The sequence below is a fragment of the Wolbachia endosymbiont (group A) of Aleiodes leptofemur genome, assembly GCF_964028465.1.
GTDB lineage: Bacteria > Pseudomonadota > Alphaproteobacteria > Rickettsiales > Anaplasmataceae > Wolbachia > Wolbachia pipientis.
Map to the genome: position 1 here is coordinate 171,892 of NZ_OZ034782.1, position 57,671 is coordinate 229,562.

At 35.6% G+C, this 57,671-nt stretch carries 50 protein-coding genes, 3 tRNA genes and 8 pseudogenes (1 of these 61 running past the window's edge); 27 read left to right on the forward strand and 34 right to left on the reverse strand.

Going from position 1 to position 57,671, the window contains the following annotated elements; all coding sequences use genetic code 11:
- Window positions 1-375: 375 nt before the first annotated feature.
- Entirely contained in the window at window positions 376-2,373 is a 1,998-nt protein-coding gene (locus ABWU67_RS01015) for a hypothetical protein (RefSeq protein ID WP_353282056.1), read from the forward strand.
- 409 nt (window positions 2,374-2,782) lie between these two features.
- On the opposite strand, the gene ABWU67_RS01020 is transcribed toward ABWU67_RS01015, so the two are convergent.
- Window positions 2,783-2,950: a hypothetical protein gene (locus ABWU67_RS01020; RefSeq protein ID WP_353282057.1), complete on the reverse strand. Its 168-nt coding sequence runs from the start codon at window positions 2,948-2,950 to the stop codon at window positions 2,783-2,785.
- A gap of 23 nt (window positions 2,951-2,973) precedes the next feature.
- Between ABWU67_RS01020 and ABWU67_RS01025 the strand changes: the two genes are divergently transcribed.
- Window positions 2,974-3,429, forward strand: coding sequence for an Hsp20/alpha crystallin family protein (locus ABWU67_RS01025; RefSeq protein WP_353282058.1), 456 nt, complete (start codon window positions 2,974-2,976; stop codon window positions 3,427-3,429).
- Window positions 3,430-3,679: 250 nt separating this feature from the next.
- Here the strand turns inward: ABWU67_RS01025 and ABWU67_RS01030 are convergent.
- Window positions 3,680-4,538, reverse strand: a pseudogene (locus tag ABWU67_RS01030) (IS630 family transposase).
- A gap of 130 nt (window positions 4,539-4,668) precedes the next feature.
- Between ABWU67_RS01030 and ABWU67_RS07215 the strand changes: the two are divergent.
- A pseudogene (locus ABWU67_RS07215) lies at window positions 4,669-4,755 on the forward strand (transposase); the annotation flags it as partial.
- 34 nt (window positions 4,756-4,789) lie between these two features.
- On the opposite strand, the gene ABWU67_RS01035 reads toward ABWU67_RS07215, so the two are convergent.
- The 3 genes from ABWU67_RS01035 to tldD all read right to left on the reverse strand — a co-directional run bounded on the left by ABWU67_RS01035 (window position 4,790) and on the right by tldD (window position 7,742).
- Entirely contained in the window at window positions 4,790-6,037 is a 1,248-nt protein-coding gene (locus ABWU67_RS01035) for an IscS subfamily cysteine desulfurase (protein WP_353282059.1), read from the reverse strand.
- Window positions 6,038-6,127: 90 nt separating this feature from the next.
- Window positions 6,128-6,268: a hypothetical protein gene (locus tag ABWU67_RS01040; protein ID WP_153296798.1), complete on the reverse strand. Its 141-nt coding sequence runs from the start codon at window positions 6,266-6,268 to the stop codon at window positions 6,128-6,130.
- A gap of 55 nt (window positions 6,269-6,323) precedes the next feature.
- Window positions 6,324-7,742, reverse strand: a complete 1,419-nt coding sequence (tldD, locus tag ABWU67_RS01045; RefSeq protein WP_341821962.1) for a metalloprotease TldD — start codon at window positions 7,740-7,742, stop codon at window positions 6,324-6,326.
- Window positions 7,743-7,804: 62 nt separating this feature from the next.
- Here tldD and ABWU67_RS01050 point away from each other — a divergent pair.
- From ABWU67_RS01050 to ABWU67_RS01065, 4 genes are all read left to right on the forward strand, one after another.
- Window positions 7,805-7,889: transfer RNA gene (locus ABWU67_RS01050), tRNA-Leu, on the forward strand.
- A 70-nt stretch (window positions 7,890-7,959) separates the two neighbouring features.
- Window positions 7,960-8,457, forward strand: a complete 498-nt coding sequence (locus tag ABWU67_RS01055) for a hypothetical protein (protein WP_010962975.1) — start codon at window positions 7,960-7,962, stop codon at window positions 8,455-8,457.
- 253 nt (window positions 8,458-8,710) lie between these two features.
- Window positions 8,711-9,418, forward strand: coding sequence for a uroporphyrinogen-III synthase (locus ABWU67_RS01060; RefSeq protein WP_182321018.1), 708 nt, complete (start codon window positions 8,711-8,713; stop codon window positions 9,416-9,418).
- Window positions 9,418-10,197 carry an exodeoxyribonuclease III gene (locus ABWU67_RS01065; protein ID WP_264329463.1) on the forward strand — a complete coding sequence of 260 codons (780 nt, stop codon included), beginning with the start codon at window positions 9,418-9,420 and terminating at the stop codon, window positions 10,195-10,197. The genes ABWU67_RS01060 and ABWU67_RS01065 overlap by 1 nt, the downstream gene beginning before the upstream one ends.
- Window positions 10,198-10,223: 26 nt before the next feature.
- On the opposite strand, the gene ABWU67_RS01070 is transcribed toward ABWU67_RS01065, so the two are convergent.
- Window positions 10,224-11,378 carry a hypothetical protein gene (locus tag ABWU67_RS01070; RefSeq protein ID WP_353282060.1) on the reverse strand — a complete coding sequence of 385 codons (1,155 nt, stop codon included), beginning with the start codon at window positions 11,376-11,378 and terminating at the stop codon, window positions 10,224-10,226.
- A gap of 49 nt (window positions 11,379-11,427) precedes the next feature.
- Window positions 11,428-14,004 (reverse strand): DNA polymerase I, encoded by a 2,577-nt coding sequence (polA, locus tag ABWU67_RS01075; RefSeq protein ID WP_341821964.1) that lies wholly within the window; start codon window positions 14,002-14,004, stop codon window positions 11,428-11,430.
- Window positions 14,005-14,284: 280 nt separating this feature from the next.
- On the opposite strand from polA, the pseudogene ABWU67_RS01080 reads away from it, so the two are divergent.
- A pseudogene (locus tag ABWU67_RS01080) lies at window positions 14,285-15,143 on the forward strand (IS630 family transposase).
- Here the strand turns inward: ABWU67_RS01080 and ABWU67_RS01085 are convergent.
- Entirely contained in the window at window positions 15,138-15,335 is a 198-nt protein-coding gene (locus ABWU67_RS01085; protein WP_353282061.1) for an IS3 family transposase, read from the reverse strand. The pseudogene ABWU67_RS01080 and the gene ABWU67_RS01085 sit on opposite strands and share 6 nt — an antisense overlap.
- A 282-nt stretch (window positions 15,336-15,617) precedes the next feature.
- On the opposite strand from ABWU67_RS01085, the pseudogene ABWU67_RS01090 reads away from it, so the two are divergent.
- Window positions 15,618-16,960 (forward strand): annotated as a pseudogene (locus ABWU67_RS01090) (IS110 family transposase).
- On the opposite strand, the gene ABWU67_RS07220 reads toward ABWU67_RS01090, so the two are convergent.
- The 5 genes from ABWU67_RS07220 to ABWU67_RS01110 form a co-directional block, all read right to left on the reverse strand.
- A complete protein-coding gene (locus ABWU67_RS07220) occupies window positions 16,893-17,102 on the reverse strand; it encodes a hypothetical protein (protein WP_405197159.1) in 210 nt (69 codons plus the stop codon). The pseudogene ABWU67_RS01090 and the gene ABWU67_RS07220 sit on opposite strands and share 68 nt — an antisense overlap.
- 3 nt (window positions 17,103-17,105) lie before the next feature.
- Window positions 17,106-17,528, reverse strand: coding sequence for an IS3 family transposase (locus tag ABWU67_RS01095; protein ID WP_353282218.1), 423 nt, complete (start codon window positions 17,526-17,528; stop codon window positions 17,106-17,108).
- The gene (locus tag ABWU67_RS01100) at window positions 17,482-17,835 is read right to left on the reverse strand and encodes a transposase (RefSeq protein ID WP_353282062.1); all 354 of its coding nucleotides are present in this window, start codon (window positions 17,833-17,835) and stop codon (window positions 17,482-17,484) included. Before ABWU67_RS01100 ends, ABWU67_RS01095 begins: the two co-directional genes overlap by 47 nt.
- Window positions 17,836-18,067: 232 nt before the next feature.
- Window positions 18,068-18,874, reverse strand: coding sequence for an SDR family oxidoreductase (locus tag ABWU67_RS01105; protein ID WP_209472450.1), 807 nt, complete (start codon window positions 18,872-18,874; stop codon window positions 18,068-18,070).
- Between the two features lie 5 nt (window positions 18,875-18,879).
- Complete coding sequence (locus tag ABWU67_RS01110) at window positions 18,880-19,524, reverse strand: alpha/beta hydrolase (RefSeq protein WP_015589325.1); 645 nt, start codon at window positions 19,522-19,524, stop codon at window positions 18,880-18,882.
- 92 nt (window positions 19,525-19,616) lie between these two features.
- On the opposite strand from ABWU67_RS01110, the gene ABWU67_RS01115 reads away from it, so the two are divergent.
- Entirely contained in the window at window positions 19,617-19,802 is a 186-nt protein-coding gene (locus ABWU67_RS01115) for a hypothetical protein (RefSeq protein WP_264711441.1), read from the forward strand.
- Window positions 19,803-19,861: 59 nt separating this feature from the next.
- Here ABWU67_RS01115 and ABWU67_RS01120 read toward each other — a convergent pair whose 3' ends face one another.
- The 4 genes from ABWU67_RS01120 to ABWU67_RS01135 all read right to left on the reverse strand — a co-directional run bounded on the left by ABWU67_RS01120 (window position 19,862) and on the right by ABWU67_RS01135 (window position 24,210).
- On the reverse strand, window positions 19,862-20,227 hold the full coding sequence (locus ABWU67_RS01120; protein WP_264373731.1) for a hypothetical protein: 366 nt from the start codon (window positions 20,225-20,227) through the stop codon (window positions 19,862-19,864).
- 121 nt (window positions 20,228-20,348) lie between these two features.
- On the reverse strand, window positions 20,349-22,016 hold the full coding sequence (locus tag ABWU67_RS01125) for an aminopeptidase P family protein (RefSeq protein ID WP_341821910.1): 1,668 nt from the start codon (window positions 22,014-22,016) through the stop codon (window positions 20,349-20,351).
- 8 nt (window positions 22,017-22,024) lie between these two features.
- Complete coding sequence (gene mnmG / locus ABWU67_RS01130) at window positions 22,025-23,947, reverse strand: tRNA uridine-5-carboxymethylaminomethyl(34) synthesis enzyme MnmG (protein ID WP_264339611.1); 1,923 nt, start codon at window positions 23,945-23,947, stop codon at window positions 22,025-22,027.
- A gap of 187 nt (window positions 23,948-24,134) precedes the next feature.
- Window positions 24,135-24,210, reverse strand: a tRNA-His gene (locus ABWU67_RS01135).
- A 150-nt stretch (window positions 24,211-24,360) separates the two neighbouring features.
- Between ABWU67_RS01135 and murJ the strand changes: the two genes are divergently transcribed.
- Together murJ and ABWU67_RS01145 are read left to right on the forward strand one after the other, a co-directional pair.
- Window positions 24,361-25,848: a murein biosynthesis integral membrane protein MurJ gene (gene murJ / locus ABWU67_RS01140; RefSeq protein ID WP_353282063.1), complete on the forward strand. Its 1,488-nt coding sequence runs from the start codon at window positions 24,361-24,363 to the stop codon at window positions 25,846-25,848.
- Window positions 25,849-25,851: 3 nt separating this feature from the next.
- Window positions 25,852-28,395, forward strand: a complete 2,544-nt coding sequence (locus ABWU67_RS01145; protein WP_353282064.1) for an AsmA-like C-terminal region-containing protein — start codon at window positions 25,852-25,854, stop codon at window positions 28,393-28,395.
- A gap of 54 nt (window positions 28,396-28,449) precedes the next feature.
- Here ABWU67_RS01145 and ABWU67_RS01150 read toward each other — a convergent pair whose 3' ends face one another.
- On the reverse strand, window positions 28,450-29,643 hold the full coding sequence (locus ABWU67_RS01150; RefSeq protein WP_341821914.1) for a phage portal protein: 1,194 nt from the start codon (window positions 29,641-29,643) through the stop codon (window positions 28,450-28,452).
- Window positions 29,644-29,801: 158 nt separating this feature from the next.
- Between ABWU67_RS01150 and lipB the strand changes: the two genes are divergently transcribed.
- Together lipB and ABWU67_RS01160 are read left to right on the forward strand one after the other, a co-directional pair.
- Window positions 29,802-30,419 (forward strand): lipoyl(octanoyl) transferase LipB, encoded by a 618-nt coding sequence (lipB, locus tag ABWU67_RS01155; RefSeq protein WP_341821915.1) that lies wholly within the window; start codon window positions 29,802-29,804, stop codon window positions 30,417-30,419.
- Window positions 30,419-31,396 carry an LD-carboxypeptidase gene (locus ABWU67_RS01160; RefSeq protein ID WP_341821916.1) on the forward strand — a complete coding sequence of 326 codons (978 nt, stop codon included), beginning with the start codon at window positions 30,419-30,421 and terminating at the stop codon, window positions 31,394-31,396. The genes lipB and ABWU67_RS01160 overlap by 1 nt, the downstream gene beginning before the upstream one ends.
- A gap of 454 nt (window positions 31,397-31,850) precedes the next feature.
- Here ABWU67_RS01160 and ABWU67_RS01165 read toward each other — a convergent pair.
- The 4 genes from ABWU67_RS01165 to ABWU67_RS01180 all read right to left on the reverse strand — a co-directional run bounded on the left by ABWU67_RS01165 (window position 31,851) and on the right by ABWU67_RS01180 (window position 35,348).
- A protein-coding gene (locus ABWU67_RS01165) for an IS630 family transposase (protein WP_156518142.1) occupies window positions 31,851-32,710 on the reverse strand; the annotation gives its coding sequence in 2 pieces (ribosomal slippage) (window positions 31,851-32,386 and window positions 32,386-32,710; 861 coding nt in all).
- 72 nt (window positions 32,711-32,782) lie between these two features.
- Complete coding sequence (locus ABWU67_RS01170; protein ID WP_353282065.1) at window positions 32,783-33,127, reverse strand: transposase; 345 nt, start codon at window positions 33,125-33,127, stop codon at window positions 32,783-32,785.
- A gap of 170 nt (window positions 33,128-33,297) precedes the next feature.
- Window positions 33,298-34,470 (reverse strand): porin, encoded by a 1,173-nt coding sequence (locus tag ABWU67_RS01175; RefSeq protein ID WP_353282066.1) that lies wholly within the window; start codon window positions 34,468-34,470, stop codon window positions 33,298-33,300.
- A gap of 62 nt (window positions 34,471-34,532) precedes the next feature.
- Window positions 34,533-35,348: a hypothetical protein gene (locus tag ABWU67_RS01180; RefSeq protein ID WP_353282067.1), complete on the reverse strand. Its 816-nt coding sequence runs from the start codon at window positions 35,346-35,348 to the stop codon at window positions 34,533-34,535.
- A 233-nt stretch (window positions 35,349-35,581) separates the two neighbouring features.
- Here ABWU67_RS01180 and ABWU67_RS01185 point away from each other — a divergent pair, with 233 nt between their 5' ends.
- A complete protein-coding gene (locus ABWU67_RS01185; RefSeq protein WP_353282068.1) occupies window positions 35,582-36,367 on the forward strand; it encodes an enoyl-ACP reductase in 786 nt (261 codons plus the stop codon).
- A 16-nt stretch (window positions 36,368-36,383) separates the two neighbouring features.
- On the opposite strand, the gene secD is transcribed toward ABWU67_RS01185, so the two are convergent.
- From secD to rsmA, 7 genes are all read right to left on the reverse strand, one after another.
- On the reverse strand, window positions 36,384-37,889 hold the full coding sequence (gene secD, locus ABWU67_RS01190; protein WP_353282069.1) for a protein translocase subunit SecD: 1,506 nt from the start codon (window positions 37,887-37,889) through the stop codon (window positions 36,384-36,386).
- A 351-nt stretch (window positions 37,890-38,240) separates the two neighbouring features.
- Window positions 38,241-38,411: a DDE-type integrase/transposase/recombinase gene (locus ABWU67_RS01195; RefSeq protein WP_080717647.1), complete on the reverse strand. Its 171-nt coding sequence runs from the start codon at window positions 38,409-38,411 to the stop codon at window positions 38,241-38,243.
- 379 nt (window positions 38,412-38,790) lie between these two features.
- Complete coding sequence (locus ABWU67_RS01200) at window positions 38,791-38,916, reverse strand: hypothetical protein (RefSeq protein ID WP_341810781.1); 126 nt, start codon at window positions 38,914-38,916, stop codon at window positions 38,791-38,793.
- Between the two features lie 59 nt (window positions 38,917-38,975).
- Window positions 38,976-39,110 (reverse strand): hypothetical protein, encoded by a 135-nt coding sequence (locus ABWU67_RS01205; RefSeq protein WP_007548353.1) that lies wholly within the window; start codon window positions 39,108-39,110, stop codon window positions 38,976-38,978.
- Window positions 39,107-39,241: an IS3 family transposase gene (locus ABWU67_RS01210; RefSeq protein ID WP_007548354.1), complete on the reverse strand. Its 135-nt coding sequence runs from the start codon at window positions 39,239-39,241 to the stop codon at window positions 39,107-39,109. Before ABWU67_RS01210 ends, ABWU67_RS01205 begins: the two co-directional genes overlap by 4 nt.
- Before the next feature lie 63 nt (window positions 39,242-39,304).
- Complete coding sequence (gene guaB / locus ABWU67_RS01215; protein ID WP_065095043.1) at window positions 39,305-40,798, reverse strand: IMP dehydrogenase; 1,494 nt, start codon at window positions 40,796-40,798, stop codon at window positions 39,305-39,307.
- 116 nt (window positions 40,799-40,914) lie between these two features.
- The gene (gene rsmA, locus ABWU67_RS01220) at window positions 40,915-41,727 is read right to left on the reverse strand and encodes a 16S rRNA (adenine(1518)-N(6)/adenine(1519)-N(6))-dimethyltransferase RsmA (RefSeq protein ID WP_353282070.1); all 813 of its coding nucleotides are present in this window, start codon (window positions 41,725-41,727) and stop codon (window positions 40,915-40,917) included.
- Between the two features lie 78 nt (window positions 41,728-41,805).
- Here rsmA and ABWU67_RS01225 point away from each other — a divergent pair.
- Both ABWU67_RS01225 and ABWU67_RS01230 read left to right on the forward strand, forming a co-directional pair.
- Window positions 41,806-41,878 (forward strand) — tRNA-Thr (locus ABWU67_RS01225).
- Between the two features lie 24 nt (window positions 41,879-41,902).
- The gene (locus tag ABWU67_RS01230) at window positions 41,903-42,631 is read left to right on the forward strand and encodes a triosephosphate isomerase (RefSeq protein ID WP_341811154.1); all 729 of its coding nucleotides are present in this window, start codon (window positions 41,903-41,905) and stop codon (window positions 42,629-42,631) included.
- 221 nt (window positions 42,632-42,852) lie between these two features.
- Here ABWU67_RS01230 and dprA read toward each other — a convergent pair whose 3' ends face one another.
- Window positions 42,853-43,941 carry a DNA-processing protein DprA gene (gene dprA, locus ABWU67_RS01235; RefSeq protein WP_341822047.1) on the reverse strand — a complete coding sequence of 363 codons (1,089 nt, stop codon included), beginning with the start codon at window positions 43,939-43,941 and terminating at the stop codon, window positions 42,853-42,855.
- 61 nt (window positions 43,942-44,002) lie between these two features.
- On the opposite strand from dprA, the gene ABWU67_RS01240 reads away from it, so the two are divergent.
- The 10 genes and pseudogenes from ABWU67_RS01240 (at window position 44,003) to ABWU67_RS01285 (ending at window position 52,246) form a co-directional block, all read left to right on the forward strand.
- On the forward strand, window positions 44,003-44,377 hold the full coding sequence (locus ABWU67_RS01240; RefSeq protein ID WP_063630600.1) for a ferredoxin family protein: 375 nt from the start codon (window positions 44,003-44,005) through the stop codon (window positions 44,375-44,377).
- 193 nt (window positions 44,378-44,570) lie between these two features.
- Complete coding sequence (locus ABWU67_RS01245) at window positions 44,571-45,356, forward strand: hypothetical protein (RefSeq protein ID WP_063630601.1); 786 nt, start codon at window positions 44,571-44,573, stop codon at window positions 45,354-45,356.
- An 88-nt stretch (window positions 45,357-45,444) separates the two neighbouring features.
- Window positions 45,445-46,467, forward strand: coding sequence for a D-alanine--D-alanine ligase (locus tag ABWU67_RS01250; RefSeq protein ID WP_353282071.1), 1,023 nt, complete (start codon window positions 45,445-45,447; stop codon window positions 46,465-46,467).
- A complete protein-coding gene (locus ABWU67_RS01255) occupies window positions 46,448-47,206 on the forward strand; it encodes a cell division protein FtsQ/DivIB (RefSeq protein ID WP_341822044.1) in 759 nt (252 codons plus the stop codon). Before ABWU67_RS01250 ends, ABWU67_RS01255 begins: the two co-directional genes overlap by 20 nt.
- Window positions 47,207-48,000: 794 nt before the next feature.
- On the forward strand, window positions 48,001-49,107 hold the full coding sequence (locus ABWU67_RS01260) for a D-alanyl-D-alanine carboxypeptidase family protein (RefSeq protein WP_353282072.1): 1,107 nt from the start codon (window positions 48,001-48,003) through the stop codon (window positions 49,105-49,107).
- Between the two features lie 99 nt (window positions 49,108-49,206).
- Entirely contained in the window at window positions 49,207-49,521 is a 315-nt protein-coding gene (locus ABWU67_RS01265; RefSeq protein ID WP_010082606.1) for a DMT family transporter, read from the forward strand.
- Window positions 49,522-49,537: 16 nt separating this feature from the next.
- On the forward strand, window positions 49,538-49,861 hold the full coding sequence (locus ABWU67_RS01270; RefSeq protein ID WP_197907124.1) for a DMT family transporter: 324 nt from the start codon (window positions 49,538-49,540) through the stop codon (window positions 49,859-49,861).
- 287 nt (window positions 49,862-50,148) lie between these two features.
- Window positions 50,149-50,295, forward strand: coding sequence for a hypothetical protein (locus ABWU67_RS01275; RefSeq protein WP_353282073.1), 147 nt, complete (start codon window positions 50,149-50,151; stop codon window positions 50,293-50,295).
- Window positions 50,250-51,304, forward strand: a pseudogene (locus ABWU67_RS01280) (transposase); the annotation flags it as partial. The gene ABWU67_RS01275 and the pseudogene ABWU67_RS01280, both read left to right, overlap by 46 nt.
- Window positions 51,305-51,387: 83 nt before the next feature.
- A pseudogene (locus ABWU67_RS01285) lies at window positions 51,388-52,246 on the forward strand (IS630 family transposase).
- 55 nt (window positions 52,247-52,301) lie between these two features.
- On the opposite strand, the pseudogene ABWU67_RS01290 reads toward ABWU67_RS01285, so the two are convergent.
- The 4 genes and pseudogenes from ABWU67_RS01290 to acnA all read right to left on the reverse strand — a co-directional run.
- Window positions 52,302-52,469 (reverse strand): annotated as a pseudogene (locus ABWU67_RS01290) (transposase); the annotation flags it as partial.
- Window positions 52,470-52,561: 92 nt separating this feature from the next.
- Window positions 52,562-53,238 (reverse strand): annotated as a pseudogene (locus ABWU67_RS01295) (IS5 family transposase); the annotation flags it as partial.
- Between the two features lie 274 nt (window positions 53,239-53,512).
- Window positions 53,513-56,653: a bifunctional proline dehydrogenase/L-glutamate gamma-semialdehyde dehydrogenase PutA gene (gene putA / locus ABWU67_RS01300; protein WP_353282074.1), complete on the reverse strand. Its 3,141-nt coding sequence runs from the start codon at window positions 56,651-56,653 to the stop codon at window positions 53,513-53,515.
- 134 nt (window positions 56,654-56,787) lie between these two features.
- Window positions 56,788-57,671: the 3' portion of an aconitate hydratase AcnA gene (gene acnA, locus ABWU67_RS01305; RefSeq protein WP_341822080.1), read on the reverse strand. The gene runs 1,702 nt beyond the window's last position; 884 of the gene's 2,586 nt are visible here — the last part of the coding sequence; its start codon lies beyond the right edge, outside the window; its stop codon occupies window positions 56,788-56,790.

Here is a 57,671-nt window from a genome sequence, read left to right on the forward strand (position 1 = left end):
TCGCTAAATTTACATACGAATTTACTTGCCTAACTTTGTTGCAGGAATTTTAAGTTTTTATTTTCACAATGCCGCTTTTGTTTCAATTATTCTCGCAAAGATGGGATCTTTTTTACAATTTTGACAAGGTAAACAATTTTATCTTTTCTAACGCTGCAGGTCTGAGTATTTTCCACTAATTTTGATTTAAAGTATTAACGGAGTTAATCATTGTTATAATTCTAACAATTATGTTGTCTTCTAGAAGAATATTGCTACAATTGGCCAAAGCTTTGGTTTTGTCTTTAATTAGATTGATTTTGTTTGTTGGTTACTAGCTTTTGTGTTAAGTTTTTTCCGAAAGGTTAGTTCGTATAGTGTTGAGGTAAAGTTGTTATGTCATTAGAAAATAGCAGTAATGAAATATTTAGAGGAAGTATCTACACTGTTTTAGGATTTAAAAATAGAAAATGTTTTGAAGATACAGTAAGCAAGCCTTTGAGGAAGGAAGTCTGGAACAAATTCGTTAATTGTTTTAAAAACGAAATGGCTAATTCGCCAAACCTGTCGATTGTAACAAACATTGTTTCTTCGATTGCGCAGAAAGACCCCAATAGTAATTTTTATAAAGTTAGCGATATAATATCTTATAAACCACAAGATGCTAGCAAGAGAGAAAAAGCAATTCGCGAATCTACTGATATCTTGCAAAGTATGAACCTAGAAATAGTCTTTAACGAACTTGCAGAGATAAAAAAAGAAGCTGAAAGTATTTTAAATAGCCCTCTCAATTTACCGGGTGGAGGTGGTTTGCCTAATAAAGGGCTTTTCGAGCAAACCCGTCAATATATAGATGGACTAGAGAAATTGTTTAAAGCACGGAAAGAAGAGGTAGTTAGAAGTATTGTGTCAGGTCGTGCTGATTTACTCGGTAAAAAATATTGTGAATCACCAGCCAAAAGAGAAGATGCTATGTTGATACTATTGGATGATGAATTGAGGAAATTTTATGATATAACAGTAAAAGAAAAAGGTCTAGACTCAATGGTATCTTACAAAGAATGTAAACGATTATATGAAGAAACGAAACATGAAAGAAGTCAATCTAACGTTACAATTGCAGCACTCGAACCAGTAGAAATAAGCGTGAACAAAGTAGTAGTACAACCCCTTGCGAATGAAAGTAGCAAAGAGTGTGAGAAGAATAGAACTCGAAGAACAGAAACTGGTGCTGGTCATAGACAAGAGCAAGGTTCTCATATACAGGAAATCTTAGGTGAAAAAATAGCAAAACCTGAAGGCAGAAAAACTGTTGCGAAAGAAGAAAAAAGTGGTATGTTAGATAGAACTGTGAGTTTAGTACAGAACTTTATAAGCCATGATTTAAGGGATGGTAAAATGGATACAGATGTAAAACAGCAAACCGGAAGCTTGCATGAAAAAACTCATCAGTCGCCTCAAAGCACGGAAGGTCGGTTAGACGTTGTACAAGCTCAATTAGAGCAAGAGAAACCAGAACTGCAAGGTAAACTCAACGAGCGCAAAGAAGAGCTGGATAAGATGGTTGTAGGGGTAGAGGAGCTTAACAAAACAAACACCGGACTAGAAGAAAAGATTAATAATCTCACTGATCAGGTAGATAACTTGAATAGAGAAAAAAGTTCACTTGACAGTCAACTTGAAGAGAAAAAGAAAGAGCTGGATAACGTAAATGAAAAGTTAGCACAAGAACAATTGAAGGCCTCTCAATTGGGTGATCAAGTAACTAAGCTTACTAGAGAAGTTGATGAAACAAAATCTCGACTCAAAAACGATGAGATAGAATTAAAACAAGCAAAACAGGATGCTAGTATGCTAGAAGATAAAGTATCTCAATCGGATAGACAAAATAGTCAATTGCAAGGAAAGCTGGATAATACACAGCAAAGCTTGGACGAAAAAATTGGTGAGTTATCTCGAATTAACGAAGAAAACATCAAACTACAGAGTGAGCTCAAGCTTAAAAAACATGAAAATAATGACTTAAAGACAAAGCTGCAAGAATCCACAACCAAAAGTAAAGGACAAGAGGGGCGAGTTGAAGATCTACAGAAACAACTTCAAAGTAAAAATGAAGAACTGAACGGTAAAAACAAAGAGCTCTCATCAATAAGCGCTCAGAGCAGAAAGCACATAGCCTATGCTTCTGTCTCTTTTGTATTGTCTGGAGCATTTGCTGTTAGTGCAAGTTTAACAATGTCTTATTTAGAAATATGTATTTCACTCGCTGTAGCTGCATTGGTTTCTCTTGTAGCAGGGTGTTACTGTTCTTGTAAGGCGAGTACGGCACTGAGTAATGTTGAAGAAATCGAAAATTGTATTAGTCATACAGCTTCACGAACTCAGGTAACCTAGGTTGGGAAGGGTTAAGTCTTGTGTTAGTAGAGAGGTTCTTCTAGAGAATTGATATCTGTGTTTTTTAGGAATGCTCTCTTACGTTCGACCGGAAAGGCTGTTCTACCCTTTCTAGCTTCGTGCTCGATTCTAGGGTACTATACAACGCAAAACTTGTGTATGCCAATCCAATAATCATTATAACTGCTCCCATAGTATGCATTTTCATAATATGTGATACAACACCACTTAGCAGTAGCACCATCCCAATGACACTAGTCAAAATCTCTCTCTGTTGCATTGTTTCTATTCCCTTTTTAATCTAGAATTAGCGTTACAATTAATCTAGTTTATAGCATTACCTATGGTAATCCAAGTAAGATTTTTTCTCATAATCAAGTCATAGTAAATTGGAACAACTTTTTACATCTCACAAAAGCTCTGACTTTATAGCCTTTCTTATAATAGTCCGAATGCGATAAGATATGTGTTTATGGCTATAGCAGGCCAGTAGCATATTATGGTCTGTTCGGATTATTGTAAAAAGAGCTATAGATTTAGGATTGAAATTAGTAAGTAGAATGATTACGTAATGCATGTATTAGTGAAAGGAGGTACAACATGAACAATATAGTTCATTCAAATAAAAACAATAACCGTGATAACTTTAGTGTAAGAGGGTTACAAAGAGCCGTTGATGACATATTTGATAGCTTCTTTACAGGATGGAATCTAGAGCTTTCCAGAAGAAGCAACAGTCTATTACCAGCTTGTGACTTTTATGAAACAAAGGAAAGCTATTGCCTCTCATTAGAGTTGCCAGGTATTTCCAAAGAAAGCATAGATATTAGTATATCTGGCGATAGCTTAATAGTGAAGGGTGAAAAGACATGTGATAACGAGTCAAAAGATAAGCAGTTTTATCATCGAGGAAGGTACTATGGCTCTTTCTATAGGTCTATTCAGCTTCCAGTAAATGTAGAGCGAGATAAGGTATCTGCTAATTTTTCAGATGGAGTATTACATGTAACCATACCTAAGTCAGAGAAACACATCAAGAAGATTGATGTAAAGTAACCAGTAAGTGGTAGCAGGCTTCTAGTTTGAGGCTTGCTATTTTGAATCATTATAGATAGAATATAATAAAGTTCTATTGTCTTTGCACATTTGTTGTACAGATGGTGTAAGGCCTTTGTTGCGTTTAGATGTTGTTAATAATCTATTAATAGTTCTTATGTTATAATCAAGTTTAGGGGCTTTAATAAGTACGGACTATGACAGAAGCAAATCCAATAGTTATAGCATTTCTCATAATAGTCCGAATAGGTCATAGGAAGGCAGAATCAACAGCACGACGAAAGGATTCGAATAGAGGAATGTTTTTCCTGGCTCTGTTTTTTATAGCAAACCAATGATGCTCAATTTTGTTAAAATCTGGAGAATAAGGCGGCAGATACAAAATTTCTGCACCGACTCCTTTAGCGAGCTTGATAAGCTTATCAGACTTATGAAAAGTAGCATTATCAAGAATGACAGTTTGTCCAGGTTCTAAGATCGGTGCCAAAAATTGCTCAAACCATCCATTAAAAATATCCATATTACAGTGGCCTTCAAATGTTAATGGAGCAACTATCTTTCTTCTACTTAAGGCTGCAACCATGCTGATTCGTTGAGTTTTTTTTCCAGATTTTAGGGCATAAAATCGCTGTCCTTTCTGGCAATACCCATATGGATAGTCCTCCGTGTTATCAATCCCAGACTCATCTATATACACTAAGTTTTCTGGTTCTTTTGTTGCTATAATTTTTAAGAATTCAGCACGTTTTTCTTCGTTCCTTTCCTTGTATCCATATGTCTTTTTTTGCGCGTAAATCCAATTTTTCTGAGAGCTCGGTGGATCGTTTCGATACTAACGTTGCCCCAAAGTTTAGCCATTTCCGACAGAGTTTTTCTACCGTGTTTTTTAGCAAATTCGATAAACTTATTCCAGTCGATAATTTTCTGATTGTAACCTCCATTACCGAGTTTTTTGACTGAAAGTCGCCTGTTTCTTTTTTTCTTTGCTTCCACTCCCACAAAGTAGTTCGTCCAATTTTAAATCTTGCTGCCACTGCTTCTCTGCTTTCCCCTTCGTCTAGTGCTTCCATTGCTTTTTTTCTTAAATCATAACTATATGCTGCCGGCATCCAACCTCCTTATCGCCATCTATCCTTAATCTTATCATATCCGGACTTCTGTGGAAAGAGCTATATCAGTGGACACAGTCTCCAGAATTATTTATACTAAATCCACACCATCACACTCTGGGACCATACATCTAATGTTGATGTCAACACTATTGTCAAGTTTACTGGCCTTTCTATTAGTGAGATTGAAGAATTAAGTGTGAACGGTACAGAGTAATTTCAAAGTGCATTTGCAGTTGGAACGGATACATTTAATGAGAGTCCCATTTCACGGTGTTCAAATCTACTCCTTCTTGTACCATCTCCCAAAGTGGGCTCATTTCTCTCAGTCGGCCAACATTTTTAGCAACAAGATCTGCTGCATACAAAACTTCTTCTTTAGTTGTAAATCGGCCTAGGCCAAATCTAATTGATGAATGCTCAAGGTCATGGCCATTATTTAGCGACCGTACGACATAGGAAGGCTCAAGAGACGCAGACGTGCACGCAGAACCAGAACTTACTGCTAAATCCTTGATTGCCATGATGAGAGACTCACCCTCAACATAAGGAAAGCTCAAGTTTAGGTTGCCAGGAATTCTATTTTCATAATCACCATTTAAAACGATATCAGGAAACGCTTCTTTTATCTTGTTATACAAAATATCCCTTAATTCTTCCACTCTAGTTGTTTCTTTTCTCATTTCTTCTCTAGCAATACGTGCCGCTTCACCAAAACCAACTGCAAGAGGTGTTGGAACTGTTCCAGAACGCATGCCTCTTTCCTGTCCACCACCACTAATTAGTGGTATCAGCCTAACACGAGGATTCTTTCTACGTACATATAATGCGCCTATTCCCATAGGTCCATAAATTTTGTGGCTAGAGAGACTCATAAGATCAATGCACATCTCATTAACATCAATTGGAACTTTTCCAAAGCTTTGAGCTGCATCTGTGTGGAAAAATATATTATGCTTTCTACATATTACACCAATTTCTTTGACAGGCTGAATTACTCCGATTTCATTATTTACCATCATCACTGAAACCAGGATTGTTTGATCAGTAATTGCTTCCTCAAGCTTTGATAAATCTATAATTCCGTTTTGCTTAACAGGCAAATATGTAACTTTAAAGCCTTCATTTTCCAGATGCCGACAAGAATCCAGAACACACTTATGCTCCGTGCAGACAGTGATTATATGATTTCCTTTATTTTTATAAAAGTGAGCAACGCCCTTGATTGCTGTATTATTTGACTCAGTTGCACCTGAGGTAAAGATAATTTCTTTGCTATCTGCGTTCACCAGATCAGCGATGTGTTTCCTTGCTTTTTCCACTGCTTCTTCAGCAGTCCAACCAAATGAATGGCTGCGAGAGTGTGCATTGCTGAACTCACCAAAGTAAGGTATCATCACCTCTAAAACACGGGGATCTACTTTAGTAGTAGATTGATAATCAAGAAATATTGGTAATTTTATTTTAGCATCGTGTATTTTTTTACTTTCAACATTCATAAAGCTACCACGGAGACAAAATTTACAATTATTTTATAGCATTAAAACTTAATTTTTTCAAGATATAATCTTGCATCAAGTACAAAAGTGTCATCCAAGTAGCTGACACATAACTGTACGAACATTTATTTGCGAAAGCAGTGTGTTAAATGTTATAGCCAGTTTTGCCTCAAACACAAAGGCAGTGCCCAGACACTGGGATGACACCCTATTGGTGGCAATTGCTTCCAAATCATAATGTTTGTACAGCTGTGCGCCGTGCGCTGGAATCCGTTTTAGCCCTTATCTATATCTCAGTTCCACCAACAGTTATTGCGTCGACTTTGAGTGTCGGCTGACCAACTCCAACGGGCACATTTTGTCCATCTTTCGAGCATGTGCCAACACCAGGATCTAACTTTAAGTCATTACCAACCATAGATACTTTTTTCAACACTGTTGGACCGTCACCAATTAGTGTTGCTCCTTTTACTGGCTGTGTAATTTTGCCATTTTCTATTAGGTAAGCTTCCGAAGATGAAAAAACAAATTTTCCTGACGTTATATCAACCTGCCCACCGCCGAAATTTACTGCATATAGACCTTTCTTTACGCTAGATATTATTTCCTTCGGTGTATACTTTCCGGGCAACATATAGGTGTTTGTCATGCGCGGCATAATAACTTCTTTATAACTTTCTCTTCTACCATTACCAGTTGGGCTTACACCCATGAGTTTAGCGTTCATATGATCCTGCATGTATCCTTTTAGGATCCCATCCTCTATCAATATATTATAACTGGGTGGAGTGCCTTCATCGTCTACGCTGATAGAGCCGCGCAAATTGGGCAGAGTTCCGTCATCAACTACTGTGATGTCACTAGCTGCTACTTGTTTACCCACAGAATTTGAAAATGCTGAGACTTTTTTGCGATTGAAGTCGCCCTCAAGTCCATGACCCACGGCTTCGTGTAACAATATTCCTGGCCAGCCTGGACCTAAAACGACTGTCATTTCTCCGGCTGGAGTTGGAATTGCTTCAAGATTTACCAGTGCTTGTTCTAACGCTTGGTTTGCAACTTCTTTCCACTTTTTCTCAGAAATAAACTTACTATAAGAGTCCCTTCCACCATGCCCTGCAGAACCTCTTTCGGTACGGCCATCTTTTTCTACAATGACTAGCACATTAAAACGTACCAGAGGCCTGATATCGCTTAATCTGTGATCACCCTTTATTATTTGTACAACTTGCCATTCTCCACTTAGAGTTATTTTTACTTGCTTCATGCAGTTATTTTTGGACCTTACATACTCATTAACCTCATTGAGTAGCTTAATCTTTGAATTCAGATCCATTTCATTTATAGGGTTAATCCTCGAATATAGGCTTTTTGTCTCTTCGTTTAAATTTATTGAATTTGTCTTGTTTAAAGACACTGAGCTTTTTACCATAGAAGCAGCATTACTAATTTCTTTTTCGCTGATCTCAGAAGAACAAACGAAAGATGTACTATCTTCACAAAAAGACCTTAAACCAAATCCCCTCCTAGTATTCAAGTCCATGTGTTTTAATATGTTATCCTCAAAAACCAGGGACTCCGACTGGCAAAATTCTAGAAACAGCTCACCACCATCGCTATTGCTCAAAGCGTTATTGACTATTTTATATACGTTATTAATATTAACATTGTTTTGAGCAAAAAATATTTGATCTAGATTTGGCATTACCTTTGAACTAAAAATTGTTTAAGTATATTATTTAACTTTAACATAGTAAACTATAAAAAGCCCGGGTGGCGGAATTGGTAGACGCGCTAGCTTCAGGTGCTAGTAACTTTTTAAGTTGTGGAAGTTCAAGTCTTCTCTCGGGCACTCTTAGCTTCCATATTGCTTATTGAATTAATTAATGTTATAATATAACATATTAGGTAATATTTATGCTATGTATGGTGAAAAAGATAAGTTAGCCTACAGAAAGAAGGTACGAACTTACTCGAAACGCTTAGTTACTACACTATCTACTATCTCTTTCATTGGATACATAGCGGCATTGGTCTTGAATATTCCTGTCTTAAGTCTGTATTTTAGTATTGCCGGCACTATATTCAGTGCACTTTCGTTTGCTTTAAATATATGGTCACTAAATGATCATTCCCGACAACAGAATCTTAATAAGAAATCTGGCATAAAAAACACTCCAGGACAAAAAAAGTTAACAAAGATCTATCTTGATATAGCATCCAGTGCTTCATTTCTAATAGGAGGTATTGCATCTATGTCGCTTTTTGAGTCTTCTGTTATTTATTTTGTTTCTACGCCTTTTTTTATTCTAGGCTGTGTTATTATGGCAGCTAATATCGTTCAAACTATGATTAGTGAACCACAGACAAAAAACGTCCTTGAGAATCTCTCTTCAAATACTGCAAGAGTACAAGCTTAAGTATTAACTTATTTAACTTATACAGGAATATTAGCTATATAATTCCACTGAAGGAAGCCATTCAAAAGAGTTCGATGTAATTAGCGTCAAAAAAGTGTAAGCAGAAATTGTGGGCTTATTGGGGTAGGAGCGCTTAGTACTCCTACTTCCACATCAATTACTTGAATAATTGCTCAAGCTATCAAAATAAAAGTTTTTATTCAGTAATTTGTGTATAAAGGGTACTATTTTACTAGTAGTGAAATAAATCAGAATGAAGTCTATTTTATTAACGAGGCCTTTATTGGACTCGTTCAATACAAGAAATATATTGAGAAAGTATGGATACAAAGTTTTTATAGAACCAGTATTCACAATAAAGTACTTAAATCCTGATATATCTGCGTACGAATTTGACGTTGTGATATCTACAAGTAAAAACAGTGTAAAGGCTCTTAGTCAAATATGCAAAGAGGATGACTTTCCGATTATTACAGTTGGTAATTCAACCATGCAGGCTGCAAAAAATTTGGGATTTTCTGATATAATCTCAGCAGACAGCAACGTTGATGGTCTGATATCATTCATAAAAGCTCATTATTCAAACGCAATAAAGTTCTTGTATATAAGGGGACAAGAAGTATCATGTGACCTAAAAAAGAGATTATCTGAAGAAGATTTTAACGTAAGAGAAGTTGTACTCTATAAAACAATTATAAAAAGGAATCTAACTAATAGGTGTAAAAATTTACTATTGGATGGTAAAATTGATAGTGTTGCTTTTTTTTCCTCACAGACAGCAAGGATATTTTGTTCATTAGTTCTAAAAAGTGGGTTATCTCATGTGATGAATAATGCAGTTGCATATACCATGAGTAAAAACATTGCTGATAGTTTAAAGTTAATCAAATGGAAAAAAATTATAACATCGAGGTTGCCTACTGGGGAGAGTTTAATTGATATAATTAATAAGGATTGTTGATGCTAAAGATTGCAACTTGGAATGTAAACTCCATACGTAAAAGAGTTAACCAACTTTGTAGTTTTATAGTTGATAGTCAGATAGATATAATTTTGCTGCAAGAGATAAAATGTATGGAAGAGCAATTTCCTTATGCAGAGATAGAGAAGCTGGGATATGAATGTGCTGTCTATGGACAAGTTGCAAGAAATGGCGTTTGTGTTTTATCTAAATATCCGATACTGGAGAAGTTTAAGATTGATATCGTAGAAGGTTATCAAGAAGCGCGTTATATAGAGTGCATAATAAAGCACAATAATCAGAAGGTAAGGGTGGGAAGTGTATACGTTCCAAACGGTCAAAGCCCGGACTCTCAAGCATTTGAATATAAACTCAAGTTTTTTGATAATCTATATGAAAGGATGAGCACTTTGTTAAAGAATGAAGAGTTAACTATTATAGCTGGCGATTATAATGTTGCACCGGATGAAATTGATGTCTTTGATTCAAACTTATTGAATGGCCAAGTGTGCTTTCATATAAAAGAACGTGAGAAGTTAAGAGCGATCTTGAATCTTGGGTTTAAAGATGCGTTTAGAATATCTCACCCAAATTTGCAACAATTCACTTGGTGGCATTATCAAGGCAATTCACTCAGAAATAATCAAGGAATGCGAATAGATTATATGCTGTTATCACCACAAGCTGTAGATAAATTGGAAACATGCTACATAGATGATAGATTGCGTAAGCTAGAAAATCCGTCTGACCATACTCCTGTTGTATGTGCTATAGAATAATAGCAGATCTCTTACACAATTCACTTTTAGCAAACCTGAGTAGTCTTACCTTTGCTGCTCTGTGGTTTTTCCCTTCGTTTGTTTTCCTTTCCTGTCCAAGATTGATCGTGCTGCTCACTTTTTTCGTTTCCTACCTGGGAAATTTGCTCAGGAACAGGCTGTTGTTCACTCTTTTCTTTTCCTTGGGAAATTTGTTCAGAAACAGAGGTGCCTTTCTCAACTTCTGTAACTGGGGTTTTTAAAATATCATCAATGCCCTCGAGAATTTTTCCATTCAGTTTTGCTCTCTTTTCTGTATCATCTTTATCTTGTGAGCTAGGGTCATACAAAGTACCTTTTTTGTTATTTGAAAAAAGAACCTCCACTCCTCCTTTTATGGCAAATATTGTGCCGATAGCAGTAAGAACTACTCCGAGTGTAGTAGGACCAAAAATTAACATTTGAATAGTGGAAAGAAGGACAGGAAAAAAGATCTTGCTTAAGAACGTTGTTACCATCTCTTCATCACTAAGTGGTGGTTCATCTTCCTCTTTTTTGTCTTTACCTAAGAATGGTATTTTTTCTTTCACCCCATCCATAAAGGAGCCAGAAATATTTTTCGGGTCTATTTTGATCCCTCCAATTAGCAGCAGCGGCATTTCCAATACGAACTTTATGGATGAATCTTTAGCTTCTGTACCGCGTATATCAGCTACACAGTCATCTACTACTTCTTTTATTTTACCATTCTTGAGATTCTCCTCATTAGCTAATTTTTTCTCTCTAATTTTCTCAAATACGGAAAGTAAAAACTGAGAAAAATTCTCTTCACTGAGTGATTTTATATCTTCTGGATTGACATTGTTGAATATCTTTCCACTATTCTCAAATACAAAAGTAAAAATTTTCTTTTCATTTTCATCCTGTAATCGAGGTAACCGTTCCTTTAATGACTTCAGATCACTCTGTAATTTTTGTTTTTCTTTCAATTTCTGTTTCTTCTTTTCTATTTCCTGTTCCTTCTTTTCTATTTCCTGTTTCGTTTGCTCTTCTAGTTTTTCTGGATTTTTAAAAATATCTAGGAAAGTACGATAGATTAACTGATGTTTCTCTTTTTCAAATTTAAAAACTTTCTCATCTTTGTTAGTTACCTGAGTAGGTAACTTTGGAGGTTTTGAACTTTTTACTTGTGGGCCTATCATGGCTGACCTATTTGCATTTGCTATGTTCTATTCTAACATATTTTTCGTATTAGTTCAAATGATTTATACTCCTAGAATTCACGATGTTTAAGTCATAATTAAGGGAATTTAGACCCCAGTTGTCGCCAATTTTTATTTCTACTTCAAGTGGTATAGAAATTTCTATTGCATTTTCCATTATATCTTTTATAAGTTTTGCTGTTTCTTGCACCTTTTCGTCTTCTACTTCAACCAGTAGTTCATCGTGAACCTGGAGGATTATTTTACCTACTTTCAATTGGTCAAAAAGCTGAATTGTCGCACGTTTTATTATATCAGCAGCGGTTCCTTGCAGTGGTGCGTTTATTGCTGCCCTTTCTGCAAATTGTCTTATATAAGGAATTGTATTGTTTATGTCTCTTACAAAGCATCTCCTGCCAAACAAAGTTTCTACATAACAATGCAATCTTGCGATAGACACTGCTTTTTCCATATAGGCCTTTATTTCTGGGTAACAGGAAAAATAGTAATTAATGTATTCAGCAGCTTCCGCAATGGTAATTCCAAGCCGCTTTGCAAGACCAAATGGGCTAATGCCATATATAATTCCAAAATTGATGGATTTTGCTTTGCGTCTTAATTGCTCATCTATTTCTTGCACTCCAAAAACTTGCCTTGCGGTGATCTCATGAATATCTTGTCCGTTTGCAAAAGCTTCTTTAAATGCTGCAACGTTTGCAACGTGTGCCAGGAGTCTTAATTCTATTTGTGAATAGTCAGCAGAAATTATCTTATGCCCTTTTGGCGCAATAAATGCTTGTCTGATGAGATTTCCCTCTTCGCTTCTGATAGGAATATTCTGTAAATTAGGATTGCTAGAGCTCAGCCTTCCAGTTGCAGTTGCAGTCGTTGAAAAGCTTGTGTGTATTCTACCATCAAGTGGATCAACTTGCTTTATTAATGCATCAGTGTAGGTGCCTTTTAATTTACTTAAATGTCGCCAATTTAAGATTTTACTTGCGATTTCTACCCCTTCTTCTTCGAGTGCCTCTAGAACTTCATAATTGGTGCTATACGATCCAGATTTTTTTGACTTTTTCTTTTTATTAAGCCCCATTTTGTTGAATAAAACATCACTTAATTGTTTTGGCGAAGCAATATTAAATCTTTCTCCTGCCAAATTATATATCTCATCTTCAAGCACGGCAATTACCTGCTGAAATTTATCGGACAGCTCCTGTAATTTTTGTATGTTCAGTAATATCCCATTTTTCTCCATATCAAATATTACTTTCATAAGTGGCTTATCGAAGCGCTCGTAAATTGTGAGCAATTTTTCCTGAAATAACCTTTGCTTTAGCTTTTCATGAATTGCTATTAAAGTTTTTGCCGAGAAAATTTCTGCATTTTCACTCAAATTATGCGCAACTATGTTTGGAATACTGTGATCATGCTTTCCTGTATCCAAGCTATACGACATTATCATCAAATCATCAACTGAATCTAGCATCTTCTCTACTGTAGGGAAGATTTTCCTGATCTCTTTAATGTTATGTATTATTTTAAGCACTCCATTTGAGAGCAAAGTTAAGTTAATTATAATGAGTGCATCTTGTATGCTGTCTTGCTCTATATAAAAAATATTACTTTCGCTATAAGATAGACTTAATACATTGTTTTCAAGGTGGTAATGAATTGCAATTTTGCCTTCATATCTACAATGCTCCAAAAATTTCTCTAACTCTTCACTACTATATTCTATTTTCTCTTTTGTGCTAGACCCATTATAGGAAAAAAGCTTTTCCACTTTCCCTATTAAGGAATTGAATTCATACTTCTTTAAAAAGGATAATAGTTTTTCCATATTTGGAGAATGGACTTCATATTTTGCAATATCATGTTGAAGGTCTACTTTTTCGCATAGTGATAAAAGTTCTCTTGAAATTAGAGCTTTTTCCTTATGTTCGGTGAAAATATTACGAATCCTCGTTTGCTCGATATTATCAATGTTCTCTATAATATTATTCAATGAATCAAATTCATCCAGTAATTTAGCTGCAGTCTTCGGACCTATTCCCGGAACGCCTGGAATGTTGTCAGATGCATCACCAGTTAGAGAAAATAAATCAAGAAGCTTGTGTGAGTTTACGCCAAATTTTTCTATTACTTGTTTTTCATCTATATATATATTTTTAATGGGGTCGAATATTAAAATATTGTGGTTCAAGAGTTGAAATAAATCTTTATCTGATGAAACGACTACCACTTTAAAGTCTTGGTGGTTGGCGTATTTTGCAGCTAGTGTTGCAATTATATCATCTGCTTCATAACCTTCAATCTCTTCATAGCTGAGGTTAAAAGCTTCTACCGCTTCCCTCAGTATGGTGAACTGTGGAGTTAGATCCTCAGGAGGCGTTACTCTGTTCGCTTTGTACTCAGGATATAAATTGTGCCTAAAATTCTTTTTCCCTGCATCAAGTGCTATAGTTAAGTAGTCCGAATGGGCAATGTACTTAAGAACCATATTCAGAAAGCCATATACACCACCTATTGGCATTCCTGTTGTGGTAATTAAGTGAGGTAGTACATAGTAAGCTCTGAAAAGAAAACCATAGCCATCGATGATTGTGAAAGTTTTTTCTTTCATTGTAGATATTTATGCGTGCTTTTGATGGTCCACTATTTAGCTGAGAAAATCAAGTTTTTGTTTTTCTGCTTTTGAGCGTTGTAAGAGATTTTACCGAAAATAGCATTCATGATGGGGATGTACACATATGACCTTACCCAGAAAAAGTGGAGAGAAAGTGTGGAATGTTTTTTACAAAAAGAATGATGCATCAAATTGTTCTGGAATGCAATAGTTATAGCTCTTTCCACAGAAGTCCGGATATGATAAGATTAAGGATAGATGGCGATAAGGAGGTTGGATGCCGGCAGCATATAGTTATGATTTAAGAAAAAAAGCAATGGAAGCACTAGACGAAGGGGAAAGCAGAGAAGCAGTGGCAGCAAGATTTAAAATTGGACGAACTACTTTGTGGGAGTGGAAGCAAAGAAAAAAAGAAACAGGCGACTTTCAGTCAAAAAACTCGGTAATGGAGGTTACAATCAGAAAATTATCGACTGGAATAAGTTTATCGAATTTGCTAAAAAACACGGTAGAAAAACTCTGTCGGAAATGGCTAAACTTTGGGGCAACGTTAGTATCGAAACGATCCACCGAGCTCTCAGAAAAATTGGATTTACGCGCAAAAAAAGACATATGGATACAAGGAAAGGAACGAAGAAAAACGTGCTGAATTCTTAAAAATTATAGCAACAAAAGAACCAGAAAACTTAGTGTATATAGATGAGTCTGGGATTGATAACACGGAGGACTATCCATATGGGTATTGCCAGAAAGGACAGCGATTTTATGCCCTAAAATCTGGAAAAAAAACTCAACGAATCAGCATGGTTGCAGCCTTAAGTAGAAGAAAGATAGTTGCTCCATTAACATTTGAAGGCCACTGTAATATGGATATTTTTAATGGATGGTTTGAGCAATTTTTGGCACCGATCTTAGAACCTGGACAAACTGTCATTCTTGATAATGCTACTTTTCATAAGTCTGATAAGCTTATCAAGCTCGCTAAAGGAGTCGGTGCAGAAATTTTGTATCTGCCGCCTTATTCTCCAGATTTTAACAAAATTGAGCATCATTGGTTTGCTATAAAAAACAGAGCCAGGAAAAACATTCCTCTATTCGAATCCTTTCGTCGTGCTGTTGATTCTGCCTTCCTATGACCTATTCGGACTATTATGAGAAATGCTATAATAGTGACGTTGTTTGTTATAAAAAATTTCTATGTATTCAAATATTGCAGTTCTAGTTTGTTTAGCAGAGTGTTGTGAAGTATCAATAAGTATTTCTCTTTTCAATGAGCTAAAGAAGCTTTCTGCAACAGAATTGTCGTAACAACAGCCTTTATTACTCATCTATATTCTTTACAGCGCCGAACGGATGAAGTCTGTTAAACCAGACAAAAAACTCCCTATCTAGATTTTCAGTAATAGTTAGGTATAATTTACAAGAAGCGCTCCTGCAGTTATAACCGAACTATGCAATGGTGCCTTAAGTGCCCGTTTTGCAGCGTGGTTTTGGAGGAAACGGTTAAACCATTGATGGAGTCCTTAGACTACCTCGGTTAGAAGAGTGTATTATTTAACCATTCCAAGCTGAAGCGCTTCACTATTGTAAATTATAAAGAGAAGGTTACCATGAAAAAAGCAAAAAGTAAATTAAAGATAGTCAATCCTGATACAGCGGGGATTGATATTGGTTCAGCTGTACATTACGCATGTGTACCAGAAGGAAGAGATGAACAACGTGTTCAAAAATTTGGCTGTTTTACTGAAGATCTTCATAATTTAGCACGGTGGTTAAAAAAGTGTAAAGTTACGACTGTAGCTATGGAATCTACTGGAGTATACTGGATCCCTTTGTTTCAAATACTTGAATCATCTGGGTTCGAAGTAAAATTGGTAAATGCAAAACATGTAAAGAACGTACCTGGAAGGAAGTCAAATGTTCAAGACTGTCAATGGCTTCAACAACTGCACAGTTACGGATTACTTCAGGGGTCATTTAGACCAGACAATCAAATATGTATACTGCGTAGTTATGTTAGGCAACGTAAGACTCTCACTGAAAGTGCATCTACGCATGTTCTACGTATGCAGAAGGCATTAATTCAAATGAATATTCAGTTACATAAAGTTATAAGTGATATTACTGGTGTTATTGGAATGCACATCATTAAAGCAATTGTAGAAGGTGAAAGGAACCCTGACAAACTGGCTGAGTTCAGGAGTCCAAATATTAAAAACAATAAATCCACTATTGCAAAAGCGTTATCTGGTGACTATAGGGAGGAGCACCTATTCACGCTAAGGCAAGAATTTGAACTATATAATATTTACCAAGAAAAAATAGCAGAGTGTGATAGAAATATTGAGGCCTATTATAAAACGTTTGAAACAAAGTCTTACGAAAGTAAACAGCTGAGTAAGGAAAAGAATAAGTATAGCAAAAGTAAGCCGGGTTTTGCTTTGCAGAACTGCACCGAGTAACTGGTATGGATTTTACTAAAGTTCCAGGACTTGATGTGCTAAGTATACAGACCATAATTTCAGAAACTGGTATAAACCATAATAAATGGTCAACAGAAAAGCACTTTTCATCGTGGTTAGGACTCAGCCCTGCCAATAAAATTACAGGAGAAAAAGTGTTTAGCACAAGAACGCGTAAAGTCATTAATCGTGCTGCGAATGCATTTCGAATGGCTGCTAATTCTGTAGGAAATAGTAAAAGTTCATTGGGTGCATACTACAGGAGATTAAAAAAACGATTAGGAGCGCCAAAAGCAATAACAGCTACTGCAAGAAAAATAGCATGCATATTTTATAGTATGCTCAAATACGGGCAGGAATATGTGGAAAAAGGAATGGAATACTATGAAACACGCTATAAAGATAGAACTGTGAAAAATTTGATCAAAAGAGCAAAGGAATTTGGCTATATCTTGGTAAAACAAGATAAACTAATAGAGGGAGTTTCTTAGAAGCTAAGAGATATTGATACCCTTGCGCAGTATATTGTGAACCTTGGTCACTGTGCAGCAGTAGATTTTTAACAGGTTTACGCCTATTAATGGCCATTAATAAAGAGTTCATAACCAATTGTTTATTTATTGCACTACTCATTAACTACCATACGTGAGAATTATTGCTGCCAAATATAGCCATCCCTCCTTGGTTTTGATGTAAGTAATCCCATACTTTATTTGGTTGATCAACAATAAAGTTTTGATCTAGTATATTGGGAGCTACAGCTCTATTATCTGTTTGTTGTTTTTTAATTTTAAACTTTCTTCTCAGTATAGCCCTGATGTCATTTTTCTGCATAATACTTTGCACTGTTTTTAAGTTGCAACTTTTACCCAAAGCCTTTAATTCAGCATGAATTTTAGGAGCTCCATATCTACATTTAGAAGCTTGATATATTTTTTGAATAGCTGCGAGTAGCTCTTTATTTGCTGATTCTCTACTGCTTATTTTTCTTGTGGTCCACTTATAGTAGCCACTAGCAGAAAACCCTACATAATTCCTGCACTTTATAGTGTTTACTATGCTCTTTTATGAAAAAATATTTTACTCTTTTTGACTGGCCAGGGCTTTTTTTTAAATGTCTCTTTCCCTTGTTACTCTTGCTTTGTAAATCAAACCTCTCTTTGTCGTAAGGAGCCATGTTACCTCTACCTGGAAATGCATTTGCCGCTGACTTTTTTTCGTTGTGTTTCTTTATCCATTTTCCTAATAAACCACCCTTTATTCCTAAATCTCTTGCTATTTTTGTAATTGTTTGACCTGCCTTTCTTTGTTCATTTGCCAGTTTAACAGCTTCCAATTTGAATTCTGCCGTATATTCTCTTACCATTTCTAATCCTCCAAAATTTTATTTTACCCAAAAAAACTCTTTTCTTTCTCTCCACTTTTTCTGGGTAAGGTCACTATTTCTTAAGTAATTTACACTTCAGAGTTTATCTGCTTTAAAGTTTACTCTATTCTGTTTCAGCATTTGTCATAAATCCTTAATTATTTCTGACTTTTTAGTTCAGTTTTTAACCATTCTTTCCTTAACTTAATGGCAGTGACAATAAGCCTATCTATCATTCTGATGTGATTTCAGTTTTTTTTACATGCAAACTCTCTAATCCCACCTTGTAGTTAGGATAAATTAGAGAGACATTAAGATCTTTTTTAATTTTAACATTACTTACTCTTTTTGATCCTAAATAAAAACTCTGTGCATAATCTGGTAACTCAATTGGCTCTGGAGGGCTAACATTGAGAAGTTTGGCTGCATACATTATCACTTCAGATTGTGTAGTGGGTAAATCGTCTGCACAATTGTATATTTCACCAGGTTTTATGTTTTGCATGGAAGAAAATAAAATATTCGATATATCTTCAACGTGAATACGAGAAAAAAAATGCCCTTCTTTTTTCACATTTCTTGCTTTGCTAAGCTGCAAGTCAATTAACACGTTCCTACCAGGACCGTATATTCCAGCTAAACGAAAAATATGTACAGGCAATCTGCTATTCAGCCACTTCCTTTCAGATCTAAGGCGCTTTTCTCCTCTGATTTCTATAGGTTTTGTTTCAGATTCCTCATTCACCCAATTACCAGAGTGATCACCATAGACGCTAGTTGCAGACAAATAACCAAACCATTTAACATTTTGCAGGCAATCACCGTATCTCTCCACAACATCATCACCATCTGGAGGAATAGAAATTAAAACGTGCGTTGCGCTTTTAAGCAGATCTTGGCTAACCTTCTCATAATTAAAGAGGATTACATTTTGTATATCTTTACTTCTTGATGTGCCACTGACTTTCCAACCTAAGTTCAGTAATTTTTTCGATAAAAATTTAGCTACATATCCATAACCAAAGCAAAACAAGTGCATGAAAATTAATTTTTAAAATTCTTCTTGATAAATTCTACTCCTAATTTTATTCCCTCTTCATTAATAATATGCCCTAATGCATGAATTGGGTGTCCTTCAACATTTACTCCATTTTCTTTCAGAGCTTTAACCGCTAAGTCGAGGGACGAAAAAGGTACCACGTCGTCAGCATCACCATGGATAACACATATGTTAGGTTTTGACTTGATCTCTGGTGCAGTTTTTGAAGGTGAAAGAAATCTACCAGAGTATGCAACAACTGATGCACAGGATTGAGAGCGGGTGAGAGCTGTATGTATTGCAAGCATTGCTCCTTGAGAAAATCCAACTAAAGAAAGTTGCGTATCTTTTAAATTAAGCTCCTTTAATTTTGTATCAATGAAATGATTTACAATTGATGTAGCATTTTTTACTCCATTATATAGCGCTTCCTCACTACGATCTTCCAAGCTGAACCACTGATAACCATCACCTATTTCTCTTTCAAACGGAGCATTGGGTACTGCAAAATATGAACCCAGTAAAAACTTGCTCATAACTTTAGCAAGGTGAATGAAATTATCGCCACTTGAGCCCCAACCATGTAAAAAAATAATCAAATTTTTCTTATTTCCGCCTGCACAAATTTCTGGGCCTTTAAGTTCAATCATTTCTTTTCCTTTTGCATTTATATTTTTATTTAACACTAATTTTCAAATTTGTAAAAACCCATGTGCAATTATGTACACTAGCTCATAACTGTATGAACATTGCAATTTGCAGGCAATTCGCGTGGCAGATGAAAGTAGCTGACACTGGAATCCAGTTCTTATTACCTGGTGTAAAGTTAAGTTTCCTGGATTCCAGTGTCAAGCACTGGGATGACACCTCTGGGCACTGCCGTCATAAAGGAACCAGTGTCAGCTACTTTCATGGCATCAATAATTGACCTCGACTTACCGTCCAACTAGAAAGTTGTATATAGAATGACAGAAATCCAGATGTTATTTACTTACTTTCGATCTTTTCTATCAATTTTTTAACTAAGCCTCTTAGCTTTTTACTGGATTCATCAAGCTCTTGAATCTGCGAGCTGTGCTCTTTCATTAGTTCCTTATAGTTACCTCTTATGTAGTCAATCATTTCCTTCATCTGAGCAATCATCTTGTTAACATCCATACTGCCCAAATCAGGTATCATGCCAGGCATAGCCCCTTCTAACATACCACCAGCCATAAGCTGCTGAGACATTTGCATAAGTGGTTTTAAAGTCTGATTAAGCAATTCAGGATCCTTGGCTAATTTTTCTATTTGCTCTTTGCAAGTATCCATATACTGCTTCATAAATTCATCTTCTTGCCCTTTGTCTATCATAATTATAACCTACCTAAAAATACGTGTTCTTTATTATATATTATTTTAAAATTAAAAACAATACAAAATACCTGTCACAATTGCATTAATACTTTTTAAATAATAAAAAATGCTCCTTTGCTTATAAAGGGTCACATACCTTCTTTAACCATTCCTTATCTTTTACGCTATTTTCTAAGTTTTTATAGACAAATTGATGGTAGCCATTTATCCATTCAATTTCATCCTTAGTAAGCATTTGCACATTTATTAGTCTTCTATCATATGGAATAGAGGTCAGTTGTTTAAAGTTTAAGAAGCCGTTTTCTTGTCTGTTGACATACATCAGATTTTCAATCCTTATTCCATACTCTCCCGGAATGTAATAGCCAGGTTCGTTGGAAAGTATCATCCCTGGCGTGAGTTTCACTTTATTACTTTTTGATATTGCTTGTGGTCCTTCGTGTACTGATAGGTAACTTCCTACTCCATGCCCTGTACCATGCATATAGTCCATTCCAAATTTCCATAAATGCGTACGTGCTAATATATCCAATTCTCCACCAGTAGTGCCAGGAGGAAAGATGACACTTGCTATAGCAATGTGAGCTTTGAGTACTATTGTATAGTGGGTTATTTGTTCATCAGTTGGATTGCCAATTGCTACAGTTCTTGTCACATCAGTTGTGCCGTCAAGGTACTGGCCACCAGAATCAATCAAATACAGTCCATCTTTCTGAATTACTTTATTCGTCTTACTGCTTGCACGATAGTGAATTATTGCCCCATTCTCATTAAATGCTGAAATTATTGGAAAACTTAGTTGCTTAAACAAATTCTGCTCTTTTCTGTATTCTAAAATCTTTTCTTCAGCTTCAAGTTCTGTACCAACATTATTTTCAAGCCAATATAGAAAATTTGTAACTGCCACTCCATCTCTGATATGCGCATTTATAGCCCCAGCTATTTCAGTTTGGTTTTTTGCTGCTTTATAAATTAGACAAGGATCTTCTCTCTCAGCTACCTGTTTATCTTTTATTACAGCCATGATACTCATTGGAGTTGTGCTTGGATCCATGACTATTGAATTTAGCTTGTGCAGCGAATTTTCTAGCTCACTAATATCAAAAATATTTATATGATTGCCTAAATTTGCTTCTATAGTTGAATGTTCTTTATCTTGAATAAACAAACCAACATTACCGCTTTTATACAATATAGCACGGCCCAATATACATGGAGTATATTTAGCATTTTCATTTCTTAAATTTAATAACCACGAAATTGAATTTGGATCAGTTAAAAGCACTACTTCAGCTTCTTTATCTATGCTTTTAGCTATTTTTTCACATTTGTCCTTACTACTTTCACCAGCATATTCAATAGAATGTAAAACCACTGCTTGTTTTCGACAGTCACTTTTTTTTCCAGCTAAACAGGGTATTAATTTACAGATATTCTCATACTTTCTTATATCTTCTATGGTAAAATATTGCAAATAATAACCTAGTGAGGCAGTCGATGTTAAGTTTGCTTTTATCCATTCGCGTGGATCCTCTTCTTGTATATTATATACTTGAAAATTGCCCCGATCGAGCTGATTGCGAGCTTGTGTGATATAGCGTCCATCCGTAAAAAATGGGCACTTGTTGTCTTTTGTAACGATAAGTAGCCCATTTGTTCCTGTAAAGCCACACAGCTTTGTTAGCTCCTCTGAATACTCATTTAAATATTCATCTTTAGTATGCAACATAAATGCATCAACGTTTATCTCGTGCATAAAAGAACGAAATTCTTCGATTTTTGACATAGAACACCTCATACAAAATTAGCAGCCACTTTCGTTTTCCTGTTTCTCAAATACACTAATATGCTCACTATCGCTGCAGGAGTGATGCCTTGTATTTGCTTTGCAATGCCAATCGTCGCTGGTTTTATCGTCTGCAACTTTTCTATTACTTCACTTGACAGGCCTTTAACTTGTGAATAGTTAAAATCAATTGGAATTTGAGTGTTAATTTCCTCTCGTAAAAACTTCATATCCGCTTCTTGTCTTATTAGATAAGGTTTGTATTTTGCTTCAATTTCAACCGCTTCGCATATTTCATTCTTAGTTATGCTACCCATTGCGGTGCCATCCCAGCGCGTGATGCTGCTTAACTCCGGCCATATTTCTTGTAATTTATTCCAGTCGATGTTTGGATAGCTAAGTAAATCTAGTGCCGTTTTTCTTATCCCATCATAAGATATTTTGATACCATAAGACCTAAGCTGCTCAGGAGTAATCGTCAGACTCCCTAACTTCTCTTCAAGCTGCTTAATGGATTCAAGTTTATTCTGTAAAACAGAGTATCTCTCATGCGAAACAAGGGAAATATCATAACCTTTTTGTGTTAATCTTCTATCTGCATTGTCTGACCTGATAGCTAGCCTATATTCTGCACGTGAGGTAAATAATCTATAAGGTTCGATCACCCCTTTGGTGACTAGATCATCTATCATTACGCCGATATATGAGTCTGTGCGATGAAGAACAAAGCTTTCTTTTTTTTCAGATGCAGAGAGTGCTGCATTAATTCCGGCAATAATTCCTTGCCCTGCTGCTTCTTCATATCCAGTAGTGCCATTAATTTGGCCAGCAAAATATAGGCCTTTAATTTTCTTAGTTTCAAGAGTATGGCTTAGTTCTCGTGGATCAATATAGTCATACTCAACTGCATATCCAGGTCTTAGTATTTCTGCATTTTCAAGTCCCTTGATACTCTTTATCATTTCACACTGCACTTCAATAGGCAATGAATTTGAAATTCCGTTCGGGTATATAGTATCATCATTCAAGCCCTCTGGTTCTAAAAATATTTGATGACTACTTTTTTCTGCGAATTTTTTAACCTTAGTTTCAATGGATGGGCAGTATCTTGGTGCTATAATATCATCCAAATACGAAGAAGCTGACCTGTGCAGATTCTCTCTAATTATTTTATGCGTGTTTTCATTAGTATGGGTAATAAAGCATGATACCTGAGGTTGGTTAATTTTTTCTGTGAGATAAGAAAACGGCACAGGTGGATTATCACCCACTTGTTCTTGCAATATTGACCAGTTTATAGTGCCACGATCAAGCCTTGGCGGAGTTCCGGTGCGCAATCTACCTAATTTAAAATTATATTTCTTCAACGTATTTGCAAGTTCTACTGCAGGCTTATCTCCCATTCTCCCTGAAGGAGTTACCTGCTCTCCTATATGAATTACACCTTGCAGGAAAGTTCCCGTAGTTAAAACAACTTTACCTGTTAGTATATGTTCCCCTGAGCTTGTTATTACAGCTTTAATGCACAATTCTCCATTGTTATTACTCTCTATAAGGAAATCGTCAACCGACTCTTCTTTTACCGTCAAATTGTTATAATTTAGAATAATTTCCTGTATTGCTTGCTTGTACAATTTTCGGTCTGCCTGTGCACGTGGTCCCCACACCGCCGCACCTCTGCTGCTATTTAAAATGACTGAGTGTATACTTGCTTGATCGATTGCTCTTCCCATTATTCCATCAAGAGCGTCAACTTCCCTGACTACAACGCCCTTTGCAACTCCTCCGATTGCTGGATTGCAGGACATTTCCCCTATAGTTGAAATTTTATGAGTTATAAGCAGCGTGTTTGCACCAAGGCGAGCTGCAGCAGCAGCAGCTTCGCACCCTGCATGACCACCACCTACTACTACTACATCATATTTATGCATGCCTTCTTGAGTAATTCTTACTCTACTAATATTCTAACTATTAGCGGTTAATGTCAAATTTTACAGTAATTAACTATTTCAATCATCAGTGGCCAATGTATAGCTAACTCACGTCATACCGTCACGGTATCTCTAGATCCCGCTAACAAGCAGCGGGATGACGGTTTTTCAAATTATCGGGTTTTAGTGGGGCGAGCGACCAGGATCGAACTGGCGACATTCAGTACCACAAACTGACGCTCTACCAACTGAGCTACGCCCGCCAAGATATAAAATTTCTAACATAAGAGCGCAAATAGTCAATTGATTATTTAACTCTCCTTTTGCAGAGGGTTTTAAGTTTAGCCAATAAATATTTTCATTGATACTTTTACCATTATAGTTAATTGTATTGACACTAATGAAGTAGTGGTATGTTTAAAAGTATTTTCACATTTAGTTTTTTTACGGCTATTTCAAGGATCTCAGGGTTAATAAGAGATGTATTGATTGCTACGGTTATTGGTGCGAACTCTCTTGCAGACATATTTTTTTCTTCGTTTCGTTTTGCCAATCTATTTCGAGCATTTTTTGCAGAAGGAGCGTTCACTACCTCATTCATACCATTATATTCGACAGAATCATATGATAATAAAAAGGCATTTAATTTTGCAAGTAGTGTAATATCCATTACGTTTATTATCTTAGTAATTTTTTGCCTTATCATGCAAACTTTCTCCCCTTATATGATTCAAATTTTTGCTCCTGGATTTGACCAAAGTAAGTTTACCCTTACTGTTACTTTATCAAGAATTATGATGCCCTACATAATCTTTGTTTCAATTGCATCACTTATTGGTGGAATGCTGCAAGTAAAGCAGCATTTTGCTTCAACAGCTATTGCACCAATCGTTTTGAATCTCTGTTTAATCATCAGTTTGTTTGTGCCTTACGTAAAAACTCCAGCGCACAACCTTTCTATAGCTGTCCTTATAGGAGGAATTTTCCAGCTACTTTTGATACTATTTAGTGCATACAAGTTAAAGGCAGCTTTTTCTTTTAGCCTTGAATTAAGCAATGAAGTAAGGTTATTTTTTAAGCGTGTGATACCTGCAATTATCAACAATTGTGTAACTCAAATAAGCTTATGGATTGATACAATCATGGCGAGTTTTATACCAAATGCGGTGTCCTATATATATTATGCCGATAGACTAAATCAACTACCGCAGGGAATAATCGGTACTGCAATTGGTACAGTGCTTCTTCCTTTAATTTCAAAACAGGTGGATAATACTGAAAATATAGTCAAAATACAGAACAAGGCTCTCAACATAGGATTAATGTTAATTATGCCAACAACTGCTGCCTTTATCATTATTCCCGACATAATTTTACTTACGCTTTTTTCTTACGGCCGGTTTGATCATTATGCAATGCAGCAAACTGTTCCCACTTTAATAGCATTTTCTCTTTCTTTACCTGCATTTATTATAAATAAAGTATTGCTACCTACATTTTTTGCTAAAGGCAATCTGAAAATACCAACCATATTTTCGCTAATGTGTCTTGGAATTAATGTAGTGCTAAACCTTTTGTTAATGAACGAGTATCAGCATACGGGGATTGCTATTGCTACTTCCGTTTCCACTTGGATAAACTCTATTCTATTAATTAGTTATTTAACAATAAATAAAATGTATAAGGTTAGCCAAGCGTTATTGTTAAATGTCATGAAAATTTTTGTAGCAACGGCAGTCATGTCAATAGCCCTTTATATTTTTAATTCTTTGTTGGCAGGATTATTTTTTGATAAAATGTTGGCTCGTATTGTTTATTTAACGACTTTAATAGCTTTGAGTGTTATTGTTTATTTTGGTATTCTCTATTTAATATTTAAGGGAAACTTTAAGCATGTGTAAATTATGAGACTTTCTTTATATGCTATATTATCAATCTCACTGCTATTAATTCTCATGCATGTTGCTGCAACTTTTAAGGATTGGAGTGGCTACAGGAAATATATCATAAAAGAGTTAGAGAAGACGTATGATGCTAAAGTGCATATTGGGGGAAAAATTAAAGTTTCGTTGATTACCCCAAAGCTCACTATTTATAATGTATACGTACAATACAACGAAAATAAAGAGCAAAAGTTGTCAGATTTAATTAGTGTAAGAAAAATTGAAATAAGGCCATCGTTCCTATCGTTGTTTTTATTTTCGTTGCAACCAAAGTCAATCACATTGTTTGGCATGAAAAGCAACAAAGAAAATTTACTTAATATTATAAATACAAACGCCAGTGGTAACACAGTCAATATAGTAATAAAAGACAGCCAAGTAAGTTTCAAGAATGATTTCGCTGATATTGTTAACATAAAGGAAGTTGCTGTAAAAAAAAATAAGCAGTTTTTTGGTAAAGTAAAGGTAGGTGATAATAATTACGATTTTTCAGGAAAGATTAATATCACAAAAAGGAATGTACACATTAGTGTTGAATCAAATTTTGTAAATTTGCTATTTACAGGTAATAGAAATCAAGAAGAACTCCAGGGTAATTTAACATTAACAATTAATAACAGTTCCGGTTCTGTGAGTGATTTAGCAAAAATCATTAATCTTAGCTTTCTCTCTTGTGTTATTCCTAGCGAAAATATCAAGATATCATCCAATATAAGTCTTAATGAAAGTGAGTTTACGGCAACTGACTTAAAAATTGATTCCAAAAGCATGCAAGCCAGCGGTACAATACAAAATGATAGAAAAGGCAATCACACTAATTTCAATATTAGCTTCAGTAAAGTTGATTTAGATTCCATACAAAATGATTCACAAAGAACAATGAATATGAAGGATCTTCTGGAATGTTTTAGAGCAGTTGTGCCAAAGAACTTGAGCTTAAATTTTAATATGGAAGCTTCTAACATTCAATATCAAAACAAAATATTGGACAATTTCCGTGCTGTACTAAAATCCACTGATGGCAAAGTAAAAGTTAATACGCTTCTTAAATTTCCTGGAATCAATAATATATCTTACTTATCAGGAGAGATCTCAAACAATAATGTCCTATCTGAATTCAACGGTGATTTATTAGTCGAAGGAAATGATTTTGAGTCATTCATTTCATGTTTTTTCCCTTCTATAAGGATGAAAGAAAACCAGAAAAATCAATTTACACTAAGTTCTAAACTGCACCTTGCACCAAGAATATTATCTATCTCAGACATTAGACTGCTAAATAATAAGGAATCCTTGCAAGGATCAATTAGAGTAAGCCACACAAAAAAACGCAGTGTGATCGATGGTGAATTTAGCATGCATAATCTTGATGCAGATAAATATGATCATTCATTATTTAGCAGTTTACCTAAAATGCAATGGCTGAAAAATTTTCAGTATGATACAAATATAAAGGCCCGTGTTAATAACCTTACATTGAATGATACGAAAATTAAAAATTTGGATTTTTTGCTGAAAATGGAAAAAGGTAAGCTAGTTGCAGATAAAATAAAACTATCTGGAGAAGATTTCGATATTACCGGTAATGCAAAAATATTAGCAGATCAAAAATACGCCAAACCTTTATTAGATGTTAACCTTACGGGCAGTAAATTTAATGGAAAAATTATTACATTACCAAATTTAGTAGAGACGAAAAGAAATTCAAGAAATGAGATAGATCAAATTCAATGGTCAACAAAGCAGCTTGATTTTTTGGATGACAAAGAAGGCTTTGATGCAAATGTGCAAATCAATACTGCAGAATTTAAAACCGAGCATAATGTTTTGAAAGATTTTAATTTGGATGCGGTAATGAGAAACAACACTATCACTATCAGGCAGGCAAGTTACGTATTAGAACGCGGGCAAGTGTTTTTTCAGGGTTATTTAAGATCAGACTCAATAAATACAAGGTTTTCTATTGTAAATTTGGACACTAAAAAGATTGGTAAGGTTATAGGAATTGACAATGTAAATGGTCAGGTAAGCTTAAATAGTGAAATCAAAACTCAAGGAAAAAGTTTTCATGATTGGGCTAGTAACTTATCAGGAGATGTAAACTTACAAGCGCAAGGAATAGAAGTTACTAATGTAGATTTCAATTCATTTATCACTAATTTGTTAAGCAGTAAGAATAAATCTGAAATTTCCACACTTGCTTATGTTGATATATATAATGGCAAGACATTTTTTGAAAATATTAGCGGAAAAGCAAGTATTAAGAGTGGTATATGTTCAACTAGTTTACAGTTCGGGATTGATCAAGCATCAGGATCGATCTCTTCTAATTTAACCTTATCTAACTTCGCTTTAGCTTCTATATTCAGGTTCTTTTTCATACCACCAAATTATAGTAATCCAATCTATATCGATATGCATTTGGATGGCCCTATTTGGCGTCCTAAGATGAGTTTTGATGTAGACCAAATCTTCACCGCTTTAGTCAGCAAGAGAAATGGTTGATTTACTTAGGCGTACGGTTTAGGGGACAATGAACTCATCTGAACGGATACAAACTTAACCTAACTCATCACCACCCGGCAATGGTGGCAAGCCAAATGCTTCTCTCTTTTCGTTGAGCGTCATGAAGCTTGCGTTTTCTACGTATTTCCACAACTTTTGTCTTTTTTCCATGAGAATTTCTATTGCATCTTTGTCATACGACAAGCACAGATCTTCACCAAATTTTGGTGTTAGCCAAGAATTCAGGTGACAGATAATATTTTCTAGCGTTGGTAAAACCGTCTGCTCCCAGAGGGATAAGCGTGCTTCGACTAAATTGCTATAAGTGTTATCACCCGGTATGCCAAGCAATTGCGGTGGAACGCCAAAAGCTAGCGCAATATCACGAGCTGAGCTGTGTTTGGACTCAATAAAATCCATATCCCTCGGCGAAAGACTCATCTCCTTCCACTCCAAGCCTCCTTCAAGCAATATCGGTCTTCCAGCGTTTATAGAACCTGAATAATGATCATTTATCTGCGCTTTTAAGCGTTGGTACTGCTCTTGACTTAAACTTCCACCACTTCCATCTTTCGCTGATTTCACAACTATTGCACCACTTGGTCTTGCCCCATTTTGCAACATCGCTTGATTCCAAGCACCCGCTTGATTATGCTGATCTATGCTATACGCAGCTGCCTCAATTGGTGATAGCCCATACCAATCATTCAAAGGGTTAAAGGTCTTTAGGTGCAACACTGCTGAACGTCCGGTTAGTTTATCAACTTTAAAGTCATAACTGTTGTTATTTATGGCATAACGATAGTTATAAGGAACGTTATTTCTCCCTGGAACAATTTCAACCCTATCGGGGCGCAGAAGATAAAGCTCTGTTGGTGGTTTTCTATTGTTCTGCGACTCAACCATCAATATATAAGAATTGCCGTTAACTAACCGATAAGTTACAATCCCCTCAATAAATTCCGATTTTGATGTCATTGGATTAGGAGAATAAAGTAATTTCAGTAATGGATGGGCTTTTAATTGTGATTTTCCCTGATCAGTAAGCTGGCAGAGAGTAAAAGGTACCGAAGATGCAGCACTTGCAATCATATTGATTGCTCGAAAGGCAATAACATTTTTTATGTAACCTTCCTCAGCAAAACTTACATAATCACGCTTACTCCAACTTGGCTCCATCATTAGCTGCAAAGCAGAATATTTAGTAAATACTGCGCTTTTTTTTCTTTGAAAAATATTGAGATTCATATATGCCTCATGAAAGATGTTTAAAAGTTAAAAGTGTTTTAGATTCTGTAGTTAAACTAAGACATAGATCCCAGTGTCACGCACTGGGATGACGGAAGGAAAGCACTTGGGTGACAGGAAAAGAACGCACTGCTATACTAAAAAAAAAGAAATAGAACATGATAGAATGGCTAATATCTAATCAGCTTATTGATTATAACTGCGCTGTAAAATCTATGGAAGAGAAAATTCAACAAATTCACAATAATTCAGCAGACGAATTGGTATGGCTACTCCAGCACCCTCCACTTTACACTGCAGGAATCAGTGCAACAGCTGATGATATTGTTGAAAAACTATTTCCCATATATAAAACAGGAAGGGGTGGTAAACACACATATCATGGTCCAGGACAGCGCATTATATATTTAATGTTAAACCTTAAAAAAAGAAACAAATGCGATATAAAGCTATATATTAGAGATCTAAGTAAGTGGATCATAAATGTTTTAAAGCAATTTAATATACTTGGAGAGTTTAGAGAAGATAGAATAGGCATTTGGGTAAACCATAACGGAGTAGAAAAAAAAATTGCAGCTTTTGGTATTCGCTTAAGAAAATGGGTAACTTATCATGGCATAGCGCTTAACGTCTTTCCAGACCTCTCTCACTATAAGGGTATTATTCCTTGTGGGTTGCAAGGTTATGGCGTCACGTCAATGGAAGAACTAGGAGTGAAAGTTCCACTCTCTGAATTGGATGATATACTAAAAAAAGAGTTTTATAAGATATTTTAATGATTGTTTACCTTTTATATTTCATTCTCACTTTATGTGCTAACACAGGTATTCATGCAATCGACCAAGTTGATATTATTGCTCCTTCTTCGAAGGGAAAAGAATCAGATCTGACTACTATAAAAGAATATGTAGAAGCTTTGGATTTTAATCCCCATATTTCGGAGAAAATATATAGTAATGATAATCCATTTTATTCCAACTCTGATGAATTCAGAGCAAATGATTTGATTAGTGCACTAACCGGTGATAGTAAAATAATCTGGTGTATCAGAGGAGGAGAAGGGGCTTCTCGGTTAATTCCCTATCTAGAAAAGTTACCCAATGATAAAAAAGAAAGGATTGCTCAAAACAAAAAGATCCTCATAGGCTATAGCGATATAACTGCCTTGCACATCCATCTACAAGCTAAATATGATTGGCAAACTCTTCACGGCACCATGTTGGAAATGATAGTAAATAACTCCGTTTCTGAAAGCTCTGTTGAAAAATTGAAAGAGTTAATTCTTAACAAGCGGGATTCTATCAGATTTGATAACCTAAAGACGATAAATAATGGCATTAGACTAAAAGATGGCAGATTAGAGTCTAAAATCATCGGTGGTAATATGACTTTAGTTGAAAACAGTATAGGAACTGTTTGGCAAATAAATGCGAAAGGTAAAATTCTATTTTTAGAGGACATAAGAGTCTACCCATACGCAATAGAGCGCAGTTTAGATCACCTAAAACAAGCTCACATCTTTGATGGAGTACATGCAGTAATCTTTGGGGATTTCGTTAACTGCTATAATGATAACCTTGTTGAAGTTGTAAAAGAAAGGTTTGCAAAAAGTGTTAACTTTCCTGTATTTACTATGAAAGGGGTAGGCCATGGACATACAAATGATCCTTTACCTTTTAACACTCACGCTATTATTAGCGTTCAAGACGAAAAAGAAGGTTTGTTTTTTATGGACGTGCAAAATGTTAGCTAATCTTATAGCTAACGCGAGCTCTACGTCATACCGCCGCAGTATCTCTTAGCCGCTAACACGTACTTAACCGTCATACCGCGATTCATTCGCGGTATCTCATCCGCTAACAAGAGATCCCGCTAACATGTAGCGGGATGACGAATTGCTTAACCGTCATACCGCCGCAGACCGTCATACCGCCGCGGTATCTCTTAGCCGCTAACACATAGCGGAATGACGAAGTTATCGTCATGCCACCGCGAACCGTCATACCGCCACGAACTGTCATACCACCACGAACCGTCATACTGCGATTCATTCGCGGTATCTCTAGATCCCGCTAACACGTAGCGGGATGACGGTTGTCAGGGTGTCATGCAAGTAGCTGACTACTTGGATCTGGTAGGCTTAAATCACAATGCCCGTAAAGCTGCGACCCTAGAGCTATAGCATTTCTCATAATAGTCCGAATAGGTCATAGGAAGGCAGAATCAACAGCACGACGAAAGGATTCGAATAGAGGAATGTTTTTCCTGGCTCTGTTTTTTATAGCAAACCAATGATGCTCAATTTTGTTAAAATCTGGAGAATAAGGCGGCAGATACAAAATTTCTGCACCGACTCCTTTAGCGAGCTTGATAAGCTTATCAGACTTATGAAAAGTAGCATTATCAAGAATGACAGTTTGTCCAGGTTCTAAGATCGGTGCCAAAAATTGCTCAAACCATCCATTAAAAATATCCATATTACAGTGGCCTTCAAATGTTAATGGAGCAACTATCTTTCTTCTACTTAAGGCTGCAACCATGCTGATTCGTTGAGTTTTTTTTCCAGATTTTAGGGCATAAAATCGCTGTCCTTTCTGGCAATACCCATATGGATAGTCCTCCGTGTTATCAATCCCAGACTCATCTATATACACTAAGTTTTCTGGTTCTTTTGTTGCTATAATTTTTAAGAATTCAGCACGTTTTTCTTCGTTCCTTTCCTTGTATCCATATGTCTTTTTTTGCGCGTAAATCCAATTTTTCTGAGAGCTCGGTGGATCGTTTGGATACTAACGTTGCCCCAAAGTTTAGCCATTTCCGACAGAGTTTTTCTACCGTGTTTTTTAGCAAATTCGATAAACTTATTCCAGTCGATAATTTTCTGATTGTAACCTCCATTACCGAGTTTTTTTGACTGAAAGTCGCCTGTTTCTTTTTTTCTTTGCTGCCACTCCCACAAAGTAGTTCGTCCAATTTTAAATCTTGCTGCCACTGCTTCTCTGCTTTCCCCTTCGTCTAGTGCTTCCATTGCTTTTTTTCTTAAATCATAACTATATGCTGCCGGCATCCAACCTCCTTATCGCCATCTATCCTTAATCTTATCATATCCGGACTTCTGTGGAAAGAGCTATAGTAGCCACTAGCAGAAAATCCTACATAATTCCTGTACTTTATAGCAGTTACTATGCTCTTTTATAAAAAAATATTTTACTCTTTTTGACTGGCCAGGGCTTTTTTTTAAATGTCTCTTTCCCTTGTTACTCTTGCTTTGTAAATCAAACCTCTCTTTGTCATAAGGTGCTACATCTGGAAATGCATTTGCCGCTGACTTTTTTTCGTTATATTTCTTCATCCATTTTCCTAATACACTATCCCTTATTCCTAGATCTCTTGCTACTTTTGCAACTGGTTGACCTACCTTTCTTTGTTCATTTGCCAGCTTAACAGCTTCCAATTTGAATTCTGCCGTATATTCTCTTGCCATTTCTAATCCTCCAAAATTTTATTTTACCCAAAAAAACTCTTTTCTTTCTCTCCACTTTTTCTGGGTAAGGTCAGTTTACTGGCCTCTCCATGAGTGAGATTGAAAAATTAAGTGGAAATCTGTGAACGGTTACCTTGGATGACAGAAAAGAGTGTTGGAAGGAGGCAATATTAAAAACTTAATTTCAGTCCAGCCAAGAACACATAACCAGAGTTGTTATTTTCTATTTTAGGCTCTTTTGTACTAAACTTTACAATATCGAAATAGTATGAAGTACCTAAAAAAAGAGAATTTTCAAGGCTTAAAGCATATGATGTTAACTCATTTGTACCTTCGCCTGCAATATCCCTACCACTACTAAAATATGTTAAGCTTGATTTGTAAGAATCAGAATGGTAAGCGATACCTGCATTCATATAATACGTATTATTTATTTCAGGATTACGCCTCTCACCAGATTCACCACCATTACCATACGAAAAAATGCAATCAAGATCGAACAATTTTAGCTTCAAACCAAAATTCCAGTGCAGTAATTGATTGCGACATTCATAATTTTTAGAAGTTCCATCTGAGCAACCAGTTAAATTTTCTCTTGCAAATTCACCAGTCAAAGCAGTAGTAAAACCTATATCATCTGACAAGCTGTTTTTATAGGAAAGGCCAGCAGCAATTAAATTGCTGTACTGTAAGTTATTTTTTCCTGGAACATAACTGAATCCGAGTTGAAAGTTATAGATTTCAGGGGAGATGTAGTTAATTGATGATTGTTTTAACCCTAGTTCGAGTTCATTATAATCGCTATAAATATTGGGCTTGACCCAGAACACCTTGTCTTGATTATATCCAGGGTCACCATCTTTTTTATGATCACCGCGCAAATTTGCATAGTTTGTCCAATGACCATTTACTCCTCCAGCAGCTGCATAAATTTTTGAAGTGTTAATTAACATGCTCTGACTAACTAAACTTCTTTTACCATATTCAATTGATCCAAGTCCCTGATTTTTAATGATGAAATACCCTTCCTCCATGTCTAACTTTTCTATGTCTAACGCTTTTAGGTTTGCAATACCAGAAACCCCTGCCTTAACATTAACCCCCATTTGAGTATTTGGATAAACTTGCTGTAAATAAAGAAAGCGCAAGTTTGAATAACTTGAAACCTTGTCCTTGGACTTAGTATCAAAAGAGTCTCTGTTGAAAGCGTAGCCGAATCTCAAATCTACTTCCCCATCTAGTTCTGCATAAAATATTTCCTTATCCAGAATTGTTTTAGAGCTAGCACTATTCTGCAAAAACAATGATGAAAGCAGTGCTACCAGGTAGTACTTTAACTTCATAAATAAACTTAAATCTTTATAAAAATTTAAGTTTAAACTCAATATAAATAAAAAACAACTTTTCAGAAGGCACCGCTGGTAGATTTTGCTGCCTGTTTTTGAGCTATATTCCCATAAATTATTGATACACTTGGTAATTTTCGCTTTAATAACTGCTTATTAATGGCAGAATGTATACGATTAATTATTTTAGATGTACTTTTTACATCGCAGTTAATCAAAACAAAAAGCACTTTATTCTCATCAATATACCCTAGAAAATCATCACTACGGCAATTTTTATAAAAATGTTCTATGATAACTTTCAGTGCATTATTTGTCTCACTACAGCTACTATTTAAGCCAATCACTCCTATAGCTGCATTAATTTGATGTTGAAAGGCAAAATTTAATATAACGTATAACTCTAGAATAGTGGACTCATTGCCCGGTATATCGAATAAGTCATGGTTTTTATATTTTTTACCCATTAGATATTTATCTCTAAAGATTCCTAGTTTATGGGACAAACTGATATCACGTATTAATAGCTCATAATTTATTTTATTACTGGCAAATTGTGCAGTGCGGAAAACTTTTACTTTTGTCCTGATATCTTCTCCTTTAGCATCAGTTAAGGAAAAATCTATCACTTTAGGTAATATATCAAGTAAATCGTGCCCATTTTCGGTATACTCTAAATAATTCTTCACGTTGTCAGCTGCTCTTGTGCTTAAGATATTAATTAATGGCTTATTAAGCAAATTCTCCTCTTCATATTTTAACAAATCCCTTGCAACTTGATTGAGCCCTAAAATTAACACGTTTTTTTTCTTATTATCCTGACAAACAGATACCACAGCATCATCTTTTCTTCTTGCAGTTATGAAATCATCCATACTTTCATTCTATACAGCGTATTTATAAGTATAATAAGATTATATTAAGATTTACTTACTTATTGATATGCTTAATTAGGTATAGACAAAATGTCATACGGGATGGCTTTGTTGTAGAAGAATCAAGATTACTGTTTATAGACTTCAAGTTACTGCAAAAAATATTTTAAAACATAGTGATATCTTGACTTTACCTAGTTAATATTCCAAATTATAAAAAAACAGATAGTTCTATGAAGACAAGTCTATTACAAGGCAAAAAGGGATTAATAACCGGAATAATAAATAAGAGATCAATAGCATACGGTATAGCAAAAACTCTCTCAGAGCACGGAGCAGAACTTGCAATCACCTACCAGAATGAAATAATAAAAGAAAAACTATCACCAATAGCAGATGAACTAAATGTGGAGCTAATATTACACTGCGACGTTTCAAATGAAAAAATCATAGATAACGCTTTCGAAATAATAGAGAAAAAATGGGGTACTCTTGACTTTTTGGTGCATGCAATAGCATTCTCCGATAAAAATGAGTTAGATGGTAAATATGTCAATACTTCACTGGATAACTTCCTCAATGCAATGCATATATCGTGCTATTCTTTCACTGCTTTAGCACAAAGAGCTGAAAAAATGATGTCAGGTGGTGGTAGTTTGCTTACTTTATCTTATTATGGCGCTGAAAAAGTTATGCCAAATTATAACGTTATGGGTTTATGTAAAGCAGCACTTGAAGCAAGTGTAAAATATATAGCATGTGATCTCGGGCCACAAAATATCAGAGTAAATGCAATTTCCGCTGGTCCAATCAGAACTTTAGCATCTTCTGGAATAAGCGATTTTCACTTCATATCAGAATGGAATAGAAATAATTCTCCGCTCAGACGCAATGTTACAATAGAGGATGTTGGCAAGGCAGCGCTATACTTATTAAGCGATTTAAGTAGTGGCACTACTGGAGAAATTTTGCACGTCGATTCAGGATATAACGTTGTGGGAATGAAGGTGGTTGACTGAGATCTAAATCCTTAATTCAAAGCGCTAGTTCCTTCGGGTTCATACACAACTCTATCAGGAGTTTTGTGACTGTGATTGCAGAAAACATCGAACATAAAATTCCTATTGATAAAGTGACAGAAAAGCCTCTAATTGCTCCGCTGCCAATAATGAACATTATTCCTGCAGCAATTAATGTAGTGATATTTGAATCCAGTATTGTCTTTATAGCGTTTTTAAACCCTTCTTCAATAGCACGTTCCACTCTCTTGCCAGATTTTATTTCCTCACGAATTCGCTCAAATATTAAAACATTTGCATCCACCGCCATACCGACAGTGAGTGCAATACCGGCAATTCCAGGTAAAGTTAGAGTTGCTTCAAGCAGAGTGAGAATTGATAATATAAGAACTACATTAGAAAAAAGTGCAACAGAGGCCAATACACCTAATTTGCCGTAAGTGATGATTATAAATAAAGCCACGGCTATAATAGAGATTGTTGCTGCCATTTCCCCTGCCTTTATTGATTCTTCTCCAAGACTTGGGCCAATGTTTTTTTCTTCAATTATTTCAAGTGGTGCTGGCAGTGCTCCAGATTTTAAAAGTATTGCAAGTTCGCTTGCTTGTTTTTCAGTGAAATTACCGCTAATTTCTCCCTCTCCATTTAAAATTGGCTCACGTATTGTAGGTACTGTTAAGACTGTGTTATCCAGAACAATTGCAAAAGGTTTTCCCACATTTTCTTTAGTGATTTTTGCGAATCTTTTACTCGCTATGCTGTCAAATTTAAAATGCACTGTTGGTTTACCTAAGTGACCAAATCTAACTGATGCGTTAACCAGCGAATCACCACCTATTTCAGTTTTGCGGAATATTGGATAAGAATTACCTAAAGAATCCTTGAGCATGACAGTGGTTTCATGGTCTATATCCTGCACCTTGGCTATGTTAGTATTTGCCAAATGAAAAGCTAGCTTAGCAGTTTTGCCAAGCAGAGATTTTATCTGCTTGGTGTCTTCTACTCCAGGCACCTGCACTAATATTTTATTCTGCCCTTGTTTTTGAACGCTGACTTCCTTTGTGCCAAGTTTGTCCAAACGGCGCTGGACATTGTTTATTAATTCTGCAACTACTTCACTGATCAAAGAATTTTTATAATGGGGTTTATACGAAATGAGAATTGAAGAATCTTTTCTATTTAGCTCTAAATTTGGATTTATCGTATTAACCAACACAGATGCTTTTTTATAATCATCAATATTATTTAAAGTTACAACGCTATTTTGTACGTTAGATTCAATATTTTTTGTTAGCAATGTCTCTTTTATCTCACCTGCTAGCATGCCTAGCTTTTCCTTAAAATAGAAGTCTAAGTCTATGTTTAGAAGCAAAGATGCCCCTCCTCTCAGGTCAAGGCCTAAGTTTATTCTTTTTTTCGAAATAAAAAGCTTATTATCAAAGAAATTTGGCAGTGTTATGTATAAAGCAAATAAACAGATGCATAATACTGAAAAAGATTTGACTATAAGTCTGTTATACATAAGTTGTAGGTTTAAAATTGTAATAATTGATTGTAAGTTAAAAATAGATTTTTGTAAAATTCTCTATTTGACCTTACCCAGAAAAAGTAGAGAGAAAGTTAAGACGTTTTTATCATGAGAATAAATTGTGCAGGAATGCAATAGTTATAGCCTTTCTTATAATAGTCCGAATGCGATAAGATATGTGTTTATGGCTATAGCAGGCCAGTAGCATATTACGGTCTGTTCGGATTATTGTAAAAAGAGCTATAATAGTAGAATGTCTACGTTATTTGTTATAAAAGATTTCTATGTATTCAAATATGGCAGTTCTGGTTTGTTGAGCGAGAAGTATCAATAAGCAGCTCCCTTTTAAGTGAACTTTTCTGCAACAGAGTTATCGTAACAACAGCCCTTATGGCTCATGCTGGAAATGATGTTTTTTGTATTCAATAGAAATTGGTAATTTTGAGAGGTATACTGTGACCCTTGATCGCTATGTAACAGCAGATTTTTATCGGGTTTGCGTTTATCAACGGCCATCAATAAAGAATCTATAACTAATTATCATGTTACTCATTAACCACCATGCGTGAATATAGGTCAATTATTGCCGCCAACAACCTTCTTTAGTTTTTATGTAGGTAATCCCAAACTTTATTTGGCTGATCAGTAGTATAGCTCTTTTTACAATAATCCGAACAGACCGTAATATGCTACTGGCCTGCTATAGCCATAAACACATATCTTATCGCATTCGGACTATTATAAGAAAGGCTATAAAATTTTGATCCAATGTGTTCGGAGCCACAACTCGGTTGCTTATTTGCTGTTTTTTATTTTTGAACCTTCGTCTAAACTTGGCTTTAATGCCATTTTCTTGCATAACACTTTGTACTGTTTTAATTTTTGCCTAAAGCTTTTAATTCAGCGTGAATTTTAGGGGCTCCATATCTGCATTTAGAAGCTTGATTATTTTTTGAATATCTGCTAGAAGCCCTTCTTTTGCTAATTCTTTACTGCTTTTTTCCTTAGCAACCAATACCACCAGTACAAAACCCTACATAGTTCCTGTGTTTTATAGCAATTTCTATATAAAAGAATACTTTACTCTTTTTCTTTGCCCAGGGCTTTTTTTAAGATGTCTCTTTCTCTTGTTAGTTCTTTTTTTAGATCAAATCTTTCTTTGTTATAAGGAGCCTTTGCCTGGAAATGCGTATGCTCCAGACATTTTTCCATCATATTTTCTTACTTAACATACTGCCATCTATACCTAGATCTTTTGCTATTTTTGTACTTGCTTGACCTGTTTCTTTAACCAGCTTAACAGCTTCTAATTTGAATTCTGCTGTATATTCTCTTCTATTTGTCATATTTTGAAAAAACGTTTTATTTTACTCCAAAAACGTCTTAACTTTCTCTCTACTTTTTCTGGACTACTCCGAATCGGTTGACAAATTGGACGTTTGATAAGCATAATTTGGAGCTTCTTGTGTAATGACTATATCATGAGCGTGACTCTCTCTTAATCCTGATGCAGTAATAGTAACAAATTTACAATTTTTTTTCATCTCTTCTATATTCCTATTACCAGTATACCCCATTGCAGCTTGCAATCCGCCAATCAATTGATGGATTACTCCTGAAGCTGGACCTTTGAATGGAACTCTTCCTTCCACTCCTTGTGGAACTAATTTGAGTTTTGAATCTTTATCTTGAAAATAACGGCTAGCTGAACCTCGTTTCATTGCACTAATAGATCCCATTCCTCGATAGCCTTTATATGCTCTGCCCTTATACATAATAATCTCACCTGGGCTTTCGTCAGTGCCAGCAAAAATCGAACCAATCATCACAGAGTCAGCACCAGCTGCAATAGCTTTTGCAACATCTCCTGAGTATTTTACCCCACCATCAGCAATTAGTCTGACGTTTCTTGCTCTACACGCCTCTGCAACATTCTTGATTGCAGAGAATTGTGGCACACCAACACCTGTAACTATTCTGGTTGTACAGATTGATCCTGGTCCTATTCCAACCTTCACTGCATCAACACCCGCATCAATCAACGCTTCAGCAGCCTCCTTTGTTGCAATGTTTCCGCCAATTAATTGCGTATTAGGATACATCTTTTTTATTTCCCTAATGGTATTGATAACGTTTTCGGAATGACCGTGAGCAGTATCCACAACAACTACATCAACTTCTTCTCCGATCAAAGCTTCACATCTGTCTATACCATCTTTTTTACCAGTGCCAATTGCAGCGGCAACTCTGAGACGCCCTTTACTGTCTTTACATGAATTTGGGTATCTATTGTATTTTTCAATGTCTTTAACCGTAATTAAACCTATACAACAAGAATTTTCATCTACGACCAAAAGCTTTTCTATTCTATTTTCATGCAACAATTTCATTGCTGAGGCACTATTCACTCCCTGCTCCCGCACTGTCACTAACTTATCTTTTGTCATCACTTCGGAAACTTTTACATTCATGTTCTGGTCTTCAATAAATCTCACATCTCGGTTAGTTAAAATTCCAACTAACTTGCGTTGATCGACTACAGGAATGCCAGAATAATTGTGCTCTCTCATTAATGAAATTGCTTCCGCAACTGTTTTATCCGGTGAAATCGTAATTGGGTTATACACGATCCAACTTTCATATTTTTTCACCCTTCTCACTTCTAAAACTTGTTCATCTATTGATAAATTCTTATGTATGCAACCTATCCCTCCATGTTGGGCAATAGCTATTGCAAAGCCCGATTCAGTAACAGTATCCATTGCAGAGGATATGAGAGGGATATTTAGTTCTATACTATTTGTTAAATAAGTTTTTGTATCTGCATCGCAAGGCAATATATTAGAATAGGCTGGCAAAAGAAGTATATCGTCAAACGAATAACAAGCTTCCATTTTTTTCATAGGCTTTATTTAAAGCTTATACGCCAATTAATTAAATTGCAATAGGCAAAATTAGCTAGGAGCCTTTAATTGTATAGCTCTAACTGTTTTTAGGAGATAGAAAAGCTATATGGTTGCTAATACATTTTATTGCAAAATAAGCATTCTACATTATTTGCCAGCAAACAAAACTGCTCAATAGTTAAGTTTTCTGGACGCTGGTTTCCGCTCAATTTAGCGTTTTCAAGGACAGTCTCAGCGTGGTTCGTTATATTTTGCAAGCTATTTCTCAGCATCTTTCTTCTTTGAGAAAAAACGACACGTGTTAATCTTGTTAAGGTTTCCAAATTTACTGCAAACTTTGGGGTAGGCAAAGGATTTACTGTAATTACTGAAGAATGTATTTTTGGTCTTGGAAAAAACTCTTTAGGTTCAATATCAAATTCCTTTTTTATATCACATAGCAACTGGCTTAGCACTGATAAGGAACCATAATCTTTAGAATTGGGTCTTGCCGTAATGCGATCTGCTACCTCTTTTTGAAACATTAATGTCAAGTTCGTAAAAAATTTTATATTATTTAACCACTTTAAAAATAACACTACCGAGATATTGTAAGGCAAGTTAGCAATAACTTTAACTGGGCGCTCTATCAGCTCTTCTTCTGTAACATGCAGTGCATCCGCTTCTATAATTCTATACTTTCCTTGATGCTCATTTAGCAGTTGGTCATGGTGTTTTACTAAATCTCTATCTTTTTCTATAGAAAGTAGAGACTTTGGATTATGCACCAATATTTCTCTTGTTAATGCACCATATCCAGGACCAATTTCAATGACATTAAAATTTTCCAGACTACCAGCTAAAGCGACGATTTTTTTTGTTATCTCACTCGATAAAATAAAATTTTGCCCTAGACTCTTTTTTGGCTTCAGTAAAAATTCTTTCATATTATTTTCATTATACAGTATTTTAAAAATTAGTTGACGAAAATTCATTGATAATTGTATATTATTAATGTGTTTAACGCCGGCTTAGCTCAATTGGTAGAGCAACTGACTTGTAATCAGTAGGTTGTCAGTTCAAGTCCGACAGCCGGCACTCTCGCCCATATAAGTAAAGTTGATGTCCTTTTTAATAGTAGCAAATTGGAAAATGAATGGAATGCGTTCTTCATTTGTTGACTTTATAGGCAAACTTAACAACAAGAGCAACGAAATTACCTCTAAGCTAGTGATTTGCCCTCCTTTTACATCATTGCCAGATAGTATAGAGCTAAGCAATAATATTAGTATAGGAGCACAGAATTGCCATCAGAAAAAGTCCGGTTCTTACACAGGTGAAATTAGCGCAGAAATGTTAAAAGAACTAGGGTGTACTTACGTAATACTTGGGCACTCTGAAAGGGCTAATGAAAAAGATAGTGAAATAAAACTTAAGTCGGAAATAGCAATAGAATCAGGCTTACACCCAATTATCTGTGTAGGTGAAAATTCAGAAGATTATAAGAATGAAAAAACAAAAGAAGTAATAGAATATCAATGTAAAAACCGCTTGCCAACACACGGTGAATATACCGTAGCATATGAGCCAATATGGGCAATAGGCACAGGTCATGTGCCAAATAATGATGCAATTACTGAGGTGATAGAGGTAATAAAATTGTGTACTGGTAAAAAACACATTATATATGGTGGTTCAGTTAGTTCAGAAAATATAGAAAATTTGTTAAATATTTCAAATTTATCAGGAGTTTTAATTGGCAGTGCAAGCTTAGATTTCGATCACTTTTATAAAATTATACAACAAGTTGAAAAAAAGTTTTCTCTTATCAATTCTAAAATCAGCAACTAAGAATCCTATAACAAATGGCATCATTCCAGTGTCAAGCATATATAGCTAACCCAAGAAAGATTTCCCTACGTCATACCGCGATTCATTCGCGGTATCTCAGCATAGATTCCGCTAACGAGTAGCGGAATGACGAATTTGTTGTTTTTCAAATTGTAGGTAAACCTAAGCCACTTTAGCTATATCTGTACGAACATCTAGTAAAACGACATAGCTAAAGTAATCTAGAAAATTAACGATATTTTATTCCCCGGTGAACGCTCTATTTTGTTTTCCAACTCTAGTTCTAAAAGAGCCATTAGAGCTATGTTGGTAGAAAGTCCGCTTGCTAATATAAGTTCATCTATATCAACAGGTACAGAGTTAATATGATCAACTATAACAGATTTTGCCTGTTGTAATTTTTCTTGTTTTTGGTTAACAAAATGGTGCTCAACATCAAATAGGTTTTTTTGCTGCGGAGGTAAACTAAACCTAATACTCTCTATTATGTCATCAGCGGATTCGATAAGCTTAGCACCGTTTTTAATTAAATAATTACTACCACTACAGCGTGAATCTAAAGGGAAACCAGAAACTGCAAACACCTCTCTCCCTTGATTTAAAGCAAAATCTGCTGTTATTAGAGAGCCAGAACGTTTCGATGCTTCAATCACTGCAACACCTAGCGATAGGCCAGATATAATTCGATTCCTTTGAGGAAAATACTGAGGCTTTGGTTTAGTAGCAAATGGAAGCTCAGTAACTATTAATCCGCCATTCTCGGTGATTTTTTTGTATAGATCAAAATTCTCTTTTGGGTACACCACATCAATCCCGCTTGCTGTAACAGCAATAGTGGGATGATCTTTGTATATTACACTGTTTGCTGCAGTATCAATTCCTCTTGCAAGTCCAGAAACGATAATAAAACCAGCTTCGCTTAAATCAAGTGCCAACTTATTGGCAAAATTTCTTCCATTTATTGAAGAGTTACGCCCACCGATTATTGCAATTATCTCACGGCTTAATAATGATATATCACCAAGCGCAGTTATTACAGGAGGACAACTAGAGATATTTCTTAAAAGATCAGGGTAATCTGGGTCACATGCGGGTATAATTTTAGCTCCAATTCTTTCTGCATTATTGATTTCTTCTCGTGCATCTTGAATGCCATACACCTTATTATTAGCCACCCTATTGAGATATTTCAACACCTCATCTAGCGATCCATGTGTTCTTAGTATACTAAAAAACTTTATTGGTCCTATAGTTCTAGCCAAGCTTAACCATACTTCTAATTCTTTGTTGTTCAATTTATTTATCTTCATAAAAGACTTGAATTTCTTATCAATTTAGTGTACCCAAGATAATACAAATATACAGTGTTTTATGACGCATTTTGTTACAGATAAATGCATAAAATGTAAATATACGGACTGTGTGGAAGTATGTCCCGTTGACTGCTTCTATGAAGGTAAAAACATGCTCGTGATTAACCCAGATGAATGTATTGATTGCGGAGTGTGCATACCTGAGTGTCCGGTGGATGCAATTGTAACTGATGATTCCATAAAAGATATTTTAGAACTAGATGAAGAGTTGCTGAGCAGCGAACAAAAAACTTTCAAGTCATTTTACAACATAAACGTAGAATACTCACAAAAATGGCCAAATATCACAGCTAAAAAACAACCTCTCTATACTGCAGAAGAGTATAAGGAAAAAAAGGATAAAACAACTTATTTTGATGAAAATTTAGAATAATGCTACTGAAGGAAAAGAAACTTTTTGTATTTCAGGGTTGTTGTTTTTGGTTGCTGAAAATAGTTGCGTTATCTAAGTTGTTATGCTGATAAATTAGTATCGATTAACTTAAGGATTAAGGAAAAAGGCTTATTGACTTTTGAAATATTTGATTATAAAATTAGCTATTAGCATCAAATCTTGGGGGTAAGTTGTGAGTATAAATAAAAGAGAAACCATTAAAAAGATTGAAGGGTTACTTTTTCAAGTGAATGGTGATCTTGAAAAAACATGTGATCTATTATCAACAGTAGAGTTAACCGAAGATGATATTAAAATATTGCTGAAAGAGATGATAAAAGAGTATCATAGCTTATCTGAAAAGATTTCTTATAGTTGTGGAATTACTGCAGGCGGTGCACAAGATGCCAACGCAAACAGCTTCAACGAAGTTTTTAAGCTAGGTTCACAAGAGTTAGCATTAGCAATGATGTCAGATTTCAGAAAGTCTTATGATCAAGAATTATTTAAGAAATATAAAAAAGAAGAAATGTCTTATCCTGAAGGAGAAGGAATACAATTTATTAGAGAATTGAGAGTTCTAAGTAGAATACTTACTATATCTTTAATAAGGAAACTTGATGAAGTTTACAAGTTTACTCCAGAAGAAATTGAGCGTTTGAAGGAATATATGTTAGTTAGCAACTATGATACAAGCAAAAGTCTTTCTGATATAGACAAATATATGCATGCACTATCTGCCTTAATTAAAAACTCTTCACTTGATACAAAAAAGATATTTGAGCTAAATAATCGAATGATAATACACAATACAGCCTTAATTGATTTAGTAACTAGTGGAGTAGTGAAAAAAGAAGAAGCAAAAGAACAATCTGCTGAGGATTTAGAAAAGCTTGTCTGTGAACAGTATAAAGGTACAGCAAACATGCCAGTACCGTTGCCGAGCACGCTATTTGAAGTGGATAAAAAAAGTGCTTGAAGAAAGTAAGAAGGTCTTATAGTTAGCCAAAGTAGGTATTTAATAAGCTTAATGTAACCATTATATATGCTATATAGTAAAACATAGAATGCTTATGGTTCCAACTATAGCAATTTTAAGTGGTGGGTTTTCTTGTGAGAGAGAAGTGTCGCTTATGAGCGGAAAAGCAGTAAAGAAGGCACTTGATAGCCTTTCATATAATGCAATAGAAATAGATGTTGACAGCAACATTGCTGAAAAGCTTAAAAAAATTAATCCGGGCCTTGCTTTTATCGCTCTGCATGGACCTTATGGTGAAGATGGCTGCACTCAAGGTTTATTGGAAATCTTAGGCATAAAATATACACACTCAGGAGTTATGGCTTCTGCTGTTGCTATGAACAAGGCAATGTCAAAGCATATATTTTGGTTCCTGAACATTGATACCCCAAAAGGTTACATAATTAATCGAGAAGATGTACTAAAAAATAACATTAAAATTGATTATCCGTATGTCTTAAAACCAATCAATGAAGGCTCAAGTATCGGAGTACACATAATTTTCTCAAACAAGGATTACTTAAAATTAAAAAACATATTTGGTGTTATTCCAGCGCGTGACCAGGAAAAAGAAAAATGGATCCCAGTGTCAAATACTGGGATGACAAAAGACTATTCAAGAGACTTGATGATCATAGAAGAATATGTCCCAGGAATAGAGTTACATACTGCTGTATTGCTGGATGAAGCAATTGGCACTATAGAAGTACGACCAAAAAATAAATTCTATGATTATGAAGCAAAGTATACAGATGGATTTGCAGAACATATATTTCCTGCTGAAATTCCTAACAATATATATAAAATGACCTTGGAACACGCACTGAAAGTTCATCAATTTTTAGGATGCAAAACTATTTCCCGCTCAGATTTCCGTTATAATCCCAAAAATAACACTTTAAAAATGCTTGAGATTAATACACATCCTGGCTTTACTGAGTTATCGTTAGTGCCAGAAATTGCAAAATTGGCAAAAGGAATCAATTTTAATGAATTAGTTAAAATTATTATTGAAGATAGTTTGCAGCACAAAAATATTAGGGATTTCAGTCATGTTGAGCAGTATTACTAGAAGCCAAAGGAGTTTTTTGCGTAAGTGTGCCTTGGTTATTATCACAGCACTTTTTCTTACGCTAATACTTTACAGCTCACTTGATAAAATAATAAATCGATTTAATTACTACTTTACTTGGTATAATGACTGCCTATCTAGTTTATTACTCAGCAGTGGATTTTCAATCGACGAAGTAGTCGTGAGCGGCAATAAATTTACAAACAAAAAGGATATTCTAAGTTTGACAGATAGAACGCAACCTATCCTGTATATGTCACTTTCAAAACTTGCCGGTAACATACAATCCGTAAGCAGATGGATAAAACACGTAAGAGTTCACAGAATTTTGCCCAATACTCTACACATTAATATAGATGAGCATAAACCGTTTGCTCTCTGGAAAGATAATAACAAAACCTCGGTAATTGATTTTGAAGGTAAAGTGATCGTAGATGACTATCTAGTAGATGATCTTGTTGTAATTACAGGACAAAACTCATTATCAAACCTAGAATTTGTTAAAGATGTGTTAGAGAGTAAAACTCAATTAAGTGACCACATTTCTTCTTTTGCTTATATAGGGAATAGAAGATGGAATATCATACTTGATAACGATTCCACAGTAAAACTGCCTGAAGATAACCCTTATAGTGCATGGGACTATTTAAACCACTTACACAATACAACTGATTTTACTTTCAGCGATTGGAGTATTATTGATATGCGTATTACTGATAAAATCTTTGTGAAGAGGTGATCTGCTGTAATCCAAGTAGCCCCTTTTCCTGTCATCCCAGTGCCCAGACACTGGAATCCCGCCGCGAACCGTCATACCGCGATTCATTCGCGGTATCTCTTAACATAGATCCCTTATTTAACCGCCATACCTTAACATAGATCCCGCTAACACGTAGCGGGATGACGAGGTTATCGTCATGTCACCGCGAACCGTCATACCGTCACGAACCGTCATACCGCGATTCATTCGCGGTATCTCTTAACATAGATCCCTTATTTAACCGCCATACCTTAACATAGATCCCGCTAACACGTAGCGGGATGACGAGGTTATCGTCATGTCACCGCGAACCGTCATACCGCGATTCATTCACGGTATCTCTTGGCATAGATCCCGCTAACACGTAGCGGGATGACGGTTGTCGTTTAGCTATAAATATTTAAGAAATTTACCAAACGAAAAAAAAGGCAAAAGAAACCCTAGGGTAGCTAGTTATTCACTATCCATTTTTTAAGTTGGGGTTTTTTTATGTTTTAAATGCTTTATAAGCGCATTTTAGCTTATATTAGGTAAAAACCTAGAAATTTTATAAAGACATAAGGTGCACATAGTGCAAAAAATTAAACATGAGACGCCAGATACGTGAGTTTTTTTGTCATTTAATCTGTACAGAGAAGATAAATAAATAGCTTCAGTTTCATGATAAGGGGGCTGGCGAGGTTTGTCAAGGAATTTTTATGCAAGAGATCTATTGAAATGCCCCTGTAAAATTATACTATTAATTAGTACACTATAAATTTAAAATTATAAATATGTTAAGCAGATTGGTAATTTTGCTATTAGTTTTTATACTTCCTTTTTCTTCATACTCATACCAGTTTAGAACCAAAGCAAAGCAAGCAGTAGTCTTAGATTTAGCTTCAGACTCATTCATTTTTGACCATAATTCTGATAAAAAAATGGCCCCATCTTCAATGAGCAAGCTAATGACTTTATATATAGCCTTCGATTATCTAAAAGCTGGAATAATACACATGGAGGATAAATTTCGAGTAAGTAGAAAAGCGTGGGAAAGGAGAGGCTCTTCTATGTTTTTGAAAGAAGGTCAATCCGTTACGGTGAGGGAATTACTTGAAGGAATTACAATAGTCTCAGGCAATGATGCCTGCATAACACTAGCCGAGGGCATTGCAGGATCAGAAGAGAATTTTGTGGCTGAAATGAATGAAGTTGCACAAAATTTGAATCTGAATGACAGTCATTTTGTCAACTCAAGCGGGTGGCCAGATGAAGATCATTTTATGAACGCAAAAGACTTGGTAATGCTGGCAAAAAGGATTTTCACCGATTTTCCTGAATATTATGATTTATTTTCCGAACAATATTTGACATATAATGAAATTGTACAAAAGAATAAAAATCTTCTACTTTTTCACGATATTGGGGTTGATGGCTTAAAAACCGGTTATACAAATGCTGGTGGTTACGGCATTGTAGCATCTGCAAAACGAAATGATAGGAGAATTTTTGCTGTCGTAAATGGTTTAAACACTGAGAAAGAGCGAATAGAAGAAGCAAAAAGATTGATACAATACTCCTTAAATCATTTTAACACTAAGAAAATATTCGTTAAAGACAGCGTAGTTGAGGAAGTAAATGTTCTCTATGGAAAAGATAGAAAAGTGCCTATTACAGTTGCAAACGATGTTACCATAACTTACAACCGCAAATTGCATGACCAAATTAAGGTGCGTATTGAATATAAAGATATGATACCTGCACCCATTAAAAAAGGTCAAGAAGTGGGCAAAGTTTTTGTAGAAATACCAGGTATTGAGCAACAAACTACACCACTTTATGCAGCAAATGACGTGCAGGAATTGAATTTCGTAGAAAAGTTTTTTAGGATGTTGTTTTAAGTTTGATATTAAAGCAATTCCGAAAGAGAGATCTATTGCACTTTAGTGTAGTTTTAACTAACAATTTCTGTTACAATACAAGATTAAAATGTTACGAAAATGTGCTGGTTGTATTTGTTGCTGTCTAGTATCCTAGAGATACTGTGGGCTGTAACGCTAAAGTTTAGTAACAGTTTTACTAAAGTTGTGCCTTCGATTGCAACATTGGTAATTATGATCATTAGCATTTACTTTTTATCTCTTGCAGCATGCTTTCTACCTATTAGGGTATGCTATGCAGTTTCCTCTGGAATATGCACAATTGGAATAACTATAATTGGTGCAACCACTTTCACAGAGAATATTAATTTATCTCAAGTTTTATGTATCGTTTTAATTGTAATAGGAAGCATAGGGCTAAAGCTCTCTATTTAAACCTAAAAATTTATGCATGAATTGGATATATTTACTCTTATCGTCACTAATTGAAGTGTTCTGGGTCATAACACTTAAGCATAGTTATGGATTTACTCATCTCGTACCATCAATAATTAGCATACTCTCCATGGCTCTTAGTACATATTTACTTTCGCTCGCTACACGTTCTATACCTATCGGAGTATGCTATGCAATTTGGACTGGAGTGGGCGCTATAGGAGCTTCGATACTTGGAGTTTACCTATTTGATGAACCAGTTAATTTATTCGAAGTAATATGCTTTATTTTAGTTACATTCGGGATTATAGGATTAAAATTGTTTGATACTGCAAAATAAACTGTTGATAAAATGGAATAAAAGATCCCACTGGGATGAAAGAAGCAGATACTCCATATTGTCATGCAAATTGGAATCCAGACTTTTTTCTATATAGCATGGTGAAGACGGGAAACCGTAACCGTTCACACAATGGCGTCAACTTAAGGAAAAATATCAGCGATAGTGTATAAAATTTCTCTCTAAAACTTTTACCATTAAATTATCCAGAAGCCGCAGGAAACAGCACTTTTGTTTCTATTTTATTTCAACAAAGAAGTTTAAAATGTGTCCTTTTTAGGTGAAACATGCAAAAAGGAAAAAACCTTATTCTACAAATTATAGCTCTTTTTACAATAATCCGAACAGACCGTAATATGCTACTGGCCTGCTATAGCCATAAACACATATCTTATCGCATTCGGACTATTATAAGAAAGGCTATAAAAATATAATATACTCGAAAACTTTTCAGAAAATCCATTGTGTTGAGTTTTACACGAACAAGAAAACTTCCTTTTTCGACAGTATTTTCTATGATTTTAAAGTTAGTTAAAAAAAGTTTGGGAATAGAATGTGAACTTATGGAGCCATTGACATGTACCCTCAAAGCAAGCTTTTTCTAAAGCAAGATATAAGATTTGCCATACAGGCTTTCAAGAATTTAAGCATCCAAACAGCCTATCAGGATGAACCTGAGTTGGAGAGGCTATAGACTTATTGCAGCAGATGGTTCTGGTATGAGATTACCCAGCTCTGGGGAAATTGTATCCGAGTTTGAACCAAATGGAACAACAGGCACCATTGGCAATTTGTTTGTTGATTTGTGTACTTCATTGATTTGCAGTGCTCGTCTTGCAGCTTGGAATATAGGTGAACAAACGTTGGCGGCAGAGCAATTACCCGAAGTTATCACTCAAATGCGTTTATTAAATCAAGAGAAATTATTATTTATCTATGATCGTCTTCAGTAAAATTCATTCAGCAGCATTATAATTTGGAAGTAGATTTTATTTTTCGCTTGCAAAAAAGAAATTATAGTAAGCTATGGGAACGCTGGCGAATTAGATTTTGATTTTATATTAGAAAATGAAAAGCTAAAAAATAAAATGAAAGGACAGAAAGTAAGAGTTATAGTGCTGACATTAGCCAACTGAGAAACAGAGTTTTTGACCGAGACTTTGGAGCAAAGCTTATGTGTTAAGGTGGCACATAGAGGAGTGCTATAAACGACTCAAAGTAGGAGCAGAGTTAGAGAATTTTTCTGGAGAGGCTGTATTACAAGAATTTTGGGCAAACTTGGTCATGTGCAATATATTATCGCTTCATATATGTGATGCACAAGGGCCTTGGAACCCAGATCAAATTACTGAGTATCGTTTAAATTTTTCAGTTTTATTTAGTGTAATGAGACAGAAACTCTATCAGGTACTTATTGCGCCAAAAAACTTTCAAGCCCTTTTTAAGTATACGCGCTAAAGTTATAGCTCTTTCCACAGAAGTCCGGATATGATAAGATTAAGGATAGATGGCGATAAGGAGGTTGGATGCCGGCAGCATATAGTTATGATTTAAGAAAAAAAGCAATGGAAGCACTAGACGAAGGGGAAAGCAGAGAAGCAGTGGCAGCAAGATTTAAAATTGGACGAACTACTTTGTGGGAGTGGAAGCAAAGAAAAAAAGAAACAGGCGACTTTCAGTCAAAAAACTCGGTAATGGAGGTTACAATCAGAAAATTATCGACTGGAATAAGTTTATCGAATTTGCTAAAAAACACGGTAGAAAAACTCTGTCGGAAATGGCTAAACTTTGGGGCAACGTTAGTATCGAAACGATCCACCGAGCTCTCAGAAAAATTGGATTTACGCGCAAAAAAAGACATATGGATACAAGGAAAGGAACGAAGAAAAACGTGCTGAATTCTTAAAAATTATAGCAACAAAAGAACCAGAAAACTTAGTGTATATAGATGAGTCTGGGATTGATAACACGGAGGACTATCCATATGGGTATTGCCAGAAAGGACAGCGATTTTATGCCCTAAAATCTGGAAAAAAAACTCAACGAATCAGCATGGTTGCAGCCTTAAGTAGAAGAAAGATAGTTGCTCCATTAACATTTGAAGGCCACTGTAATATGGATATTTTTAATGGATGGTTTGAGCAATTTTTGGCACCGATCTTAGAACCTGGACAAACTGTCATTCTTGATAATGCTACTTTTCATAAGTCTGATAAGCTTATCAAGCTCGCTAAAGGAGTCGGTGCAGAAATTTTGTATCTGCCGCCTTATTCTCCAGATTTTAACAAAATTGAGCATCATTGGTTTGCTATAAAAAACAGAGCCAGGAAAAACATTCCTCTATTCGAATCCTTTCGTCGTGCTGTTGATTCTGCCTTCCTATGACCTATTCGGACTATTATGAGAAATGCTATAAGAGGTTGTCCGGAAACTAGTAAATTCAAGCATATTCCCTCTTTAACATAACCCTACTCATAGCTAGGTATATGAAATTCTCAGTGGATGTTGTGAGTAAATCATACTCCTTCGATAGCCTTCTATTCCTATTAACCCAAGCAAAAGTCCTTTCTACAACCCATCTTCTTGGCTGTACTTTATAGCCTTTCTTATAATAGTCCGAATGCGATAAGATATGTGTTTATGGCTATAGCAGGCCAGTAGCATATTACGGTCTGTTCGGATTATTGTAAAAAGAGCTATAAACCCTTGTTCTCTTGTTGGTAGTAGCTCAGGTGGCGTATCTTTGTGCACCCAAAATCTACATGGAGGCCTTTTAACAATTTCAATATCTATGTCATATTCTTCCTTTATGTGATTCTTTAAATTTCTTCCTTGGTATCCCATTTCAGCCCACATTTTTTTAACTTTAGTATATTTTGTTCTCATATTGTTTAATGCTATTTTAATACCATCTCTATCATTTTCGTTAGCAGCGCCTACGTAACAACCTAGTATAAAACCCTGAGTGTCTGTAATTATATGCCTTTTTCTACCCTTTACTTTTTTACTTCCATCATAGCCTTTGATCCCCCCTTTTCTGTAGTCTTTACAGATTGACTATCTACTATACAGGCACTCGGCTGCTCATTCATTCCTATTTTTCTTCTACTATATTTTGTAATTTCATAATTCATTTTCTCAAAAATTCCCTGCTTCTTCCATTGCCTGAACTGCTCATACACAGTCTTCCATAGCGGAAAATCATTTGGTAAATACCGCCATTGACACCCTGTACGCAATACATAGAAAATTGCTTCTAATATTTCTTTTTTGCTATACTTTGGCAGCCTTCCTCCTTTCTTGTATGATACTCTGAAGTGTTTTTCTATTCTTGCCCATTCCCTTTCGCTTAGATCTGTTGGATACTTTTTTCTCATCTTTACCCCGTACTAAAATTTCAGATATTATAGCCTTTTACTTGTTTCCGGACAACCTCTAAAATCCGACCGGGACAGCCGCAATAAAGTAGATAAGCCTAAACGCCATCATGTCTTTAGGAGAGTTTGCTAATGAAAGTTCTTAAGTTGACGCCATTGGCTGAACGGATACGATTTATTTCAGTGCATGAGCTGGTCCTTTTCGGGTTTTAGCGCTGTGTACATAACTGCACGAACGTCTAGTTTAGGGGTAAGAAAAATTAGGGCCCGCAAATTAATCCAAACACATAAGTGTAGTGTTACCACCAAATGCTGTAGTGTTAACACTTACAACTTTTTCTGTAGAAAAACGCTGTAAATAATGAGGACCACCAGCTTTTGGCCCAGTGCCAGATAGTCCTCTACCACCAAATGGTTGTATCCCAACTGCTGCACCTATCTGGTTACGGTTGATGTAGACATTTCCAACTGATATTTTTTTACTTATAGTGTCAATTTGACTTTGTATACGACTCTGCAAAGAAAACGTAAGCCCATATCCAGTACTATTTATATCACTTATAACTTCATTTAATTGTGACTTGTTAAAACGTATGATATGTAAAATAGGACCAAATACTTCTTGCTTTAATTGCGAAATTTTTTGTATCTCATAAATATATGGAGGAAAGAAATAACCATTATGAGAATTTGTATCCATGGGTACTTTAAATAACAGATTTGAATCTTTATCCTCTGACATTTTTTGCGTATGTTGAGTGAGCATATCGATAGATGCTTTATCAATTATTGGACCAATATCAGTACTAAGTTGTATTGGGTCACCAATCTTGAGTTCTTGCGCTGCACCGCATATCATTTTTATCTGCTTCTCTGCTATGTCCTCTTGAATAAACAGCACTCTAAGCGCAGAACAGCGTTGGCCAGCGCTGCGAAACGCAGAAAGCAAAACATCCGTAGTCACTTGCTCTAAGAGAGCAGAGCTATCAACAATCATAGCATTTAATCCGCCAGTTTCAGCAATAAGTGGTACGATAGGACCATCCCTATTTGCAAGCATTTTATTGATTATTTGAGCAGTTTGTGTTGAGCCAGTAAAAGCTACTCCGGCAATTCTATTGTCTGGAACTAATATTTTGCCTAAATATCCACCATCCCCAGGAATGAGGTGTAACATATTCTTTGGTATCCCAGCTTCATGTAGTATCTTAACAGCTTCGTAGGCAATAATCGGCGTTTGCTCTGCCGGTTTTGCCAGCACTGCATTACCTGCTGCAAGTGCAGCTGAGACCTGCCCAATGAAGATAGCGAGCGGAAAATTCCACGGTGATATGCATAAGAAAACTCCTCTGCCTTCAAAAAAGATGAAGTTATCTTCACCTGTTGGGCCCGGCAATTTTTTCCAGTCGCTCAGTTCATTTTTTGCTATCATTGCATAATAACGCAGAAAGTCGATTGCCTCTCTTACTTCTGCTATTGCATCGGATAAAATTTTTCCTGCTTCCACAATCAGAATGTAAATTAACTCTTTCATCCTTTCCTCAAGCAAATCTGCAGCTTTTTCAAGGCATTTAGCGCGCTCTTCTGCTGAAACATTCTGCCACTTAGCAAAAGCACTATGTGCTATTTCAAGAGCGTTTAAAGCTTGATCGCTTGTTGCACTTGACACTTCTCCAATTACATTTTCCAAATGTGCAGGATTCACTACTTCGATAAATTCAGCATTATCAAATAGTGCTTTTCCATCAATTATTGGTCCAATTTGCCACTTTTTTTCACTAAAACCCTTTATATCATCTGCAAATTGTGAGACTATCACAGAATCACTAATATCCATCCCCAAGGAATTTTTTCTTTCTGGTCCCAAAATATCTTGTGGTAATGGAATGCCTGGATGAGGTTCATAATTAAAATTTATAGCTTTTTCCAGTGGATCTGAAATTAACTCATCGATTTTAACGTTAGGATCACTTATTTGATTAACAAACGAACTATTAGCTCCATTTTCAAGAAGGCGTCTTATAAGATAAGGCAACAAGTCACTATGTTCCCCAACGGGTGCGTAGACACGACAGCTAACATTTGTTGCAAGCTCTGACATTGCATAATCATATAAGTCTTTTGCCATTCCATGTAAGCGTTGAAATTCAAATCCAGGGTGGTTTTTATCAGCAAGTTCCATGATAGAAGCAAAAGTATAGACGTTATGAGTTCCAAAGCATGGGTAAAAGCTGTTTGGTTTACTCAAAAGTTTCTGTGCGCACACGAGGTAAGATACGTCAGTATAGCTTTTTCTTGTAAATACTGAGTAATCATTTAATCCCAATTCTTGCGTACGCTTGATTTCTGAATCCCAATATGCACCTTTTACAAGCCTCACCATAATTTTGTGCTTTGATCGGATAGCAACATCTTCAACAAAGTCAAAAACAGATAAAGCGCGCTTTTGATATGCTTGCACAGCCAAGCCAAGCCCTTCCCACTCAGAAAGTGACTCATCAAGACGCAATTGCTCGAATAAAACTAATGACATCTCAAGTCTTTCTGATTCTTCTGCATCTATACATAATGAAATATTGTATTTTTTTGCTTCATGACAAAGCTCTAATAGCTTAGCTCTCAGCTCTTCAGCTATATTATCGAATTGGCTGAATTCATAACATGGGTGTAAAGCAGAAAGTTTGATTGAAATTCCATGGGATTTAAAACAATCATTTATTTCAGTGGATTCACCTATAGCTTTTATTGAGTGCATATATGAATTAAAATACTCTTCTGCATCCTCAGCTGTGTGAGCAGCTTCACTGAGCATATCAAAAGAGTATAAAAACTTACTATTGTCATCTAATTTTGCGTACCTTAAAGCTTCTTCTATGGTTTCTCCAACAACAAAATGATTACCAAGCATAGACATTGCTTGTTTTACTGCTTTGCGAATGATCGGTTCTCCTAAATTCTTAAGTAACTTAGAAATTGCGTAATAGAACTTCGAATCGCCTTCATTATCTCTCAATATACTGCTACCTATCATTAAACTCCACGTGGAAGCATTGACGAACAATGAAGAAGAATATCCTAAATATTTACTCCATTCTTGATTGGCAATTTTATCTTTGATTAGCTCGTCTATTGTATAATCATCTGGTATTCTAAGTAGCGATTCAGCAAGGCACATCAATGCTATTCCTTCATCATTGGAAAGCGAGTATTGCTGCATAAAGGAATCTACAATACTTAGTTTATTGTGTTTGATTTTTTCAATAACTTGTTTTGCAATATTATAAATTCTATTTTTTGAATCAGCTGAAAGCTCTGCTTTTTCTACAAGATAACGTATATAACTCTTTTCATCAGTACGATAAAATCCTTGTAAACGTTTTCTGAGTTCATTAGGTTCTTGTATAGAGCTTATCATATATAATTATCTCCAAAAGATACTCCGACACCATATGTATGGTGAAATTATATCATAACTTTGCGCAGAGCAAATTGCTATTTACAAAGGGATCAGGGCTGGCTAAAAGAAGTCCATGCAATAACTTCACTAAATCAAAAAGATTGTGCAAGTATGTAGCTCAACACTCCACCACACATCAAGTATTTAGTCTCAGTTGCGGTTTGTACACAGCATTTGAGTTGAATTGATTGCTTTGAATTATCCTTTCTTTTGATGATGCATTCTAGATTTCCACCTGGCACTATTTCACCTTTTATGCTTATTACCTCGCTACCATCAAATATCTTTCTGGTTATTCCATTTTGGAATATAAGTGGAAGAACACCCATGCCGACCAAGTTGGACCTATGTATACGCTCAAAGCTTTCTGCAATGACAACTTTAACCCCCAACAATAAAGTACCCTTTGCTGCCCAATCCCTACTTGAACCTGTGCCATACTCCTTTCCTGCCACAATGATGAGAGCTTCCTTGTAGCGCATTGCTGCATCAAAAATCGACATAGTTTCTTGAGAAGGAATATATTTTGTATAGCCGCCTTCGATGCTTACCATTTCATTTTTTATTCTAATGTTAGCAAAAGTCCCACGCATCATTACATTGTGGTTACCACGACGAGACCCATACGAATTAAAGTCCTGTGGCTCAATTCCAAGATTTTTTAAATATATACCTGCAGGACTACTTGAGGCAATATTTCCAGCAGGGGAAATGTGGTCAGTGGTTACGCTATCGCCAAACATTGCCAATATTTGTGCACCTTTTATATCGATTTTATTATTTTTAGGTGATAAATTATCAAAATAGGGCGGATTTTGTATGTAAGTGCTATTTGCATCCCAATTATAGATTTCACTTTTTTCACACTTTATCTTTCGCCAATGTTCATCACCAGAAAAAACATCCTTATACTTTTGTATAAACATCTCACGTGTTACCACATTTTTAACACAATCTTCGATTTCATTGTTTGTTG

Excerpts from the sequence above, each read along its gene's own strand:
- guaB (WP_065095043.1), bottom strand. The coding sequence starts at position 40,798 with ATGAAAAAAATGGAAGCTTGTTATTCGTTTGACGATATACTTCTTTTG.
- ABWU67_RS01145 (WP_353282064.1), top strand. The coding sequence starts at position 25,852 with ATGAGACTTTCTTTATATGCTATATTATCAATCTCACTGCTATTAATT.
- ABWU67_RS01055 (WP_010962975.1), top strand. The coding sequence starts at position 7,960 with ATGTATGGTGAAAAAGATAAGTTAGCCTACAGAAAGAAGGTACGAACT.
- ABWU67_RS01185 (WP_353282068.1), top strand. The coding sequence starts at position 35,582 with ATGAAGACAAGTCTATTACAAGGCAAAAAGGGATTAATAACCGGAATA.
- ABWU67_RS01120 (WP_264373731.1), bottom strand. The coding sequence starts at position 20,227 with ATGATAGACAAAGGGCAAGAAGATGAATTTATGAAGCAGTATATGGAT.
- ABWU67_RS01210 (WP_007548354.1), bottom strand. The coding sequence starts at position 39,241 with ATGACAAATAGAAGAGAATATACAGCAGAATTCAAATTAGAAGCTGTT.
- ABWU67_RS01070 (WP_353282060.1), bottom strand. The coding sequence starts at position 11,378 with ATGATAGGCCCACAAGTAAAAAGTTCAAAACCTCCAAAGTTACCTACT.
- tldD (WP_341821962.1), bottom strand. The coding sequence starts at position 7,742 with ATGCCAAATCTAGATCAAATATTTTTTGCTCAAAACAATGTTAATATT.
- murJ (WP_353282063.1), top strand. The coding sequence starts at position 24,361 with ATGTTTAAAAGTATTTTCACATTTAGTTTTTTTACGGCTATTTCAAGG.
- ABWU67_RS01250 (WP_353282071.1), top strand. The coding sequence starts at position 45,445 with ATGCTTATGGTTCCAACTATAGCAATTTTAAGTGGTGGGTTTTCTTGT.
- ABWU67_RS01265 (WP_010082606.1), top strand. The coding sequence starts at position 49,207 with ATGTGCTGGTTGTATTTGTTGCTGTCTAGTATCCTAGAGATACTGTGG.
- ABWU67_RS01180 (WP_353282067.1), bottom strand. The coding sequence starts at position 35,348 with ATGGATGATTTCATAACTGCAAGAAGAAAAGATGATGCTGTGGTATCT.
- ABWU67_RS01015 (WP_353282056.1), top strand. The coding sequence starts at position 376 with ATGTCATTAGAAAATAGCAGTAATGAAATATTTAGAGGAAGTATCTAC.
- mnmG (WP_264339611.1), bottom strand. The coding sequence starts at position 23,947 with ATGCATAAATATGATGTAGTAGTAGTAGGTGGTGGTCATGCAGGGTGC.
- ABWU67_RS01060 (WP_182321018.1), top strand. The coding sequence starts at position 8,711 with ATGAAGTCTATTTTATTAACGAGGCCTTTATTGGACTCGTTCAATACA.
- ABWU67_RS01275 (WP_353282073.1), top strand. The coding sequence starts at position 50,149 with ATGCAAAAAGGAAAAAACCTTATTCTACAAATTATAGCTCTTTTTACA.
- rsmA (WP_353282070.1), bottom strand. The coding sequence starts at position 41,727 with ATGAAAGAATTTTTACTGAAGCCAAAAAAGAGTCTAGGGCAAAATTTT.
- ABWU67_RS01065 (WP_264329463.1), top strand. The coding sequence starts at position 9,418 with ATGCTAAAGATTGCAACTTGGAATGTAAACTCCATACGTAAAAGAGTT.
- ABWU67_RS01110 (WP_015589325.1), bottom strand. The coding sequence starts at position 19,524 with ATGATTGAACTTAAAGGCCCAGAAATTTGTGCAGGCGGAAATAAGAAA.
- dprA (WP_341822047.1), bottom strand. The coding sequence starts at position 43,941 with ATGAAGATAAATAAATTGAACAACAAAGAATTAGAAGTATGGTTAAGC.
- ABWU67_RS01205 (WP_007548353.1), bottom strand. The coding sequence starts at position 39,110 with ATGATGGAAAAATGTCTGGAGCATACGCATTTCCAGGCAAAGGCTCCT.
- ABWU67_RS01270 (WP_197907124.1), top strand. The coding sequence starts at position 49,538 with ATGAATTGGATATATTTACTCTTATCGTCACTAATTGAAGTGTTCTGG.
- ABWU67_RS07220 (WP_405197159.1), bottom strand. The coding sequence starts at position 17,102 with ATGAGTAGTGCAATAAATAAACAATTGGTTATGAACTCTTTATTAATG.
- ABWU67_RS01160 (WP_341821916.1), top strand. The coding sequence starts at position 30,419 with ATGATTGTTTACCTTTTATATTTCATTCTCACTTTATGTGCTAACACA.
- ABWU67_RS01115 (WP_264711441.1), top strand. The coding sequence starts at position 19,617 with ATGAACATTGCAATTTGCAGGCAATTCGCGTGGCAGATGAAAGTAGCT.
- ABWU67_RS01170 (WP_353282065.1), bottom strand. The coding sequence starts at position 33,127 with ATGGCAAGAGAATATACGGCAGAATTCAAATTGGAAGCTGTTAAGCTG.
- ABWU67_RS01195 (WP_080717647.1), bottom strand. The coding sequence starts at position 38,411 with ATGGCCGTTGATAAACGCAAACCCGATAAAAATCTGCTGTTACATAGC.
- lipB (WP_341821915.1), top strand. The coding sequence starts at position 29,802 with ATGATAGAATGGCTAATATCTAATCAGCTTATTGATTATAACTGCGCT.
- putA (WP_353282074.1), bottom strand. The coding sequence starts at position 56,653 with ATGATAAGCTCTATACAAGAACCTAATGAACTCAGAAAACGTTTACAA.
- ABWU67_RS01150 (WP_341821914.1), bottom strand. The coding sequence starts at position 29,643 with ATGAATCTCAATATTTTTCAAAGAAAAAAAAGCGCAGTATTTACTAAA.
- ABWU67_RS01025 (WP_353282058.1), top strand. The coding sequence starts at position 2,974 with ATGAACAATATAGTTCATTCAAATAAAAACAATAACCGTGATAACTTT.
- ABWU67_RS01105 (WP_209472450.1), bottom strand. The coding sequence starts at position 18,874 with ATGCACTTGTTTTGCTTTGGTTATGGATATGTAGCTAAATTTTTATCG.
- ABWU67_RS01230 (WP_341811154.1), top strand. The coding sequence starts at position 41,903 with ATGTCCTTTTTAATAGTAGCAAATTGGAAAATGAATGGAATGCGTTCT.
- ABWU67_RS01100 (WP_353282062.1), bottom strand. The coding sequence starts at position 17,835 with ATGGTAAGAGAATATACGGCAGAATTCAAATTGGAAGCTGTTAAACTG.
- secD (WP_353282069.1), bottom strand. The coding sequence starts at position 37,889 with ATGTATAACAGACTTATAGTCAAATCTTTTTCAGTATTATGCATCTGT.
- ABWU67_RS01125 (WP_341821910.1), bottom strand. The coding sequence starts at position 22,016 with ATGTCAAAAATCGAAGAATTTCGTTCTTTTATGCACGAGATAAACGTT.
- ABWU67_RS01260 (WP_353282072.1), top strand. The coding sequence starts at position 48,001 with ATGTTAAGCAGATTGGTAATTTTGCTATTAGTTTTTATACTTCCTTTT.
- polA (WP_341821964.1), bottom strand. The coding sequence starts at position 14,004 with ATGAAAGAAAAAACTTTCACAATCATCGATGGCTATGGTTTTCTTTTC.
- ABWU67_RS01240 (WP_063630600.1), top strand. The coding sequence starts at position 44,003 with ATGACGCATTTTGTTACAGATAAATGCATAAAATGTAAATATACGGAC.
- ABWU67_RS01085 (WP_353282061.1), bottom strand. The coding sequence starts at position 15,335 with ATGAGTAATAAAGGCTGTTGTTACGACAATTCTGTTGCAGAAAGCTTC.
- ABWU67_RS01175 (WP_353282066.1), bottom strand. The coding sequence starts at position 34,470 with ATGAAGTTAAAGTACTACCTGGTAGCACTGCTTTCATCATTGTTTTTG.
- ABWU67_RS01035 (WP_353282059.1), bottom strand. The coding sequence starts at position 6,037 with ATGAATGTTGAAAGTAAAAAAATACACGATGCTAAAATAAAATTACCA.
- ABWU67_RS01255 (WP_341822044.1), top strand. The coding sequence starts at position 46,448 with ATGTTGAGCAGTATTACTAGAAGCCAAAGGAGTTTTTTGCGTAAGTGT.
- ABWU67_RS01020 (WP_353282057.1), bottom strand. The coding sequence starts at position 2,950 with ATGCATTACGTAATCATTCTACTTACTAATTTCAATCCTAAATCTATA.